The 50998-nt window shown below is 63.3% G+C and carries 30 protein-coding genes; 15 read left to right on the top strand and 15 right to left on the bottom strand.

The annotated features are described in order from the left end of the window. Positions 1–91: 91 nt before the first annotated feature. The 3 genes from EU811_RS18650 to EU811_RS18645 all read right to left on the bottom strand — a co-directional run bounded on the left by EU811_RS18650 (position 92) and on the right by EU811_RS18645 (position 2952). The gene (locus EU811_RS18650; protein ID WP_142939800.1) at positions 92–1690 is read right to left on the bottom strand and encodes a glycoside hydrolase family 68 protein; all 1599 of its coding nucleotides are present in this window, start codon (positions 1688–1690) and stop codon (positions 92–94) included. Positions 1691–1766: 76 nt separating this feature from the next. Continuing rightward, entirely contained in the window at positions 1767–1898 is a 132-nt protein-coding gene (locus tag EU811_RS24600) for a hypothetical protein (protein ID WP_274595841.1), read from the bottom strand. A gap of 253 nt (positions 1899–2151) precedes the next feature. Then, positions 2152–2952 carry a purine-nucleoside phosphorylase gene (locus EU811_RS18645; protein ID WP_187697247.1) on the bottom strand — a complete coding sequence of 267 codons (801 nt, stop codon included), beginning with the start codon at positions 2950–2952 and terminating at the stop codon, positions 2152–2154. A 122-nt stretch (positions 2953–3074) separates the two neighbouring features. Between EU811_RS18645 and EU811_RS18640 the strand changes: the two genes are divergently transcribed. Continuing rightward, positions 3075–4484, top strand: coding sequence for an NAD(P)H-quinone dehydrogenase (locus EU811_RS18640; protein WP_142939798.1), 1410 nt, complete (start codon positions 3075–3077; stop codon positions 4482–4484). A gap of 134 nt (positions 4485–4618) precedes the next feature. Here EU811_RS18640 and EU811_RS18635 read toward each other — a convergent pair whose 3' ends face one another. The 3 genes from EU811_RS18635 to EU811_RS18625 are packed head-to-tail and all read right to left on the bottom strand — an operon-like array spanning position 4619 to position 9789. Continuing rightward, positions 4619–6181, bottom strand: coding sequence for an FAD-dependent oxidoreductase (locus tag EU811_RS18635; protein WP_142939797.1), 1563 nt, complete (start codon positions 6179–6181; stop codon positions 4619–4621). Then, a complete protein-coding gene (locus tag EU811_RS18630) occupies positions 6178–8376 on the bottom strand; it encodes a molybdopterin oxidoreductase family protein (protein WP_142939796.1) in 2199 nt (732 codons plus the stop codon). The genes EU811_RS18635 and EU811_RS18630 overlap by 4 nt, the downstream gene beginning before the upstream one ends. Then, entirely contained in the window at positions 8377–9789 is a 1413-nt protein-coding gene (locus tag EU811_RS18625; protein WP_142939795.1) for an MFS transporter, read from the bottom strand. It lies immediately after the preceding gene. A 293-nt stretch (positions 9790–10082) separates the two neighbouring features. On the opposite strand from EU811_RS18625, the gene EU811_RS18620 reads away from it, so the two are divergent. Next, positions 10083–11492 (top strand): MFS transporter, encoded by a 1410-nt coding sequence (locus tag EU811_RS18620; RefSeq protein ID WP_142939794.1) that lies wholly within the window; start codon positions 10083–10085, stop codon positions 11490–11492. A gap of 68 nt (positions 11493–11560) precedes the next feature. Here the strand turns inward: EU811_RS18620 and EU811_RS18615 are convergent, their stop codons facing one another. The 9 genes from EU811_RS18615 to EU811_RS18575 all read right to left on the bottom strand — a co-directional run bounded on the left by EU811_RS18615 (position 11561) and on the right by EU811_RS18575 (position 23548). Further along, positions 11561–13432 (bottom strand): acetyl/propionyl/methylcrotonyl-CoA carboxylase subunit alpha, encoded by a 1872-nt coding sequence (locus tag EU811_RS18615; RefSeq protein ID WP_142939793.1) that lies wholly within the window; start codon positions 13430–13432, stop codon positions 11561–11563. A 60-nt stretch (positions 13433–13492) separates the two neighbouring features. Beyond that, positions 13493–14176 carry a Maf family protein gene (locus EU811_RS18610; protein WP_142939792.1) on the bottom strand — a complete coding sequence of 228 codons (684 nt, stop codon included), beginning with the start codon at positions 14174–14176 and terminating at the stop codon, positions 13493–13495. A 119-nt stretch (positions 14177–14295) separates the two neighbouring features. Continuing rightward, entirely contained in the window at positions 14296–16821 is a 2526-nt protein-coding gene (locus EU811_RS18605) for an MMPL family transporter (RefSeq protein ID WP_142939791.1), read from the bottom strand. 1 nt (position 16822) lies between these two features. Further along, on the bottom strand, positions 16823–17548 hold the full coding sequence (locus tag EU811_RS18600; protein WP_238703457.1) for a TetR/AcrR family transcriptional regulator: 726 nt from the start codon (positions 17546–17548) through the stop codon (positions 16823–16825). Between the two features lie 135 nt (positions 17549–17683). After that, entirely contained in the window at positions 17684–18142 is a 459-nt protein-coding gene (locus EU811_RS18595; RefSeq protein WP_142939790.1) for a YbjQ family protein, read from the bottom strand. A gap of 92 nt (positions 18143–18234) precedes the next feature. Beyond that, positions 18235–19668 carry a dicarboxylate/amino acid:cation symporter gene (locus tag EU811_RS18590; RefSeq protein WP_142939789.1) on the bottom strand — a complete coding sequence of 478 codons (1434 nt, stop codon included), beginning with the start codon at positions 19666–19668 and terminating at the stop codon, positions 18235–18237. 305 nt (positions 19669–19973) lie between these two features. Continuing rightward, positions 19974–21656 carry a DUF885 domain-containing protein gene (locus EU811_RS18585; RefSeq protein WP_142939788.1) on the bottom strand — a complete coding sequence of 561 codons (1683 nt, stop codon included), beginning with the start codon at positions 21654–21656 and terminating at the stop codon, positions 19974–19976. Positions 21657–21722: 66 nt separating this feature from the next. Continuing rightward, entirely contained in the window at positions 21723–21968 is a 246-nt protein-coding gene (locus tag EU811_RS18580) for an acyl-CoA carboxylase epsilon subunit (protein WP_142939787.1), read from the bottom strand. After that, on the bottom strand, positions 21965–23548 hold the full coding sequence (locus EU811_RS18575) for an acyl-CoA carboxylase subunit beta (protein WP_142939786.1): 1584 nt from the start codon (positions 23546–23548) through the stop codon (positions 21965–21967). The genes EU811_RS18580 and EU811_RS18575 overlap by 4 nt, the downstream gene beginning before the upstream one ends. A 217-nt stretch (positions 23549–23765) precedes the next feature. Here EU811_RS18575 and EU811_RS18570 point away from each other — a divergent pair, with 217 nt between their 5' ends. The 13 genes from EU811_RS18570 to EU811_RS18510 form a co-directional block, all read left to right on the top strand. Beyond that, positions 23766–24656 carry an SDR family oxidoreductase gene (locus EU811_RS18570; protein WP_142939785.1) on the top strand — a complete coding sequence of 297 codons (891 nt, stop codon included), beginning with the start codon at positions 23766–23768 and terminating at the stop codon, positions 24654–24656. A gap of 80 nt (positions 24657–24736) precedes the next feature. Further along, positions 24737–25702, top strand: a complete 966-nt coding sequence (locus tag EU811_RS18565) for a biotin--[acetyl-CoA-carboxylase] ligase (protein ID WP_142939784.1) — start codon at positions 24737–24739, stop codon at positions 25700–25702. Further along, positions 25695–26288, top strand: a complete 594-nt coding sequence (locus EU811_RS18560; RefSeq protein ID WP_142939783.1) for a PH domain-containing protein — start codon at positions 25695–25697, stop codon at positions 26286–26288. Before EU811_RS18565 ends, EU811_RS18560 begins: the two co-directional genes overlap by 8 nt. Further along, entirely contained in the window at positions 26278–27456 is a 1179-nt protein-coding gene (locus EU811_RS18555) for an adenylate/guanylate cyclase domain-containing protein (protein ID WP_142939782.1), read from the top strand. Before EU811_RS18560 ends, EU811_RS18555 begins: the two co-directional genes overlap by 11 nt. 278 nt (positions 27457–27734) lie before the next feature. Next, the gene (locus tag EU811_RS18550; RefSeq protein WP_142939781.1) at positions 27735–33869 is read left to right on the top strand and encodes an Ig-like domain-containing protein; all 6135 of its coding nucleotides are present in this window, start codon (positions 27735–27737) and stop codon (positions 33867–33869) included. A 250-nt stretch (positions 33870–34119) separates the two neighbouring features. Next, positions 34120–40227: an Ig-like domain-containing protein gene (locus tag EU811_RS18545; protein ID WP_142939780.1), complete on the top strand. Its 6108-nt coding sequence runs from the start codon at positions 34120–34122 to the stop codon at positions 40225–40227. Positions 40228–40304: 77 nt separating this feature from the next. Further along, positions 40305–41276, top strand: coding sequence for an AAA family ATPase (locus EU811_RS18540; RefSeq protein WP_142939779.1), 972 nt, complete (start codon positions 40305–40307; stop codon positions 41274–41276). 71 nt (positions 41277–41347) lie between these two features. Beyond that, positions 41348–42751 carry a DUF58 domain-containing protein gene (locus EU811_RS18535; RefSeq protein ID WP_142939778.1) on the top strand — a complete coding sequence of 468 codons (1404 nt, stop codon included), beginning with the start codon at positions 41348–41350 and terminating at the stop codon, positions 42749–42751. Further along, on the top strand, positions 42748–45252 hold the full coding sequence (locus EU811_RS18530; RefSeq protein WP_142939777.1) for a transglutaminase family protein: 2505 nt from the start codon (positions 42748–42750) through the stop codon (positions 45250–45252). The genes EU811_RS18535 and EU811_RS18530 overlap by 4 nt, the downstream gene beginning before the upstream one ends. Next, on the top strand, positions 45242–46921 hold the full coding sequence (locus EU811_RS18525) for an RDD family protein (RefSeq protein WP_142939776.1): 1680 nt from the start codon (positions 45242–45244) through the stop codon (positions 46919–46921). Before EU811_RS18530 ends, EU811_RS18525 begins: the two co-directional genes overlap by 11 nt. After that, complete coding sequence (locus EU811_RS18520) at positions 46918–47844, top strand: PP2C family protein-serine/threonine phosphatase (RefSeq protein WP_142939775.1); 927 nt, start codon at positions 46918–46920, stop codon at positions 47842–47844. The genes EU811_RS18525 and EU811_RS18520 overlap by 4 nt, the downstream gene beginning before the upstream one ends. Next, complete coding sequence (locus EU811_RS18515; protein WP_142939774.1) at positions 47831–49819, top strand: FHA domain-containing protein; 1989 nt, start codon at positions 47831–47833, stop codon at positions 49817–49819. Before EU811_RS18520 ends, EU811_RS18515 begins: the two co-directional genes overlap by 14 nt. Further along, positions 49816–50998 (top strand): serine/threonine protein kinase (locus EU811_RS18510; RefSeq protein WP_142939773.1); only part of this gene is annotated, 1183 nt, incomplete at its 3' end. The genes EU811_RS18515 and EU811_RS18510, both read left to right, overlap by 4 nt.

Raw genomic sequence — 50998 nt, 5'->3', positions numbered from 1 at the left:
GGGAGATCCTGGGGGTTTGGGGGTGGCAGGGGTGCCGGTCCCCGCGGGACCAGTCACCCCTGCCGTGGCCTGAGGGCCGAGGTGTTACTGCTTACTTGTAGAGGCCTTCGCCGCCAACACGGACGTTGGTGGGAAGGTAGCCGAACGGCCCAAGACCGTTCTTGCCGAAGCTGCGATCAACCTGGGTCACGCCGGCCTTGAAATTCATCTTCACGGTGGGTGACAGGGAGCCGCCGCGGACGCCGTCCACATTGTCAATGAACGACTGGACGAGCCCGCCGGGCTGGACGTAGTGCGAGTAGGCCTGGAACTGACGGCCGTTCTGGCGAGGGTCCGGGCCCTCCGGTGCGTTGGCCGGCATGTTCAGGTCCGTGGGGGAGCCCAGGGCCAGGCCGCTGTTGTTGACCGGCTGGTAGTCGGAGCGGATACCGTTGCCGACAAAGCCGTAGACGCCGTCCGGTCCGCGCATTCCATCTGCGTACGTGAACTGGTGGCTGATGGTGAACAGATAGTACTTGTTCTTGCCGTTCTCGTTCTGGATGAAGATCTGCGGACGCTCAGTCTGATCGTTCACGCAGTTGGCGGAAAGGATGGGAGGCAGGAAGCTCCACTTGGTGAGGTCCTTGTTGTCCGCAACGGCGAGTCCCACGTTGGCAGTCTGGTACCAGGCCCCGGTGCTGTTGACCTGGGCCACGGTTTCGGCGTTGGGATCGCCCGGTTGGTAGCCAAGGTCTTCCTGCTTGCACTTGTAGGAGCCGCGGGTGCCACCGGTGTTGCCTTCGAAGACCATGAAAGTCTTGCCCGGGTGGGCGGGGTCCGCGAAGGTGTACGGGTCACGGAATGCGAAGCCGGGGTTCTGGGCTTTGTTCTGGTACAGCTTTCCGTCCGGTTCCAGCAGCTTGGTGTGCTGGAAGCCGTCGAAGCTCACGCCGTCCTTGGTGGCATGGATGGTACCCAGTGCCTTGGCGATCGCGGCGTCCGGAGCGATACCGCCACCGCCGGCGTTCCGTTCGGCGACGTCGTAGAACGTGGTGGCCGTGTAGAAGACGTTGATCTTGTTGCCCTGCATGAGGCGGGTGGAACCGGACCACTCCGTATTCCCGATGGACGTGTTGTCCAGGAACAGGTGTCCGCCGTAGTTCCATTTATCCTTGGCAGGATCGGCGTTGGTCTTGCGGAAGAAGTAGCCGATCCTGGCGTTCCAGTGGCGCTGGTCGAAGCCGTAGCCGGCGTTCCGGTCAGCAACCAGGGAGAAGATGACGTCCCAGCCCTTGTAGCTGATCTGGTTGGCGTTCTCGTCCGTCAGAGACCACGTGTCCCAAACCCACACGTCCTCGTTCATGGCCGGGAAGTCCTTGGGGATTTCCGGCATGGTGACGTTGGGGCTCATGGAGTTCTGCCCGGGGGCAACGTTGGGGTTGCTCTGGGCCATGATCTGCTTGGCGTCGGCTCGGGTCCACTTGGACGTGAAATCTGCCGCTGGATCATATGCCTGCTGTGTATGGGTGGTCGGCAGTGGGAAGCCGGGCGTTGGCGCCGGCATGGTGCTCGAGGGCGGATCCGCCGGGAGGTTGGCCTGCGCGGCTGGCGCTACCAACAGGATGCTGCCGGCCACACCGGCCGCTGCTGCGACGGCTACTGCCTGTCGTAACCGGCGGCGCGGCCGTGGAGGGGTTGAGTGCGTGTTCATGCTTACTCTTCTCGCGGAGTGTTGGACTTCGTGGAGTGGGGCGCATGCCCTGACCCCCGGTTGGGGGTTTCTGTACTCAGGCGTCCGTCGATCCGCTGGAGGCGTCACCGAGGGACGCCATCGTTTCGAGGAGCGGCGGAGCCATGGAGATGTCCGCCGCGGTGGTTCCGGCACGTCGACTTACCGGAACACTCTCCACGCTAGACACGTGTTAGGTCCGAAATCAAAGGGCGTTTCGCCCGACCTTTCAGTTACCGGCAGGTATGTGCGCAAGCGCTTACATTGCCAACATGCGCGCGTGTCACAATAGCCGGGCGGGAATCAAATGTTTCGTCACACATCAGATTTATTCTGTGACTTTACTGTGCGTTTACCTTCCCGCCGAGGTGGCCGGGACCTGCCGTGGCAAACAAAAAAGCGGGGCCGCCATGAAGTGGCGGCCCCGCGATCCGGCTGGACTGCTAGAGCTTGGCGATGATCTCCGCCAGCAGTTTGGATATGCGCTTGCCCGCTGCCTGGCCGGCTTCCAGGACTTCCGCGTGGCTCAAAGGAACAGGGCTGATGCCGGCTGCCAGGTTGGTGACCAGGGAGATACCGAAAACTTCCATGCCCGCGTGCCGGCCGGCAATGGCTTCCAAAGCGGTGGACATGCCCACCAGGTCTGCGCCGATCCGCTTGGCGTACTGGACCTCCGCCGGCGTCTCGTAGTGGGGGCCTGTGAACTGCGCGTACACGCCTTCCTGGAGGGAGGGGTCAACCTCGCGGGCGAGGTCACGGATCCGTGAGGAGTAGAGGTCCGTGAGGTCAACGAACGTTGCGCCTTCAAGCGGGGAAGTGGCGGTGAGGTTGATGTGGTCGCTGATCAGTACCGGCGTACCCGGGGTCCAGTCCTCATTGAGCCCGCCGCAACCGTTGGTCAGCACCAGAGTTTTGCAGCCGGCAGCTGCGGCTGTGCGAACGCCGTGCACCACCGATCGTACGCCGCGGCCTTCGTAATAGTGCGTTCGTGCCCCCAGAACGAGGGCGCGTTTGCCTTCCTTGGTGAGGACGGAGCGGATGGTGCCAACATGGCCCACCACTGCTGGCTTGTGGAAACCGGGAACCTCGGATGCGTTCAGGGTGGCCGTGGTTTCGCCGATCAGATCGGCGGCTTCCGCCCACCCGGATCCGAGCACCAGTGCTACGTCATGGGATTCGACGCCGGTCTCCGCGGCGATGAAGTCCGCGGCAGCCTTCGCGGCCTCAAAAGGGTCAGTGTTCATCAGCTCAGTGTTACTCACTGGTACAAGCTACCCTGTGGCCGCAGGTCTTTGGTAGGGATACCAAAGCGGGTGAGGGTGTGCTGAGTGGCAGCCGACGTCGCGATGAGCGAGAATTGAGGATTGTGACCACCCAAGTTGACTTCAGTGCCCCCCGTATCGCGATCCTGGGAGGTGGTCCCGGCGGATATGAAGCTGCCATGGTGGCTGCCTCGCTCGGCGCCCACGTCACCATCGTAGAGCGGGCGGGCCTCGGCGGCTCAGCCGTGCTGACCGACGTCGTGCCTTCCAAGACCCTGATTGCCACCGCCGACCTCATGACCCGCGTCGGTGAGGCGGATGAGCTGGGAGTGAAGTTCGACGGCGACGGCACGGCTTCGAAGCCCCGCGCCGACCTCAAGCACATCAACGATCGCGTCCTGAACCTTGCCCATGGGCAGTCCGAGGACATTCGTGCCGGCCTCGAGCGCCTGGGCGTGGAGATTGTCATCGGTTCGGGCAAACTTCTGGACAACAACACCATCGAGGTCCTCACCATTGATGGCACCCGCACTATTGATGCCGACGCTATCCTGCTGGCCGTTGGCGCCCACCCGCGTGAACTGCCCACGGCAAAGCCCGACGGCGAACGCATCCTGAACTGGGCCCAGATCTACAACCTGGACGAGCTCCCCGAAGAATTGATTGTTGTGGGTTCGGGCGTCACTGGTGCCGAATTCGCCTCCGCCTACAACGGTTTGGGCTCCAAGGTGACGCTGATTTCCAGCCGTGACCAGGTTCTCCCCGGCGAGGACACGGACGCCGCGAAGCTGCTGGAAGGCGTCTTCGAGCGTCGCGGCGTGCGGGTGCTGTCCAAGTCCCGCGCCAACGCAGTGGAGCGGACGGACGACGGCGTTAAGGTCACCTTGGGTGACGGATCGATCGTGACAGGTACGCACTGCCTGGTGTGTGTTGGTTCCATCCCCAACACTGCCGGCATCGGCCTTGAAGAAGCCGGCGTGACCCTCACGGAGTCCGGGCACATCAAGGTGGACGGCGTTTCCCGCACCACTGCCCCCAACATTTACGCTGCCGGCGACTGCACTGGTGTCTTCGCCCTGGCATCCGTTGCAGCCATGCAGGGCCGCATCGCGATTGCACACTTCATGGGTGATGGCGTGAAGCCGCTGAAGCTCAACCAGGTGGCCTCCAACATCTTCACGTCCCCCGAAATCGCCTCCGTGGGCGTCTCCGAAGCCGACCTCGCATCCGGCAAGTACCAGGGCGACGTGGTGATGTTGTCCCTGCTCAGCAACGCCCGCGCCAAGATGCGCAACACCAAGGATGGCTTCGTCAAGATCATTGCCCGCAAGGGGTCCGGCACCGTGATCGGTGGCGTGGTGGTGGGTCCGAACGCATCCGAACTCATCTTCCCGATCTCCGTGGCCGTGACGCAGAAACTCCACGTGGACGATGTGGCCAGTGCATTCACTGTCTATCCGTCGCTGACCGGCTCCATTTCCGAGGCCGCCCGGCGCCTGCACGTGCACATGTAGCTCCAACGCCGGCGCCCGTTGGCCTGCCCAGGTGCGGGTGGATGCGAGCGCGCCGGAAAGCTGCGAGACCGCGGTTCCGGACCGGCGATTTCGCAGCTTTTCAGGGTGCTGGCGGCTGTTCGGCGTATAAGGAGTTATGCGGCAGCCGCTTGGAAGTGTTTTTCGATGATCCCCTTGATGTCCTCGTGGCACCCCCCGCAGCCTGTTCCTGCGCGGGTTGCCTTCGATACCTCGGCCACGGAAGAGCAGCCCTCCACCACGGAGTCCTCGATGCTGGCCGCGCTCACTCCGGCACAACGGCAGACGGTCCGCTGGGGATCGTTGCTGGTGGCCCCGGAATCCAGCTGGTCTGGTCCGTCGAGCCTGAGCAGCAAGGACCGGTCAGCGGGCAGCTCCGAGGAGCGCTCGAACAGAACCACCAGCTCAGCGGCTGTCCGGGGCATGCCCACGGCAACCAGGCCTTCAAGCACTCCGCCGCGTGTGGTCATCTTGACGTAGCGGCCGTGTTCCGGATCAGCCCATTGGGAAATCTGCCTGCGGGCGCGCCCGGACGCGGCCCCGGCTTCCAGCAACTCCTCGTCCCAGGGATCGGCCTGGTTGTCTCCTGCCACTGCCAGGTTGACGCCGCGGGCCTTGAGGACAATGACGCCGGGCTTCTCCTTCGGTAGTGCTTCCAAAGCATCTGCGGCAATCTGGCCATCACGGGCCAGGACCACGAGGTACTCGGCCAACCATTCGGCCTGCCGCCAGCCCGGACCGACGAGGCCCGAGGGGCCGGAAGCAGTCCGGCAATCAACGCACGCGGCGTCAGGGCAGCGAACTTCGGCGCAGTCGCCGATCGCGAACATGTGGGGCTCGTGATAAGTCCGGAGATGATGGTCCACAAGGATACCGGCGCCGGTAGGGAGGCCACAGCCCTCCGCCAACTCGATACGGGGGCGCACACCACAGGACAACACCAGTAGGTCGCCGTCGATCGCCGAGCCGTCGTCGAGCAGCAATGCGGAGAAGCTGCCTCCGGGGCCGGCTGTCTCCACGCCGGTTGACCGTGCGTTGCCTGCCATCCGGACTCCACTGGCCCGCAAGCTGTTGGTAAGCACTGATCCGCTGCCGCGATCGATGCTCCTGCCCAGTGGGAAAGGACCGTTGTGAACCACCGTGGTCCGGGCGCCTTCTTCCGAGGCGGCCAAGGCAGTTTCCAAGCCGAGCACGCCACCACCCAGGACCACCACGCGTTTTCCACCGGTAACCGCAGCGCGAAGCACGGCAGCATCGCGCAGATCACGCAGGGTAGTCACCCCCGCCGGGAGCACAGGCCCGGAGGGATCCGGGTTGAGGCCGGTCAGGTTGGGAATCACGGGACGGGATCCGGTTGCGAACACCAGCCGGTCGTAGTGTTCAGTGCTGCCATCGGACAGCGCTACGTGCTGGCGGGCACGGTCGATTCTTTTGACTGTGACGCCCAACCGCACCTCCACGCCGTCGGACTCCAAGTCGGATGCATCAGCCATGGTCAAAGCCTGGGCGCTGGTGCGGCCGACTCCCAGTTCGGCGATCATCACGCGGTTATACGCGGCCTCGGTTTCCTGGCCCACTACCAGCAACTGCACCAGCCCGGTGCGGACGGCGGGGAGCAGTTCGTCCACGAGCCGGGCAGCGACAGGCCCGAATCCAACAACAACAATGCGCTCGCTCATGATGCCTCCTTGACGTGCAGTGGCAGCCGCGTGTCCTCCGGGACGGTGTAGGAGGGCGGGTCCTGGGTGGAAACTGCGCGCCGGACCCATACCCGGCTGGTCTTGAACTCCGGCATGCCGGAGATGGGATCTGTGGCCGCCTCCGTGAGGCGGTTGGCGTTTTCCTGGCCGGGGAAGTGGAACGGCAGGAAGACGGTGTCCGGGCGGACCGAGTTGCTGAGCTCGGCACGGCAAAGCACTTCGCCGCGCTCGTTGGTGACGGTGGCGTAGTCGCCGTCGGCAATGCCGCGCGAAGCCGCCGTACCCGGGTGAATAAGGAGCCTGGCTTGCGGCTGCGATGCCAGGAGTTCGCTCACCCGGCGCGTCTGGGCGCCGGATTGGTAGTGCTCCAACAGCCGGCCGGTTGCCAAGGCCAGCGAATCGTCGGCAAAGGAACGGACAGCCCGCTTGGACGGGGTCACCGGGACCATGACGGCCCTGCGGTCAGCGTGGGCGAAGCCCTCAGAGAAGAGCCGTGGTGTTCCGGTGCTGCCCACGGGATACGGCCAGTAGGCTGCCTCGCCGCGGTCCAGCATGGCGTAATCAATGCCCGAGTAATCAGCCAGGCCTCCAGCAGATGCCAGGCGGAGCTCTTCGAAAACGGTCTCGGGGTCGTCGCTGAATGTCGAGGGCGCTTCAAGGAGCTCAGCCAGCCTGGCCATGAGCCACAACTCGCTGCGAACACCCGGGGGAGGCGTCAGTGCGCGGCGGCGACGGATCACGCGGCCCTCCAAGTTGGTCAGCGTTCCTTCTTCCTCGGCCCACTGAGTGACCGGCAGGACCAGGTCAGCTTCGGCAGCGGTCTCTGACATGAAGAAGTCGCACACCACCAGGAAGTCCAGGCTGCGCAATCCCTTGATCACTGCGTTGGTATCAGGAGCCGAGACCACCACATTGGCGCCGTGGACGAAAAGGCAACGGACGCCGTCGGGCTTTCCCAGAGACTTGAGAAGTTCGACGGCGGGGAGGCCGGGTCCGGGGATCAGCGACTCGTCCACGCCCCACACTCCAGCGACGTGGGCCCGGGCGGCAGGATCGGTGATTTTGCGGTAACCGGGAAGCTGGTCGGCCTTCTGGCCGTGTTCGCGGCCGCCCTGGCCGTTGCCCTGGCCGGTGAGGGTGCCGTAGCCGCTGCGGGCCGAGCCGGGCAGTCCGAGCAGGAGGCTGAGGTTGATGGCGGCGGTGGCGGTGTCGGTGCCGTCAACGTGCTGTTCCACGCCACGGCCGCTGAGGATGTAGCTGCCGCCAGCACGGGCGCCTTGGGCGAGCCGGCGTGCGGTTTCGCGGATGAGGGTGGCCGGTACACCGGTGATGGACTGGACGCGCTCCGGCCAGAAAGCGTTGAGGCTGCGCACCACGGCTGCGTAACCGCTGGTGTTCTTCTCGATGTACGAGGCGTCGGTGAGTCCCTCGTGCACCACCACGTGGCTGATGCCCAAAAGGAGTGCCAAATCGGTGCCGGGCGTCGGCTGCAAGTGGAGGCCGCCGCCGTCGGACGTAAACGCAGCAGTAGCCGAGCGTCGGGGGTCCACCACAATCAGTCCGCCGGCATCCCGTGCGCCTTGCAGGTGCTGGACGAACGGAGGCATGGTCTCGGCAACGTTGGAGCCGAGCATGAGGATCACGGACGCGGTGTCCAGGTCCGTGACGGGGAAAGGGAGGCCTCGGTCCACGCCAAAGGCCCGGTTTCCGGCAGCTGCTGCGGATGACATGCAGAACCGGCCGTTGTAATCGATGCGGGAGGTGCGGAGGGCCAGCCGGGCGAACTTGCCCAGCATGTACGCCTTCTCGTTGGTGAGGCCGCCGCCGCCGAAGACTCCCACGGCGTCGTTCCCGTGCTGCTGCTGGGTGTCCTTGACGGCGGCCGTGATGAGCATGAGCGCCTGGTCCCAGGAGATGGGCTGGTGTACGCCGTCCGAGCCCTTGAGCATCGGCTCCGTGACGCGCCCGTTGTGATTCAACAACGACGCCGATGTCCAGCCTTTGCGGCACAGCCCGCCCCGGTTGGTGGGGAAGTCGCGTCCTGAAACTTCCAGGGGCACGGCGGGTGCTGCGTCCGGCGCGGGGACTGCCCCCGCCGCGGGTGCGGCGGGGGTCAGCCTCATGGCGCACTGGAGCGCGCAGTAGGGGCAGTGGGTATCGGCGCCGTTGGGCATCTAGATGTGTCCGATCGTGTTGCGCTTCTGGGCGGGGCGGATGTAGCAGACCCAGCAGACGGTGAGCATCAGGACGTAGGCTCCAACGAATCCATAAAACGCCGGGGTGTACGAGCCGCTGGCCGAGTTGGAGGCGTTGAGTACCTGCGGGATGACGAAGCCACCGTAGGCGCCGATCGCGGAGATCAGGCCCAGCGAGGAAGAAGCCAGGCGTGCCGTGGTGGCGCTCGGGGCTCCTGCTCGAGCTGCGCGGCTGGACGTTGCGAAGATGACCGGGATCATGCGGTACGTTGCGCCGTTACCGAAGCCACTGGCCAGGAAGAGCAGCAGGAACAAGGTGAGGAAGAGCCAGAAGTTCTTCAGGGGCAGCGTCCAGATCATGGTCAGCGTGATGACGGCCATGGAAGCGAACGAGGCGATGGTCATCCGCGCGCCACCCATGCGGTCGGCCATGCGTCCGCCATAAGGGCGGGCCAGGGAACCAACCAGCGGGCCGAGGAAGGCCAGCGAGAGCGCCACAGCGCCAACATGAATGGAGGAGAAGTCCGGGAAGTAGTCCTTGATCAGCTTGGGGAAGACGCCGGCAAAGCCGATGAACGAACCGAACGTTCCAATGTAGAGGAAGGCCATGATCCACAGGTGCGGTTCCTTCAGGGCGGCCAGGGAACCGGCCACATCACCCTTGGCGCTGGTGAGGTTGTTCATGTACTTGTAGGCGCCAAAGGCGGCGATGATGATCAGCGGGATCCAGATGATGCCAGCCATGGGCAAGTTGACGGTTCCGGCAGCAAGAAGGGTGATGGCGATGGGCACAACAAGCTGCGCGACGGCGGCACCGAGGTTTCCGCCTGCTGCGTTCAGGCCCAGCGCCCAGCCCTTTTCGCGGGCGGGGTAGAAGAAGGTGATGTTGGCCATGGAGCTGGCGAAGTTGCCGCCACCGAAGCCGGCAAGTGCAGCCATGAGGAGCATGATGCCGAACGGTGTCTCCGGATTGGAGACGCAGATGGCCAGTCCTGTTGTGGGGATCAGCAGGAGCAGGGCCGAGACGATGGTCCAGTTCCTGCCACCGAACTTGGGGACCATGAAGGTATAGGGAATCCGGAGCGTGGCGCCTACCAGGCTGGGAATGGAGATGAGCCAGAAGATCTGGTTGGTGTCGAACTGAAATCCGGCCGCGGGCAGCTGGACCACCACAATGGACCACAACTGCCAGACGACGAAACCGAGGAATTCGGCGAAGATGGACCAATTGAGATTGCGCTTGGCGATGGACCGGCCTTCGGACTCCCATTGGCCCTTGTCTTCGGCATCCCAGTTGGCGATCCAGCGGCCGGGACGGTGTTCAAGGGCGGAAGTGGCGGTGGCAGTGGACTGGGCGGGAGCCAGTGCATCTGCGGTGCGGTCAACTGTCACGGAAGTGCCTCCTTGGTGGGGACGTTGTTCTTCCAAGGTAGGTTTGGCGCATTTCGTGGACGGTCGCCGTTTGTAAACGCCCTGTGACATTTCCCTATCGGCGGGGTCACCGGCGCGTGAGGCGATGGTGAGGTAGTGTGGCGCGGACCACAAGGTGAGATTTTCTTGTCTGTCCGCATGTTGGACTTGGTTGTCCAGTCAATGGACAGCGGGAACTATTATTGAACTCTCGAATAATCCGTCGCCGGCAGGCTCCTGGGGGACCGGCCGGCGCAAAAGAAAGCTGCAAATACATGTCTTCCACCGCACCATCCAAGGAAGGTGAGTCCACTAAGCCAGTGAACTCACGGGGCAAGGTGATCTTCGCGAGCCTGATCGGCACGACGATCGAGTTCTACGATTTCTACGCCTACGCCACCGCGTCAGTACTCGTCTTCCCCAAGCTCTTCTTCCCCGACGCCACTGACATCAATGCACTGCTCAGTGCGTTCGCCATCTTCGGTGTCGCCTTCTTCGCACGGCCCATCGGCGCCGTGGTCTTCGGCCACTTTGGTGACAAGATCGGCCGCAAGGGCACCCTGGTGGCCTCGTTGCTGACCATGGGTATTGCAACCTTCCTTATCGGTCTCCTGCCCACGGCCTCCATGCCGGGGTGGGCCATCCTGGCCCCGATCATGCTGGTGATCCTCCGCTTCTTCCAAGGCCTGGCCCTGGGTGGAGAATGGTCCGGCGCGGCACTGCTCGCCACCGAGAACGCCCCCGAAGGCAAGCGCGCCATCTACGGAACTTTCCCGCAGCTGGGTGCTCCCATCGGCTTCATCATTGCCAACGTCATCTTCATCTGGATGAACGTCTCCCTAAGTGCCGAAGAGTTCCTGGCCTGGGGCTGGAGGGTTCCGTTCATCCTCAGCGCCGTGCTGGTGATCGTGGGCCTTTACGTTCGTTTGAAGCTGGTGGAGAGCGCATCCTTCACCAAGGTGATCGAGCAGGAAAAGGTCCAGAAGCTGCCCCTCGCGGCTACACTCAAGAGCCACTGGCGCCCCGTGGTGGCCGGTACCTTCATCATGTTTGCCACCTACGTGCTCTTCTACATCATGACCACGTTCACCCTGTCCTACGGCACCAAGCCCACCCTTGCCGGCGCCCAGGCGGCGGCCGAGAAGGCCGGTACGCCCATGACGCCGGAGCAAGTGGCGGCGTTTGTTCCCGGCCTGGGAATCACCCGGTCCGACTTCCTCTGGATGCTGATCATCGGCGTCGTCTTCTTTGGCATCTTCACCGTGGTCTCCGGACCGCTCGCCGAGAAGTGGGGCCGCCGCAAGTTCCTGTTGGGAGTCACTGCGGGCATCTTCGTGTTCGGTGCGCTCTGGTTCACCATGTTTGGTCCCGGCCAGGCAGCGGCGATGGTTGGTCTTATCGTGGGCTTCACACTCATGGGCCTCACCTTCGGACCCATGGCAGCGATCCTTCCGGAACTGTTCCCGGCCAACGTCCGCTACACCGGCTCGGCTGTGGCGTACAACCTGTCCTCAATGATCGGCGCAGCACCCGCTTCGTTCGTGGCTATTGCGCTCTGGTCCGCAGCCAACGGCAGCACCTGGCTGGTGGGCGCCTACATGGCCGCCGCTGCGGTGGTCACCTTCATTGCGCTGTGGCTGACCCGCGAAACCAAGGACATGGACTACGAGAACAACGTGTCCTAAGTACCTCATCACGACGTCGGCCCCGCACCGTTTGGTGCGGGGCCGACGTCGTTAAGAGGTGCTTGGCGTTAGTCCTCGATGGTGGCGATGACTGCGCCGGCGGCAACAGTCTCACCAGCGGTGGCGGAGAGGCCACGTACTGTCCCGGCCTTGTGGGCTGTGAGCGGCTGCTCCATTTTCATGGCTTCGAGGACCACGATCAGGTCGCCCTCGGCCACAACGTCACCGTCCGAGGCTGCCACCTTCACGATGGTGCCCTGCATGGGGGAGGTCAGTGCGTTGCCGCCAGCGGCTGCAGCCGTGGCGCCAGCCGAACGGGAGCGCTTCTTCGACTTGCCGGACTTTGCGCCGGAACCGCTGGAAACAGCAGCCACACCGCCACCCAGGCCGGACGGCAGGACCACCTCAAGGCGCTTGCCGCCAACCTCCACCACCACGCGCTGGCGCTCACCGGCGTCGGGCGTCTCAGCGCCGGCTACGTTGGCCGACCATGCCGGGATGCTGTTGACGAACTCGGTCTCGATCCAGCGGGTGTGAACCTTGAACGGGCCGTCCGCCGGAGCGAAATCGGGATCGGTGACCACTGCGAGGTCGAACGGGATGACAGTGGGGATACCCTCAACCACCATCTCCTCCAAGGCCCGGCGTGAACGCTGAAGCGCTTGCTCGCGGGTGGCTCCGGTGATGATCAGCTTGGAAAGCATGGAGTCGAAGTTGCCGCTGATGACGTCGCCTTGCTCCACACCGGAATCGATCCGGACACCGGGTCCCGTCGGGTTTTTCAGCGTGGTGATGGTGCCGGGAGCGGGCATGAAGTTGCGGCCCGGGTCCTCGCCGGTGATGCGGAACTCGAAGGAGTGGCCGCGGACCTCGGGGTCGTCATAGCCAAGTGCTTCGCCGCGGGCAATGCGGAACTGTTCCCGGACGAGGTCGATGCCCGTGACTTCCTCGGACACGCAGTGCTCCACCTGGAGGCGGGTGTTAACCTCGAGGAAGGAAATGGTGCCGTCCTGGCCCACCAGGAACTCACAGGTGCCGGCACCGAGGTAGTTGGCTTCCTTCAGGATGGCCTTGGAGGATTCGTAGAGACGCTTGTTCTGCTCTTCGCTGAGGTACGGAGCGGGGGCTTCCTCAACAAGCTTCTGGTTGCGGCGCTGCAGCGAGCAGTCGCGGGTGGAGACCACCACGACGTTGCCGAAAGCATCGGCCAGGCACTGTGTTTCCACGTGGCGCGGAGCATCGAGGAACCGCTCGATAAAGCACTCGCCGCGACCGAAAGCTGCGACGGCTTCGCGGACTGCGGATTCGTACAGCTCCGGGATTTCTTCCATGGTGCGGGCGACTTTGATGCCGCGGCCGCCGCCGCCGAAAGCGGCTTTAATGGCGATAGGGAGGCCGAATTCTTCAGCAAACTTCAGGATTTCGTCAGCAGACTCCACAGGGTCAGCCGTGCCGGGGACCAGGGGAGCGCCCACTTTCTCGGCGATGTGACGGGCCTGCACCTTGTCACCCAAAGCGGAGATGGCTTCCGGAGAGGGGCCGATCCAGGTGATGCCGGCGTCAATGACCTTGGCCGCGAACTCGGCGTTCTCGGCAAGGAACCCGTAGCCGGGGTGGATGCCGTCGGCGCCTGACTGCTTGGCGACGTCGATGATCTTGTCCATCACCAAGTACGACTCGGCCGCCGTGTTGCCGCCCAGCGCATAGGCTTCGTCGGCAAGGCGGACGTGGAGGGCATCACGGTCAGGGTCTGCGTAAACGGCTACGGAGGCAATACCTTCGTCCCGGGCGGCTCGGATGATTCGGACCGCGATTTCGCCGCGGTTGGCAATCAAGACCTTGGTAAGAGGGCTGGAAATGGGCTGCGCCGGGTTAGCTGACAAGTTGTTGACTCCTTCTGTCCTTGAGGAGCCTAGCGCGATTGTGAGGGTTCCGCCCATATTGATGGGGGATTCCGTGTGTGAGGCGATGTTCCTTTGTAGGGTTGCTACAAATCGCTTCTATTGCTGGTTCGTGTCCCACAGCTCCGTGATGCCCACGTTTGCGTGGACCAGCAGGTCCCTGAGAGTAGAGATGGAAAGCCCGACGACGGCGTGCGGGTCGCCGTCCACCTTGCGGATGAAGGCCCCGCCCAGGCCGTCGATAGTGAAGGAGCCGGCGCAGTGAAGGGGTTCGCCAGTGGCGATGTAGGCGTCGATGTCGCTGGTGCTCATTTGGGCGAAGTGGACCTCGGCGCTGGATACAGCACCAACAGTGGCTCCGGTGCCTTCCGCAGTTCCGGCGTCTGAACCCTCTGCTACCTCGTCGTCGTCCGCATCAGCGGCGGTGTCCCGGCAGTCAACCAACCAGTGTCCCGTGTGAAGCACCCCCTGCGAGCCGCTCATACGAAGCATTCGCTCCCGCGCCACCTCCGCCGTGTAGGGCTTGCCATGGGACTCGCCGTCGAACTCGAAGACGGAGTCGCAACCGATCACCAGCGCGCCCTCAGCCTCGGGGAGCGAAGCAACAGCCTCAGCCTTGGCGCGGGCCAGGAGCAGGGCGGTGTCGTGGGCATCGGTCACGCCGTATTTCGCCTGGACCGCGTCCTCGTCCACGTCCGAGACCAGGACGTCGTGCCGGACCCCGGCTTCGGTGAGCAGCTTGGTGCGGGCAGGGGACTGGGAGGCGAGAATCAATCGGGTCACGGTCCCCAGCCTAATACCAACCGTCTTTCACATCCCGCGCCCTTAAGCCGATCGCTCTCTCACTTGCCTCAAGCAAGTGAGAGAGCGATCGTGATTGTTGGTTGTTATGTGAGTGAGCGTTAGTGGACCAGTTCCTCGGAGCCGGCCTTTGAACGGTCGCTCCGCTCCAGCTTGGCGCCTTCAACATCCACGTCAGGGAGGATGCGCTCCAACCATTTGGGCAGCCACCAGGCCTTCTCGCCCAGGAGGTACATGACGGCGGGGACGATGGTCATGCGCACTACAAAGGCGTCGATCAGCACACCGAATGCCATGGCGAAGCCAAGCGGCCGGACCATGGTGAGGTGGCTGAAGATGAAGCCGGAGAATACGCTCACCATGATGATCGCGGCCGCGGTGACCACAGCTGCGGCGTGACTGAACCCGGAGCGGACGGCATGCTTGGCAGATTCGCCGTGCATGAACGATTCCCGCATGCCGGAGGTGATGAACACCTGGTAGTCCATGGCGAGTCCGAACAGCACGCCGATCAGGATAATGGGCAGGAAGCTCAAGACAGCGCCGGGATTGGCGACGTCAAAGATGCCTCCCAGCCAGCCCCACTGGTAGACGGCAACCACGGCACCGAACGCTGCGGCAAGCGAGAGCAGGAATCCACCGGTAGCCAGCAACGGCACCACGATCGAGCGGAAGACCAACAGCAACAGCAGCAGGGAGAGTCCCACCACAATCGCCAAGTAGGGCGGCAAAGCGGCGCCCAGCTTGTTGGAAACATCGATGTTGCCTGCCGTCTGACCGGTCAGGCCGATCTGCACATCAAGGTCTTCGCTGATCGCGGTTCCCTTGGCACGGAGATCGGACACCACCTGCACGGTGCCGGCGCTGGCCGGGCCTTCTTTGGGAATGACCTGGAAGACGGTGGTGCGGCGGTCCTCGCTCAGCGCCACCGGCACGGCTGCCACCACATTCTCAACACTACGAAGCTGGTCCGCTACGTCGAACTGCTTGTTCTTGGCGTCATTCTCGCTGAGGCCCTCAGGCAATTCGCCTACCACGATGATCGGTCCCGTCACACCTTCGCCGAAGCTGCTGCGCGTGAGGTCGTAGGCCTTGAAGGCCTGCGAATCCACCGGCTCCGAGCCGCCGTCGGGAAGTGCCAGCCGCAACTGTGAAGCCGGGAGAGCCAAGGCGCCCAGCAGGGCGATGCTTGCCACCAGTGCAACCCACGGATGACGGGTGACCATACCGCCCCAGCCGCCGCTGCTGCGCTTCTCCTCACGTTCGCGATCGGCAGCTTCGTGCCCGGGTTCGGCGTTGTGCTTGGCGGCCTTGGCCCAAGCGCGCTTGGAGATGAGCCTTGGGCCGATCAGCGCCAGGACCGCGGGCGTCAGGGTCAAGGCGACGACGACGGCGACACCCACTGTCGCTGCGGCTGCCACACCCATGACGGCCAGGAACGGAAGACCCGGAACTACGAGGGCAGCCAGGGCGATGATGACTGTCAGACCGGCAAACAGCACGGCGTTGCCCGAGGTGCCGGTGGCCAGTGCTGCGGATTCTTCGGCGTCCATGCCGGCCAGAAGCTGTGTCCGGTGGCGGTTGACGATGAACAGGGAGTAATCAATACCCACCGCAAGTCCGAGCATCAGGGCCAGCATGGGCGAGATGGAGCTCATGTCGATCACGCTGGTCAGGGCGAACGTACCGCCAACACCCACAGCAACACCGATGAGGGCCATGACCAGCGGCAGTCCGGCAGCGATCAAGGTGCCGAGCATGAGTATCAGGACTAGAGCTGCGACTGCGACGCCCACAATTTCAGCGATGCCGAAGATCTCCGAGACGTCCTCGGTGATTTCCTTACTGGCGTAGGCAGTGACGCCGGCCGAGGAGACTCCGTGGACGATCTCCTGGACTTCCTCGCGGACAGCCGGGTCAACGGCATTGATGGAGGTCTTGAACTGGACTTGCGCTACTGCGGCTTTGTTGTCGCTGGAAACAAAGCGGAGCCCCTGGGATGCTTCGAGCTGTCGCTTGCCGAGCGCCAGCGTGGCGGCGCCGTCGGCAGCCTCCTTCGCTCCGGCGTCGAGCCTTTCCTTGGTGGCAGCAAGTTCAGCGCGCTGCGGCGCCAGTTGGGCGTCAATCTGGGCGGGGGTGAGGCCTGATGCAGCGAGCTGCTGTTCAACCCCGGTGAGTTGCGCCTCGCCCGCTTCCAACTGCGCACGGGCGGCGTCCAGCTGGGCCTTGCCTTCTGCGGCTTTGGCCTCGCCGGCGGCGATCTCGCCGGCGGACTTATCCAGTTGCTCCTGGGTGGTGAACGGGTTGACCGTCCCCTGCACGTCAGGCATGGCTTCCAGTTTGGTGAGCGCGGCTGCAACCGCGTCCTTCTTGGCTTGGTCGAAACCGGCATCTCCGGCGTCGAACACCACGCTGGCCGAGCCGCCCGATGATTCAGGCAGGGCTTCCTTGAGCTTGTCCGCCATCTGCTGGGTTTCGGTGCCCGGGATGGTGAAGTTGTTGGACATGGTGCCGTGGAATGCTGCGGCCGAGCCGCCTACAGCTACCATGACGGCCAGCCAAATGGAGATGACGAGCCAGCGGCGGCGATACGAAAACTTGCCGAGGCGGTAGAGGAACGAGGCCATGTCAGAACCGATCTTTGGTGGTTGGAACGGAAGGGGGAGCCGTAGTGACGGTGGAGAAAGCGTTCGACGGCGGCGCGAAGCCGGCACCGAGAAGACCCATCGCATCGATGAGGTGCTGGCGAAGGACGGCCAGGGATTCCTGTGAGAGGTCGGGTCCGCGTTCGATGAACCAGACGGTCATGGCTGCTTTGCCGCAGGAGATGACGGATCCCGCCAGGGCGTGAAGGTAGAGTTCACTGATCCCGGCGCCGAGCCTGCCGCGGGCGGCGTCAATGATCTGCGCTGTGCAATGCTCCCAGGCTTCAAGCTCGGAGCGTGCAAGCTGTCGGTTGTCCTGGGTCAGACTGAACAGTTCGGCCATGGGCGCCACGGACATTGGATCGGCCAGCGCCATGAGGGCTGCCTGGGCGGATTCGAGGATCGACTCCTCTGCAGGGCGCAGCCGGAACTGCTCCAGTGCGTGGTCCATGAAGCCATCGGCTACGGAGGCCAGTGCTGCTTCGAGGCTGGGGAAGTAGTTAAAGAAAGTTCGCCGCGAGACACCTGCGCTGGCGGCGATGTCCTCCACGGTGAAGTTGCCGGGCCCGTTGCTGCGCAAAAGGTCCAGGGCTGCGGACGCAATGGAGCTGCGGGTGGCCGCCTTGTTGAGTTCGCGCCGTGAGGGCGTCGATTGCTCAGCAGTGTTGGGCGACTCCGCAATCGCTTCCTGGCTATTGGTTTGGGTCACATACTTACACTAAGTGCAAGTTTGCACTCTGCGCAATTTGAGCCGGATATGGGCAAAGAAAAGTCCCGCCCCGGTTCGTCGCCCTCGCCTGCGGAGGGCGGGGTGGCGAACCAGAGCGGGACGTGGAATCTCAGATTAGAACTGGTGAGGCTGGGCCGGGGGAGTGGGTGGGGTGAACTGCTGTGGCTGTCCGGGCTGCTGCGGCTGGGCCGGCTGCTGAGCGGCCGTCTTGGTTAGGTAGACCGACTGTCCCGTCGCTCCAGGCTCGCCCTCACCCAGCGGCAGGACATAGACGGCAGTGCCGTAGGCGCACACTTCGGTCCAGTTGGTGCCCATTTCCGAGGTGTCGAACCGCATGGCCACAATGGCGTTCGCTCCACGCTGCTGCGCTTCATTGACCATGCGTGCCATGACTTCCTGACGGCTTTCGTACAGTGCCTTGGTCATTTCGGGCAGCTCTCCGCCGCCCAGGGAGCGAAAGCCGGCCAGCATCTGGGAGCCGATATCGCGCGAACGGACAGTGAGGCCCATGACTTCGCCGAAGACGGCGTCGATCCGGTGACCCGGGATTTCGTTGGAGGTGACGATCAACATGGTCAGAGCCTATCCAGACTTGGCCCCTTAATCAGGGAAATCCCCCGGGGAGAACTCCCCGGGGGATTTCCGTCTGTTCACAAGGGCGGGTTTCAGGCCTTTGAATGAGCCAGTTCGCGCTCGTTGCTTTCTGCTGCTGCCTTGTCGGCTGCGAACTCATCAGCGAACGCGGCACCGTTGCGGGGTGCGTTGTAGAGGGTCTCGTCCAGGATTCCCTGACGCTTGGCCACGATGGCCGGGACGAGCGCTTGGCCCGCCACGTTGACTGCAGTGCGGCCCATGTCCAGGATGGGGTCGATCGCCAACAGCAGGCCGACGCCGGCAAGCGGCAGTCCCAGCGTGGACAGGGTCAGTGTGAGCATCACGACGGCGCCGGTGGTACCTGCAGTGGCAGCGGAACCGAGGACCGAGACCAGCACGATCAGCAGGTACTGGCTGAAGTCCAGGTTGATGCCGAAGAACTGCGCCACGAAGATCGCCGCGATGGCCGGATAAATTGCTGCGCAGCCGTCCATCTTGGTGGTGGCGCCCAGCGGCACTGCGAAGGAAGCGTAGCCGGAGGGGACGCCCAGGTTCCGCTCAGTGACGCGCTGCGTCAGCGGCAGCGTGCCGATAGAGGAACGGGACACAAACGCCAGCTGCACGGCCGGCCAAACACCGGAGAAGTACTGCTTGATGGACAGCCCGTGAATGCGTACCAAGATGGGGTAGAGCACGAAGAGCACCAACGCCAGGCCGATGTAGATGGCGGCCGTGAACTTGCCCAGGGATCCGATGGTGTCCCAGCCGTAGATGGCTACAGCGTTACCGATCAGGCCTATGGTGCCCAGCGGGGCCAGGCGGATGATCCACCAGAGGACCTTTTGAATGACTGCCAGTGCGGAAGCGTTGAATGTCAGGAAAGCTTCGGCCTGCTTGCCAACCTTGAGTGCGGCAACGCCGACCGCGATCGCGACAACCAAAATCTGCAACACGTTGAAGTTGACGGCAGTGCTGACTGTGGTTGCGGCGTTGGCACTTTCGGTGACGGTGGAGCTGGCTCCGAGACCCAGGAAGTTCTTGGGGAACAAGCCAATCAGGAACGCCCACCAGTCGCCGGTCTTGCCAGCGTACTTAGCTTCTTCGGTGATGCCGGTGGCCGCGCCCGGCTGCAGGAGTACACCCAAGCCGATGCCGATCAGCACCGAGACCAGCGACGTGATAGCGAACCAGAGCAGAGTGTTCCATGCCAGGCGCGCTGCGTTGGACACCTGACGCAGGTTGGCGATGGAGCTGACCACGGCGGTAAAAATCAAAGGAACGACGGCGGTTTGCAGCAACGAGACGTAGCTGGAGCCGATCGTCTGCAGCGTCGCGCCGAGGCCGTTGGGCGCAGTCTTGGTGCTGCCCGTGTACTTGGCGATGAGGCCGAGGACCAGGCCGACGATGAGGGCTGCGATGATCTGGACGCCGAAGGATCCGGCCCATTTGGGGAGCCGGAAGCCGGACTTGCCAGCTGCTGGTGAAGTGTTGGTTGAGGTGCTCACCGGAACACGTTAGGTGCATCGCAAATAACATAGCGAACGAACGTTGAGAAATGTTACGTCCACCCCTCTGCTGCCCTCCATCGTGAACCGCTAATTCGCGGGCCCGGCGCGGGCTTTTGTGAAGTTATTCCCGGAAACAGTGTGGCGATGATCTCCGAGTGCGCTGCGATCCTTTCACCCGCTAGCGCACCACTTTCCGCCGATCGCACCCGTAACCTCTGGTGCGCAACGGGGGAAAGAGTGCGCTCCTGGCGCCGAAGGAGCAGCACACCGAGGATGTCCGGCCTCAGGGCGGACCTGGCAACTCAGCCCAGCAGCGCCCGGCGAAGCACGTCCAACCCAACCGAACCTATGTTCAGCGCCTTGCTGTGGAACGACTTCAGGTCAAAGCCTTCCCTGGATTCAAGCTCAGCGCGGATCTGTTCCCACAAACGCTGCCCCACCTTGTAGGACGGCGCTTGTCCGGGCCAGCCGAGGTAGCGGGTGAACTCGAACTGGAGCTGCCCTTCGCTGATGTCGAGGTTGGCTTTGAGGAAGTCGAAGCCCTTTTCTGGGGTCCAGGTTCCGCTGCCCCAGCGCTCGGGGACGGGGAGTTCCAGGTGCACACCGATGTCGAAAACCACGCGTGCTGCCCGCATCCGCTGACCATCGAGCATGCCCATGTGATCGCCCGGATCTTTCAGGTACCCGAGTTCCAGCATGAGTTGCTCGGCGTAAAGTGCCCAGCCTTCGCCGTGGCCGGAAACCCAGCAGACGTTGCGCCTCCAGTTGTTCAGGAGTTCGCGGCGGTAGGTGGCTGTGGCTACCTGGAGGTGGTGCCCGGGGACTCCTTCATGGAACACGGTGGTGGTTTCGGACCATGTGGTGAAGGTGTCTTCGCCGGCGGGCACGGACCACCACATGCGTCCGGGCCTGGAGAAATCGTCGGAAGGTCCGGTGTAGTAGATGCCGCCTTCGTCGGTAGGGGCAATCATGCATTCGAGGGTCCGCATGACGTCCGGGATGTCGAAGTGGACGTCGGCCAGCTCGGACACCGCTCGATCGGAGAGTTCCTGCATCCAGGCTTTCAAGGCGTCGGTGCCCTTGATCTGGCGGGCAGGGTCGCTGTTCAGGATGGCCTTGGCTTCTTCGATGGATGCGCCGGGCTTGATCTGCGCCGCGACCTTTTCCTGCTCGCCAATAAGCCTCTCGAGCTCCCGGACGCCCCAAGCGTACGTCTCTTCCAGATCGACTTCCGCGCCAACAAAGGAGCGGGAGGCCAAGGCGTACCGTTCGCGGCCCACCGCATCCTTTTCCGGGGCCGCGGGGAGGAGTTCGTCCCTAAGGAAGTCGCCCAAGGCGCTGTACGCAGAACGCGCAGCCGCAGTCCCGGCGTCGAGCTTTGATTGAACGTCCGCGGGCAGCGGCGTGCCCCCTGCGGCGGCGGTGGCAGCCATTTTGGCGAAGAAGCCATCCTCTGCGGCGTACCGGCCGGTCTGCTCGATGACGATCTGCACCTGGCGCGCGGCGGCTACTTTGCCGGCGTCAGCAGCCGATCGAAGTGACACAATGTAGCCCTCAATTGCGGCCCGAACGTTGGCAGCACGGCCTGCAATGTGCTCCCAGTGTTCAACCGTGTCCGTGGGCATGAGGTCGAAGATGGCGCGGATGTCCTGCGCGGGGGAGGCGATGTTGTTCAGGTCGGCCGCATCCCAGCCGGACTCGTGGATCTCCAGTTCCAAGCCGAGGCGCTCGCGCATGGCGTCCAAGGTGACGGCGTCCACGTCATCGGAAGGCTCGAGGCCTGCCAGAGCGTCCAAGGCCAATCTGGTTGCCTGTGCGTGGGACGCAAGACCGGCAGGGGAGTAGTCCTGGTATTCGGTTTCGTGTCCCGGCAAGCCCAGCGTGGTGGCGAAGCTGGGATTGAGTTCGATCAGCTTTTCTGTGTACGCGTCAGCGACGGCATCGATGGCGGACTTGGGGCGTACGGGGGTGTTTGCAGTAGTCACCCACAGAGCCTAGCCGTGAGACCGCTTACGTGAAAGGGTTGTTGAACTTTTCTACGAACGTGGGAATTAACCCCGGCTGCGCTTCCAAGCACCAGGACCCGGTGTGGGGTCCAGGCGCAGTTGCTGGCGGCGCACCCAGTGCCGGACGTTCGGCTTGGACGGCGCCGCTTCCTGCTGGCCGCCGAGGGAAACCACGACGGCGGCAAGCGCCGCGAGCTCTTCGGCTGCCGGTTCGCCCTTGACCACCGAGAACAGGGGAGTGGCCGGTTCCTGGTCAGGCGCAGGATCGGCGCGGTGCTTAGGCGCGCTCACAGCGGGATGTTCCCATGCTTCTTGGTGGGCAGGCTCGCGCGCTTGTCGCGGAGGGCGCGGAGCCCGCGGATGATCTGCAGGCGCGTATCCGACGGAGCAATGACAGCGTCAACATAACCCAGCTCGGCTGCCTGGTACGGGTTGAGGAGTTCTTCCTCGTACCCCTGGATGATCTCCGCGCGCTTGGCTTCGACGTCACCGCCGGCTTCGGCCACCGCTGCGAGATCGCGACGGTAAAGGATATTCACTGCACCCTGGGCGCCCATGACGCCAATCTGGGCGGTGGGCCATGCCAGGTTGAGGTCGGCTCCGAGCTTCTTGGAGCCCATCACGATGTAAGCGCCACCGTAGGCCTTGCGGGTGATGACCGTGAGCTTGGGGACCGTCGCTTCGGCGTAGGCGTAGAGGAGCTTGGCGCCGCGGCGGATGATGCCCTGGAATTCCTGGTCCTTGCCGGGCAGGAAGCCGGGAACGTCCACCAGCGTGATGATGGGGATGTTGAAGGCGTCGCAATGGCGGACAAACCGGGCGGCTTTCTCGGACGCCGAGATGTCCAGTGTTCCCGCGAACTGCATGGGCTGGTTGGCCACGATGCCCACGGTGTGTCCCTCAACGCGGCCGTAGCCGATCATCACGTTGGGGGCGTACAAGGACTGCATTTCGAGGAAGTGTGCGTCGTCCACAATCTGCTCGATGACTTTGCGCATGTCGTACGGCTGGTTGGCGGAATCGGGAATCAGCGCATCCAGTGCGTGGTCGTCCTCATTGAGTTCCAGTTCCTGGTCGTGCTCCACCACGGGGGCCTCGGACAGGTTGTTGGAGGGGAGGAAGTCCAAGAGCTCGCGGACGAACTCAATGGCGTCAGCTTCATCGGACGCGAGGTACGTGGAGGTGCCGGTGGTGGCATTGTGCTGCCGCGCCCCACCGAGGGTTTCCATGTCCACGTCTTCGCCGGTGACGGTCTTGATGACGTCCGGTCCGGTGATGAACATGTGGGACGTCTTGTCCACCATGACCACATAGTCGGTCAGGGCGGGGGAGTAGGCGGCACCGCCGGCGCACGGGCCCATGATGAGGGAGATCTGGGGGACCACGCCGGAAGCATGGACGTTGTTGCGGAAAATGTCCGCGAACATGGCCAACGAGGCCACGCCTTCCTGAATACGCGCGCCGCCGCCGTCGTTAATACCCACAACCGGGCAACCGTTACGGAGGGCGAATTCCTGGACCTTGACGATCTTTTCGCCGTTGACCTGGCTTAGCGAGCCGCCGTAGACACTGAAGTCCTGGCTGTAGATGGCGATCAGGCGGCCGTCCACTGTTCCGTAGCCGGAAACAACGCCGTCACCAAGCGGCTTCTTCTTTTCCATGCCGAAAGCAGTGGAGCGGTGCACTGCGAGGGCGTCGAACTCGACGAAGGATCCCGGGTCAACCAGGAGGTCGATGCGTTCACGGGCGGTGTTCTTGCCGCGGGCGTGCTGCTTTTCGATCGCTTCCGGGCCGGAAGGCTGTTCTGCACGGGCCTGGCGGTCGCGGAAGTCTGCAATCTTTCCCGCTGTCGTTGTCAGATCGTGGCTCATCAAGTGTCTCCGGCTCTGTAGCTGATATTCGCTGGCGCAATCCCGGGTTCGGATAAGTAGCTGACTTAAGTAGCTTCCGTACAAAGAACAGGCCCCGCAGGCCAGTCTAGTGACGCCTTTGCCGCGAACCGCTGTAGAAACCCTACAATTTTCCGCGTCCAAGCCAAAGCCATCACTATGTTACCCGTCAGTAACATAGTTGGGCTAGAGTGTCTGCATGACTTCAAGCAACGGCGCTTCCTCCGCCTCCACAGAGGGTCAAACGCAAGGCACCACCCCTTACGTGGCCACTGCTTCGCTCAAGGGCAAGACCATCCTCATGTCCGGCGGCAGCCGCGGCATAGGCCTGGCCATCGCCACCCGTGCAGCCCGCGACGGCGCCAACATTGTGCTCATGGCCAAAACAGGCGACCCCCACCCCAAACTTGAGGGCACTGTCTTTACCGCCGCGCAACAGCTGACCGAAGCAGGCGGACAGGCGCTGCCGCTTGTGGGGGACGTCCGCAATGATGACGACGTCGCCGCAGCAGTCGCCGCCGCCGTCGAGCGTTTCGGGGGGATCGACGTAGTGGTGAACAACGCCTCCGCAATCGACCTGTCCCGCACCGACGCCGTGGACATGAAGCGTTACGACCTCATGCAGGACATCAACGTCCGCGGCACGTTCCTGCTCTCAAAGCTGGCGCTGCCCGCCCTGCGGGAATCAAGCCACGGCCACATCCTCACCCTGTCCCCACCCTTGAACCTGGACCCCAAATGGGCCGGGATGCATTTGGCCTACACCATGGCCAAGTACGGGATGAGCCTCACCACCCTGGGTCTCGCCGAAGAGCTCAAGCACGACGGCGTCTCGGTCAACTCGCTCTGGCCGTGCACCTTGATCGACACGGCCGCGATCCGGAATATGCCCGGTGGCCAGCAGATCGTGCAGGCCGCACGCGGACCGGAAATCATGGCTGATGCCGCCCATGCTGTGTTGACGGGTTCGGCATCTAGCGGGAACTTCTACACCGACGAGCAGGTGCTGCGCGCAGCCGGAGTGCAGGACTTCACTCCCTATAGCCTCGGCGCGCCCGAAGACCGCTTGGTGCCGGACATCTTCCTCTGAGTAGATTCCATGGGCGGATTCCCAGGCGCATTTCGGGGCAGCCACCCTCCGGGGACCTCGCAACTGGATAGGATTCAGCTATGGATGCCGAACAGCCAGAGAGCAGCGAACCCCAGGCCTTGTCTGGAGAGGTTCCGTCCGGAGAGGTCCCGTCCGGGCAGTCGCGTGCCCCGTTGGATCGTGAGGCTCTGAACCGTGAGTCGCTCCTGCAGCCGGACTTCCTGTCGGCCACGGGCATCTCGCGTCTGGACATTGTCCAGTCCACGGGCTCCACCAACCAGGACCTCGTGCGTGCTGTGACGGTGGAGCCCAAAAAGTGGGCTGACCTTTCCGTCTTGACCGCCGAACACCAGACAGCGGCGCGTGGACGGCTCGACCGCCACTGGGAATCACCCGAGCGATCGGCGGTTTCGGTCTCCGTGGTGCTGCGGCCTGTCACGGCTGAGGGCATGCCGGTCCCGACGCAGAGCTATTCCTGGCTTTCGCTGCTTGCTGCTGTTGCGCTGCGTGAGGCCCTGCAGGAAACAGCCGGCATCACCGCTGAGATCAAGTGGCCCAACGACGTCCTGGTCAACGGGCGCAAAGTGGCCGGCATTCTGGCGCAGATGACTCCGCTGGGTGATGGCTCCGTTCCGGCTGTGATTCTGGGCGTGGGACTCAATGTGTCCTTGGCCGAGGAAGAACTTCCGGTACCCACGGCAACCTCGCTTGCTTTGGAGGGGGCCGCGACGACGGACCGCACCGCGCTGCTGAAAAGCTACCTGTCACGGTTCGCGCGGCTCTACCGCAGCTTCTGCAATTCCGAAGGGGACCCCGCCGCCGGTTTGGTGGGTGGCCCATCCCTGCACAAGCGTGTTGAGTCGGCCATGGTGACGTTGGGCCGCGAAGTGCGCGCGCATTTGCCTGGGGATCACGAGCTCGTGGGGCATGCCTCGCGCCTGGACGAGCACGGCTCGTTGCTGGTGGTGGACCATGGTGGCAGGGAACACGTTGTGACAGCCGGTGATGTGGTGCACTTGCGCGCCACAGAAAGCGGTTATGCGTAAAGAGTTACTCCCGGGGGAGCAGGTCATTACCATCACACGCCAACAGGCCCGCTCACTCTTCTTTCCGGTGCTGGCCTTCATTGCGGTTCCAGCAGCTGCAGGTTTTGCTTGTGCTTGGATCGTCAGGGAAAACCCGCAGCGCCTTGCGCCTTTCATCACGACGGAATGGACGCCGTGGCTTATGGGTACCGTGGTGGTACTCGCCGGATGGTTCCTTGCCGCATACAGCCTCAGGCGGGTGTTGCGGTGGCGTTCGGTCAAATACATCCTGACGAGCAGGCGCGTACTTGCCCGGAATGGAATGTTTAGGCGAAATGACTGGCAGGTATCGCTGATGGCCATCCGCAATGTAGGTGTCCACCAGAGCATGCTCCAACGGACATTGCACTCGGGGAATATATCCTTGGATACCGGGCACTCTGGAATAGCCGTGATGAACGACGTTCCTGAGGTGGGAAAGTTCCGGGGTTTCATTCTTGACGCGATGGATGAACTCCCGCAAGGTGAGGTTTTTGAGGGTGAAGTACTGAGGGATTTTGAAGAATTGCCGTGGGAGTTCAGAGATGGTGGAAGAGATGAGCGTTGAGGATCAGCAGTCCGGCGAGGACCTGGACCAGGAGTTCGACGCCGTTCCGGAGCCTTCCGTGGACGAGGACACTGAGGCCGGGCCTGCTCCGGCGTCGGTACCAACCGGCCCACCCACTGGTGTGATGTCCGCGGAGCGCCTGGCTATTAAGGCGCTCGAGGCGAAGCTCCTTGGCGGAGAACGCAAGCTCCGGCGTCGTGAAGTTGCTGCCGGTGCGGGCGTGTCCATCCTGTCCGCACGGAAGATCTGGCGCGCGCTGGGGTTCCCCAACTTTGGTGACGAGGATGTTGCGTTCACGGAACGCGACCAAGCTGCCTTGTCCAGCATCCTGGATCTGGTCCGGGCCGGCCTCCTGACGGAAGAAGCCGCTATCTCCGTGACCCGTTCCATCGGTCAAATGACGGACCGCATGGTGGTGTGGCAGATCGAAGCGCTGGTTGAGGACATGGTGTCCGAGCAGGGAATCCCTGATGCCGTGGCGCGCAAACAACTGGTGGCGCAGCTGCCTGCGCTGGTGGACTCCCTCGAAGAGATCCTGGTGTACTCCTACCGCCGCCAACTCAACGCCGGCGTCCAGCGTCTTGCCGTTCGGGCCGAAGCCGGACTCCAGGCCAGCGAGGAAGGGCGGGAGGGCGACGAAGACGATTCGCCGTTGCCGTTGGCCCGGGCCGTAGGATTCGCTGACCTTGTCTCTTACACCAGCCTGTCCCGGCGTATGAACGAGAAAACGCTCGCTCAATTGGTGCAGCGTTTTGAAAACAAATGCGCGGAAATTATCTCCGTGGGTGGCGGGCGACTGGTCAAAACAGTGGGTGACGAAGTCCTTTACATCGCGGAGACTCCCGCGGCGGGAGCCGAAATTTCCCTGGCCCTTGCCCAGGCGTTCACGGAGGACGAGATCCTTCCACAGTGCCGCGTCTCCATGGTCTGGGGCCGGATTCTCTCCAGACTTGGCGATATCTATGGACCCACAGTCAACCTTGCTGCACGGCTCACCACGCTGGCGCAGCCCGGGACGGTCCTTGTGGACGCCATGACCGCCGCCGCCTTGGGCCAGGATGACCGCTTCGTCCTGGTTCCACAGAAGTCGGAGAACGTCCGCGGTTTCGGTGAGATCCATCCTGTGATGCTGGCCCGCGGCCGGGGCAAGGGTTTGGTGCTGGACTAGGCACCCTGCCGACTCGCCCACGGCCCGTCCGAGCCGCACGCTCTCTCACGTCCCGCGGGTTCCAGCCGATCGCTCTCTCACNNAAAGTGAGAGAGCGATCGGCGTTTAGGGCTGTTATGTGAGAGAGCGTGGAGGGTGTCTGCGGTTGCTGAGAACTGCGTCACGACTTAGCAAAACGTTGGATTAACCCGGTAGTCTTAGCGTTGTTTGTGTGTCGTGAATGGCCGTGGGGTGCGGCGTCGGCCGCCTTGTGCTGCCTAAATTGTGGGGGAATGTGGATGGCTCTGCCTGACGGGTCCGGAAACCGCCGTGCCAGGAATCGCCGGCGGAAGGTCATGGCGGCAACTGCATTTTCAGTTGCAGCCGCGGTCCTGGTGACCGGTGCCATCCTCTACCCGGGGTTCAAGACCACCGAAGTGGACCTCAATGACGGCGGCGTTTGGGTGGTCAGCAAGTCCAAGAATGCCGCCGGAAGGCTCAACTACCCCTCGAAGTCCCTGGACGGGGCAGTGACTCCGGCGAGTAAGGATTTCGACGTCCTCCAGCAGGCCGGCGACGTTTTCATTGATGACCCCGAGGGCGCCACGATCAACCCTGTCAGCGCCGCGAACATGCGTTTGGGCGGGGACCAAAAGCTGCCCGGATCAGCGGATGTGAGCTTCGGCCACAAAGTACTGGCCGTTACCGATCCTTCCAAGGGCAAGGTCTGGGCATTGTCCGCCGGATCCGTGGGTGGGTTCAGTGATGAGTCCGAACCACTGTTCGAGCAATCGCCCGGAATTGTTTCTGTTGTAGGCGTGGACGACACCATCCACACCGTGGATCCCGAGTCCGGTAGCGTCACCGCCACCAAGGTGGACGCCAACGGCAAATCAGTGGATTCGCAGGTCCGCACGGACGAGGCGCTCAAGGGCGCAGGGGACCTGCAGTTGACGGCTGTGGGCGACAAAGCAGTGGTCCTCAACGAGGCCACGGGAAACATTGTTCTCCCGGGCGGCGCAACCGTTCACCTGGACGACGCCCGCGACGCCAAGCTGCAACAAACAGGACCGACTGCCGACTTCGTAGCTATCGCCACTACCAAAGCGCTCCTCCTTCAACCATTGGACGGTGGAACCGCCAAGACTGTCCGAGCCGACGGGGAAGGCATTCCCGCAGCGCCCGTTCAGCTGGGAACATGCACCTACGCGGCGTGGTCCGGTGCCAACAAGTACGTCCGCGAATGCAGCAACGAGGCTGATAACCGCCGCGCCGATGTTCCCAAGGCGAGTGCGTCGCCGTCGTACGTCTTCCGGGTCAACCGCGATCTCGTGGTTCTGAACGACGTCAACTCCGGCAACGTCTGGATGGTCAACCAGAACATGCAGTTGGTCAACAACTGGGACGACGTCATTCCGCCCCAACAGACATCGGACGACGCCGACAAGGACTCTGCGGACGAAGTCCAGCAGACTGTCCTCCCGGACCGAAGCAAACCGAACACGCCGCCGGTGGCGAAGCCGGACTCCTTTGGAGTGCGCGCCGGCAAGACGACCCTCCTGCCGGTTCTGGACAACGACGCCGACACTGACGGTGATGTCCTGACGGTTGCGGCCGACCAAACCGTTAGATCGGGTGCGTTGGCTCCTGTTTATGGCGGGACGGGCTTCCAAATTTCTGTCCCCGCGGATCAGACCGGGGCGGAGACGTTCAAGTACTCCGTGGATGATGGCCGCGGTGGAACCGCAGCGGCCAACGTCGACCTCCGGATTGTCCCGCCCGGAGAGAACAACGCACCCCAGCAGAAGCCCAACAGGAACAATGCCTTGGTGGTACAGGCGGGGAAGATCGCCAACCAGTACATCCTTAATGACTGGATTGACCCCGACGGTGACGACATCTTTGCTGTGGCTGCCGTCAGCAGCGATCCCGCCGATCAAGTCCGCATCAGGCCAGACGGGCTATTGACGTTCCAGGATTCCGGAGCCGGGCCGGGAAAGAAGACAATCGCCGTTTCGGTCTCCGACGGCACCCTCAGTGCTGAGGGGCGTATCAGTGTGGACGTTCGCGCACCCGGGGCCTTGCCGCCCATTGCGAACGCCGATCACGTGGTTGCAGTGGCAGGCCAGGACACGGTGATCGCACCGCTCAAGAACGACACTGATCCGCAAGGCGGCACGCTTCGGCTGGCACAGGCCCAGCCGGATGAGCAGTCCACGGCCGTGATAGGTCCAGACCAGCAAACGTTTACTTTCAACTCGACGTCCACGGGCCCCCACTACGTCACCTACATGGTCACCAACGGCCCGGCGAGTGCGCAGCAGCTGGTGCGCGTAGACGTCGTGTCCGGCAACAACGACGGCGCTCCCGTTGCCGTCCGCGACATTGCTCTGCTGCCCAGTGGCGGCAGCACCGTGGTGGACGTGCTCGGCAATGACTCGGACCCGGCCGGAGGCGTCCTGGTAGTCCAGTCCGTCACCGCGGAGGATGGCCTTCCGGTCACGGTGGCGGTTTTGGACCATTCGGTGGTCAAGGTCACGGACGTTCGCGCCACCGGCCAACTGTCGCTGAAATACACCATTTCCAACGGCAAAGCCTCGGCCACCGGAGACATCTCAGTACAGGTAGTACCTGCGCCCAGCAAGCTGCAGGCCCCGCAGGCCAAGCCGGACGAAGTGTCGGTGCGTGTCGGAGACGTGGTGACCATACCTGTCCTGGACAACGATTCGGACCCTAACGGCGGAGAGCTGACGCTCGACCCGGAGCTGGCGCAACAGCCCGATGCCGCTGACGGCAGGATGTTCGTTGCGGGCAATACTCTGCGCTTTATCGCAGGGGAGATTCCCAAAACTGTTTACGCCATTTACAAGGTCAGCAATGCGTCCGGCCAGACCGACTCCCAGCAAGTCACCATCCGCATCCGTGCCCGCGATGACGCCACCAACACCCGGCCCGAGCCGCGAAACCTGACCGCCCGGGTGGTAGCCGGCATGACCGTCAAGATCCCCGTGCCATTGGATGGCATTGACGCCGACGGCGACTCCGTCCAACTCATCGGGGTGGACAAAGCGCCCGCGCTCGGGACCGCCGTAGTCCGGGACGGTTACATGGAGTTCACCGCTGCCGCCACCTCCGCAGGCACTGACACGTTCAGCTATCGCGTGCGGGACCGGATCGGAGCGGAAAACACCGGCACCGTCATTGTGGGTATTGCGCCGGCAGAAGCGAATAACCAAAAGCCGATCGCGGTGGATGACGCCATTGAGGTCCGTCCAGGGCGTCGGATTGCGGTGGATGCCCTAAAGAACGACTCGGACCCTGATGGCGACCCCATTGCATTGGTGAATTCCTTCGAAGCCAACCCGGAACTGCAGGTTGAAGCGTCCTCCGGAAAGATCCTCCTGACTGCGCCGGGCGTCACTGGAAATGAAAGCATCAGCTACCGGATTCAGGACGACAAAAAGGCTGAAGCCAGCGCCGTGGTCAGGGTGCAAACAAGCCCGACGGCGGCCCTTCACGTTCCGATTGCCGTGGACGACCGCATCACGCTGGCTGAGACGCTGGGCAAGACCGCCGTTGACGTCCCGGTGTTGAAGAACGACTCTGATCCGGACGGCGTCGCCGAAGACCTGACCATCACCTTGCCCGATGCGAATCCGAACGCCCGGGTGGGGACTGCGGGGAACGTTGTGGTGACACTCGCCCCCCAGGACCAGCTGATCCCGTACACCGTGACAGACATGGACGGGCAATCAGCCACGGCCGTGATGTGGATCCCAGGCCAAGGCCTGCAGTACCCCACCTTGGCTAAAACCGAGCCCGTGGAGGTCATGTCCGGCAAGGAAGTCACGGTCTCGCTCCAGGAGTATGTCCGCGTGCGGGAAGGCCGCCAACCACGGCTTACGGTTGCAGACAAGATCCGCGTCCAGGGAGCCGATCCCAACAACGTTATTGCCGGCGACGGAAATGCCTTGAGATATGCAGCGCAGACAGACTACGTTGGTCCGGGATCCATCACCTTCGAGGTGACCGACGGGTCAGGTCCGGACGACTCCCAAGGCTTGAAGTCCACATTGACCATCATCACCAAGGTGATCCCGGACCCCAACGCCAACCACGTCCCGACCTTCAGCGGTGCTTCCATCGAGGCTCCCAAGGGTGAAACCACCGAGCTGGAGTTGGCCAACCTTGCCAAGGACGTGGACGAGAGGGACCAGGGAAACCTGAAATTCGAGCTGGACGGACAGCAGCCCGCGGGTTTCCAAACCAAAGTGGAGGGAACGGTCCTCAAAGTCACCCCGGACCTCTCCGTCACTCCCGGTGCTGTGGGCACCTTCCCCTTGAAGGTCACAGACGGCAGGTCTGATGCTGTCCGGGCAACGGTAACGGCCACAGTGGTGTCCTCGAACCGGCCCAAGCCCGTAGCCAACGACGACTCCGTTGAGAAAGCCAATGCCGGACGCTCGGAAACCATCAATGTGTTGGCCAACGACTTCAACCCCTTCAATGACTCGCCTCTGACGATCGAAGGCGCCGCAGTGGAGACTGGTTCCGCCGCCGGCCAGCCGACGGTCTCAGGGGAATCGATCACGGTCACTCCTGCTGATGGCTTCAAGGGCGTCATGGTGGTTCGGTACACAGTGCTGGACAAGACCAAGGACCCCTCACGGCAGGCAGTGGGACGCGTACGGATCACGGTCCGGGACAAACCAGACGCTCCATCGGCACCGGTAGCGACCGACGTCCGCAGCCGCACCGCTGTGCTCAAGTGGGCGCCGCCGTCGGACAATGGCGCAGCCATCACCAAGTACACGGTCAAGGCCGCCGGTTTTGAACAGGTGTGTCCCACTACAACCTGCACGTTGTCCGGGCTGACGAACAACGTGAAGTACGTCTTCACCGTGTCCGCCACCAACGAGGTAGGGGACTCACCGGCGTCCATCGCCTCCAACGAGATCCGGCCGGATGAGAAGCCGTCGCCGCCGGACGCCCCCACAGTCAAAGCCGGTGACAAGAACATGGCCATCACCTGGACCCCGGCCAAGACCGAGGGCTCTCCGGTGAAGCACTACAACTTGGAGATTTCTCCGCCGCCGGCCAACGGCATTGCCGTGAAGAACGATGTCACCGGCCTGAGTTACACCTGGCCGGGACTGACGAATGGCGTGAAGTACAAGGTCCGTGCCCAGGCCGTCAATGAGCTCGGTCCATCGGACTGGGGCATGTACTCCCTGGAGGACAACCCTGCTGGTCTTCCGGCAGCCCCGGCGGCTCCCACCACCGCAGTGGTGCAGTCCGTGGGAACCAACAACCAGATTCGTGCGGATTGGGCTGAGCCGGATATCAACGGTGACCCCATCAAGACCTACTACGTCACTATGAGCGGCGGAAACGGCGTTCCGCAGACGCAGACCGTCCCGGGAAATGTCCGATCAGCAACCTTCACTGCCCAGAACAACGAAGCAGGCTACACCTTCACCGTTCAAGCAGAAAATAAGGCTGGGAAGGGCGGCGTCAGCGCACCTTCGGCGCCGCGTCGCGCCACCGGCAAGCTGGGGGCCGTAGAGAACGTCTCTGCCACCCCGGCCAACACCGGGGGAGCGGGCAAGGCCGTCACCATCAACTTCTCGGTCCTGGACCAGACACAACGCAACGGTTCTACTCAAAACGAGGTCAGCTACCGCTACCTGGCCAGTACCGGCCAGTCCGGACCCATCACGCCTGGCCAGACGGTCAGCGGTTTTGCCAACGGGCAGGCAACCTCCATCACAGTCACCGCGGTGTCCTCAGTGGCGCCGAGTTCCAATGCCAGTGCACCGGCAACCACCACCCCGTACGGTTCCCCCGGTACACCATCTGCTTCGGGCGCCAACGGTGGGCAAAACCAGACCACGCTGACGCTGAACTGGTCCTCGCCGTCCACCAACAGCAACGACGTCGCAGTGACCAAGATCAGGATCACCGGCGGTGGAACTGATACCGGGTGGATCAACGAATCCGCGTCCGGCAGCCGTGTGGTCAACACCGGTGGCTATAACCAGACGCGCACCATCGAGGTCCAGACGTTCAACTCCGTGGGCACAGGCGGTGGCGTGGCTTCTGCGAGTGCACAGAGCGGACCGCAGAAGACGTCATGGGATGCCACGCTGCCTCCCGGCAGCTACCGTACTTGCACGGATACCGCGCCCTCCGGCCAAACATCGTGGGATCCAAATACTCCAGGGCACCGCTGTGACGGAAAGGTCAATGGTCCGCCATGGCAGTATGAGTTCAACGGCGGATTCACGGTCAACTGCTACATCAACCGCAGCACGCCCTACTTGAACTACGCGGCATGGTACAAGCTGACTAGCGGCCCCAATGCTGGCCGCTTCATCGCCCAGGGCAACACCACCCTGGGTGACCCCGGACCGCACCAAATCCCGCAATGTTGAGGCATGTGAAGCCGGGGCGTCGGGCAGTAGTCCCCATCGCGCCCCGGGCCAGGGAGACAGTACGCTGTCAAAGCCAATGGATAGCCCGATCTCGGGTTTCCTTGGTTGACCGCAGGGCGCGTGGGATAGTCTTAGGGACTGAAAATTCCGCCGCCGTACGGGGGAACTGCGGAATGTACGGCTGCCGGCATCTGCCGGATGGCCCGGAAGCCACTGGGGAGCGGCTGGACACAAAGGGAATTCTGGGGCTGTGAGAACTTTCTTCGGCAAGCTGGGGCTGAAAAGGCGTCAAAACAAAAAGCTAATAGCGGGTACTGCTGTTACCGCAGCGGGCGCTTTGCTGATCACCGGGGCAATTCTGTACCCGGGCTTCAAGACCACCGAGGTGGACTTGAACGACGGCGGCGTGTGGGTGGTGAGCAAAACCAAGAACGCCGTGGGCCGGTTGAACTACCCGTCCCGCGTTCTTGATGGTGCTGTGACACCCGCAACTACTACCTTTGACGTGCTGCAGCATGACGGCAACGTCTTTGTGGACGATGAGTCCGGCTCTACCATCAACCAGGTCTCTGCCGCGAACCTGAAGCTGGGCGGCGACAAGCAGCTGCCGTCGTCGTCGCAAGTCAGCTACGGCTCCACCGTGCTCTCGGTGACCGATCCCGCTCGCGGAAAAGTCTGGGCGTTGTCTCCGTCCACGGTTAACGGCTTCGATGAAGAAGGAACCGAGCCAGTCTTGACGGGCTCCCCGGGCGTGGTTTCGGCAGTGGGATCCGACAACAGGATCTACACGGCGGACCCTGGCAAGGGTGAAATCACCGTCACTACTGTGGATGCGAACGGTGAACGAACCGACTCGCAGGTTACCAAGGTGGACGAGCTCAAGGGTGCCGGCGATCTCCAACTGGCCGTGGTGGGTGACAAGCCGGTGGTTTTGGACGCCGCCTCCGGAAACCTCTTCCTGCCAGGAGGCCGGAAGCTCCAACTGGCCGATGCCCGGGAAGCAAAGCTGCAGCAGAACAGCGAAGAGAGCAATTACGTTGCCATTGCCACGCAGAAGGCCCTGCTGAAACAGCCCCTTGACGGGTCCACGGCGGCAACTGTCAGTGCTGACGGCGAAGGCGTCCCCGCTGCGCCCGTTCAGGTCAGTAAGTGTGTTCACTCGGCATGGTCGGGCGCCAACAAGTATGTCCGGGACTGCGACAACGACGCCGACGACAAGCAGAATGACGTCCCCAAAGCAAGCGCCTCGCCCAGCTACGTTTTCCGGGTGAACCGGGACCTTGTGGTCCTCAATGACGTCAACTCAGGCAGCGTGTGGCTGGTCAACCAGAATATGCAGCTGGTGAACAACTGGGACGACGTCGTCCCGCCCAAGAACCAGTCCGATGACCAGGACCAGGAGTCCGCGGACAACAACACCATCAACGTCCTCCCGGACCGCACCAAGCCCAACCGTCCGCCTGAGACAAAACCTGACGAGTTCGGTGTCCGCCCCGGGCGGACATCCATTCTGAGCGTGCTGGATAACGACTCAGACCCCGACGGCGATGTCCTCACCGCCTCGGTAGGCGCCAATGGGCCAAAGATGGGTGCGTTGGAGAACATCTACGGAGGCTCTGCTTTCCAGATCAAGGTCCCGGCCGACGCCAAGCCGGGAACTGAAGTCTTTGACTACAACGCTGCCGATGGCCGTGACTTGTCCGCCGGCGGCAAGGTCACCCTGCGGGTAGTAGCTCCTGAAGAGAACAAACCGCCGATTTTCAAGCGAGGCGAACCCACCACCATGTTGGTGGAGCAGGGCAAGTCCGTCAGCCAGAACATTCTGACTGACTGGATGGACCCTGACGGCGATGACCTCGTCCTGCTGGATGCGAAGTCGGACAACGACCAGGACCAGGTGAAGGTTCGCCGCGATGGCCTCCTGACGTACCAGGATTCGGGTGCAGCGCCGGGCAAGAAGAACGTCACCATCACCGTGTGGGACGGCCGGGCCACCACCACCGGCCGCATCGTGGTCAACGTGCAGCCACCGGGTGCCCTGGCGCCTGTAGTCAATGCGGACCACGTCACGGCTGTGGTTGGCCAGGACCTGGTGATCGCGCCGTTGAAAAACGATGTGGACCCCAATGGTGGCGCACTTCGTGTGGCCCACGTTGAGGCAGCGGGCCCGGCTGAGCTGGGCCCGGTGACGGACGGCGGCACCTTTACCTTCCGGAGCACCACGCCTGGCCCGATCTACCTGACGTACATTGCCAGCAACGGCCCCCAGAGCAGCCAGGGACTGATCCGCGTGGACGTGGAGTCCGGTAAGGATCCCGGCGCGCCGGTTGCCGTTCATGACGTTGCCCTGCTCCCTGTGGGTGGAAGCGTCCTGGTTGATCCGCTGGCCAACGATTCCGATCCTTCCGGTGGCGTGCTGGTCCTCCAGTCCGTCACCGTGCCCGACGGCTCGTCGGCATCCGTCAGCGTGATCGACCACAGCGTCCTTCGCGTCACGGATGTCCTCGGTGCCAAAGAACCGTTCGTTTTCAGCTACACCATGTCCAACGGCCGTGCCTCGGCCACCGGGACAGTGGGCGTGGTCCCGGTGCCGGCTCCCGCCGTCGTCGAGGCTCCCCAGCCAAAACCTGACGAAGTCAACGTGCGCGTGAACGACGTCGTGACCATCCCGGTCTTGGACAATGACACCCACCCGCAGGGTGAGGAACTGTCCGTGGACCCGGTACTGGCGCAGAGCATTCCGGAAGAGGACGGTAAAGCGTTCATTTCCGAGAAGACCCTTCGCTTTATCGCCGGCCCCACTCCAAAAACCGTGCGTGCCATCTACAACGCCGTGGATCCGCAAGGGCAGAAGAGCGCCGCCGCGGTGACCATCCACATCCTTCCGCTGGAGGGCACGCAGAACTCGCGCCCGCAGCCGCAGAACCTCACGGCACGCGTGGTAGCGGGCGGCAGCGTCCGCATTCCGGTCCCGCTGGACGGCATCGACCCAGATGGCGACTCGGTGCAGCTCACCGGCATCGACAGCACTCCCACTATGGGAACCGCGACGGCGGGAAGCAGCTTCATCGATTTCGTCGCCGCCGGTGACGGTGCGGGTACGGATACGTTCAGGTACAAGGTGATCGACCGCCAAGGCGCGGTGAACACGGGAACCGTGACGGTTGGCGTTGCGCCACGTGGCGAAGACAACCAGAAACCCGCACCCGTGGATGACGAGGTCAAGGTTCGTCCCGGGCGCCAGATCGCCATCGACGCGACGGCCAATGACACCGACCCCGACGGCGACCTCATCCGTATCCTGACGGACAGCATTGAAGCCGACGCCGAACTTGACGCCAAGGTCAGCCAGACCAGTGGCCGGATCCTGGTAACAGCTCCGGCAGCGGAGGGCACCGTCAACGTCCGCTACTCAGTGGCCGATGACCGCGATGCGGTGGGCCAAGCCAGTATTCGTGTGGTGGTCCAGAATGACCTGCCGTTGCAGGCACCGATTGCCCGCGACGACCGCGTGACCTCGGCCCAGACGCTCGGCAAGACAGCTGTGGACGTTCCTGTCCTGAAGAACGATGAGGACCCGGACGGCGTGGGGGAGAACCTCAAGGTCGCAACAGGCTTGGACACAGCACGCCCCGGACCCGAAGGCAACGTCATTGTTGACCTGACCGAGCAGCCGCAACTGGTGCCCTACACGGTGGAGGACGTGGATGGCCAGAAGTCCACAGCCATCATCTGGGTTCCCGGGATTGGCCAGCAGGTGCCCACGCTCGCTAAGGACGAGGTGGTGGAACTTGTCTCAGGTCAGTCCGTCACGGTGAACCTCGCGGAGTGGGTGAAGGTCCGCGAAGGAAAGTCGCCGCGCCTGACCCAAACCGACCGCATCAAGCTCATCGGAGCCGACGGCAGCGATCCCATAGCCAACGGTGGTACCGCGCTGAAGTACACCGCCGGCGCCGAGTACGTAGGCCCAGGTTCCATCAGCTTCGAAGTTACCGATGGGACAGGCCCGGACGACCCCAATGGTTTGAAATCGACGCTCAGCATCCGAACCAAGGTGCTGCCCGACCCCAACAAGAACAATCCGCCGGTGCTGCTCGGCAGTGACGTGGAAGTTCCCAAGGGAGACTCTGCCAGCCTGGACCTGGAGAAGCTGACGTCGGATCCGGACTCGGATGACGTGCAGAACATGAACTACGAGCTGGTGGGCGACGCCCAGGGCGGCTTCAAGGTGAACGTGGATGGCAAGACGCTCAAGGTCTCCGCGGACGATTCCGTGCAGATCGGGCAGACAGGCACCGTCCAGGTGAAGGCCAAGGACCGGCGCGGACTGGAGGCTGTGGCAACTTACAAGCTGTCCTTGTCGGCCTCCAACAGGCCCAAACCCGTGGCCAACGACGACGCTGAGCCGGATGCCCAATCCGGGAAACCAGTGACCGTCAACGTGTTGGCAAATGACTCCAATCCGTTCCCGGATACTGCGCTGAAGATCGTCTCGGCCGTCACCGAAACGGGCCAGGGAACGGCTGACGTTGGGGGAGACAGTGTCACTGTCACCCCTGCAGGCGGCTTCACCGGCACCATGGTGGTGGCCTACACGGTGCAGGATAAGACCGGCGAGATTTCCCGTTACGCCACTGCCCGCATCCGGTTGACCGTCAAGGACAAGCCGGCCGCGCCCACCACGCCCTTGGCTCAAAGCGTGGGGGACCAGACCGCGCTCCTGACGTGGAACGCGCCGCCTGATCGTGGCTCACCCATCACCAAGTACACGGTGTACGGGGAGAACGGCTTCACGCAGGACTGCCCCGCGAACACGTGTACGTTGACAGGGCTGACCAACAACGTGAAGTACCACTTCGCCGTCACCGCCACGAATGCGATTGATGAATCCGAACGCTCTCCGGTGTCCGCCGAGGTCCGTCCGGACGTTAAGCCGGACACCCCTGTGGCACCGACGCTGAAGTTTGGCGACAAGCAACTCTCCGTGGCGTGGGTTCCTCCTGCGAGCAAGGGTTCGCCCATCAAGTCCTACGATCTTGAGATCTCTCCTGCTCCTGCCGGCCAGAATCCGCAGATCCAGAACCTCACAGGCAACAGTCACGTGTGGACCGGTCTGACCAATGGGGTGGCCTATAAGGTACGCGTCCTGGCAAGAAATGACGCCAAGGAGCCCTCGGAATGGAGTACGTACTCCGCAGCCGAGGTTCCTGCCGGCGTGCCGGCAACTCCTGCGGCTCCGTCGGTTTCGGGCGCCGGGTCGGTAGGTAGCCAAAGCCAGCTCCAGGTCAGTTGGGCCGCGCCGAACAACAATGGCGACGCCGTGTCCGCCTACACGTTGACCACGTACATGGGCGGGGCCGTAGTGGCTACCCAATCCGTGGCCGCGACTTCGCAGAACGTTACCGTGGCCAACTCGGAAGCGGACTACACGTTCACAGTCTCGGCTACAAACAAAGCCGGCGTCAGTGGTGTCAGCCAACAGTCTGCGCCTATCCGTGCTGCTGGTAAGCCCGGAATGGTGGGTGCTCCATCGGCTGCCTTGGTTGAGACCAACGGTGATGGTGGCAAGATTCAAGTCACCTTCAATCCCTTGACAGCTGCGGAGCGAAACGGAGCAAACGTCAACGAGATCAGCTACCGGTACGCGCTGACTTCCGGTGGCGGCAGCGGTTCGATTCCTTCCGGCGGTGCTGTTGTGGCGGCCGCCAATGGCACCGACACAGCCGTTGTTGTGTGGGCAGTATCTGCACGAAACTCCACAGCCGGGGACCGAAGCCCGGCATCAAACACTGTCAATCCCTATGGGCTTGCAGCTGCGCCGGTGGTGACAGGTAGCAAGAGCAGCGGCGTCGGCGACAAGACGGTGTCCTGGACCTGGAACGCCCCCAGCGGTAATGGCCGCCCTGTAACGGGGTATCAGTACAGCCTTGATGGCGGAGCATGGACAAACACGGATCAGAGGTCGCTCTCACGAAGTGTGGGTTACAGCCAGACCGTTACACTTCAGGTCCGTGCGATCAGCGGCGGCCAAGCTGGCCGGGTGGGCAGTGATACATCCCGCAGTGGAGCCGAACCGCCTCCGCCGCCACCGCCTAACCCGCCCGCGCCATCGCAGATCCAGGCCCACAACAGCACTTGTCCCGGCCAACCAGGAAGGCCGGACTCGTACAACCCGAGTGGCCCCACGTGTGGAGTCGGCTGGGTGGAGCGGTCTTGGGGCTGGATTGATGTCACCTGCAGGGATGACATCTACAACAATGGCACGCCCTGGTACAAGCTCAACGGCTCGCCGAAGAGCGGCTGGTTCGTGAAGTCAACCACCGTGGACGTCCGCAATGGTGTGCCGCCACCCTGCTGACTCCTGGCCGGCCAGCCGGACAGCCGAAGCAACATCTACAACCCAACACCTCCATACCCAAGGAACAGGATCTACCGATGACCATGACAAACGAGCAGGCCGCCTGGTTTGCAGAGACGTTCGAGAAGCTCGTTGCCAACGTGGGCAAGGCCGTGTTGGGCAAGGAACACGTCATCCGGCTGACCTTCACCGCCATGATGGCCGAAGGCCACGTGTTGTTTGAAGACGCACCGGGCACGGGTAAGACTTCACTGGCGCGTGCCTTGGCCGCGACGGTCCAGGGTTCGCACAACCGCATCCAGTTCACGCCTGACCTTCTGCCCTCTGACGTGACGGGTGTGACCATTTACGATCAGAAGACCCAGAAGTTCGAGTTCCACAAGGGTCCGGTGTTCAACAACATCGTCCTGGCTGACGAAATCAACCGTGCTTCCCCCAAGACGCAGTCCGCATTGCTGGAGGTCATGGAGGAATCCCGGGTCACCGTGGATGGCACCACCTATGAGGCTGGCCGCCCGTTCATGGTTCTGGCTACCCAGAACCCCATCGAGCAGGCGGGTACCTACCGTCTGCCCGAGGCCCAGCTCGACCGCTTTCTCATTAAGACCTCCATCGGCTACCCGGATCACGCTTCCACGGTTCGGCTGCTGGGCGGGGCCAACCTGAAGGATCGTTCGAAGGACCTCACGCCGTTGATCACCACCCAGGCTGTGGCTGATATGGCGGACCTGGCAGCCACAACCCACGTGGATACCGCTGTGCTGGAGTACATTTCGCGTCTCTGCGAAGAAACCCGTAATGCCGGCGAAACCCGTCTTGGTGTTTCGGTCCGTGGGGCATTGGCCATGGTTCGTGCCGCGAAGGTGTGGGCAGCCAGCCAGGGCCGCAACTTTGTGCTGCCGGATGACATCAAGGAACTCGCTCCCGTGGTGTGGACCCACCGTTTGGTGATGGACCCGGAAGCTGAATTCTCCGGGGCAACGCCCGAGGTTGTCCTTAACCGCGTCCTCGCCGACGTCGCCGCCCCGCAGCAACGCGCAAGCGCATAAACCCGGTACCGGGCATCAACCCGGTACCATGCGTTTCTCCACCGCACCCTAGCTCAAACAAAGGCACCCACATGTCCTCCAGCACACCCCTGAACAGGGCTGCTGATTCGTTCAAGCGCACCGCATCTGCACTTGGCGATAAGTTGCGCTCCCTGCGCGGCACTGGCAACAAACCGGGCAAGCGCCCCGGCAAGCCAGGTAAACGCGGCACCACCAGCAAGCTCCACCCCGCAGCCGTATGGTCGGAAGCCGCTGGAACTGCCGGCGATTTCCTGGCACCGGCGTGGGACAGGATCCGTGCTGTGTGGCTGAGGTTCGTTTGGCCTGTCCTTGCAGTGGTGAGCCTGCTCGGCTGGGTGGTGTTGGCTGCCTCAATCGCGCTCTGGTGGGCAGGGCAGGCGTGGGGGTGGCAGGAGGCCAAGTCTGCCTCGATGGTGGCTTTCCTGTTGTTCCTTCTGGCCATCGGCTTCATTGTGGGCCGTTCGGCGTATGGCGTGGTCCTCGACCTCGCCCGCACCCGGGTGGCTGTGGGGGATGACGCTGTGGGCAGTATTGCGGTATCCAACGTTTCCACCAGGCCGTTGTTGCCTGCGGCGCTGGAGCTCCCGGTGGGTTCAAATACTGCCGTTTTCCATTTGCCACGGATGAAGCCCGCCCAGGTTCATGAGGATCTTTTCACGATTCCCACGGCCCGCCGTGCAGTGATTGTGGTGGGTCCGGTCCGTTCTGTGCGCGCTGACCCCCTTCACTTGCTGCGCCGTCGCGTCATGTGGACTGAGCCGGTGGACCTGTTCGTGCACCCTCGCACGGTCTCCCTGGGCAGCTCGGCAGCAGGGTTTATCCGTGACCTTGAGGGCATGCCCACCACGGAGCTGTCCAGTGCGGATGTTTCTTTCCATGCTTTGCGCGACTATGTCCCTGGTGACGATCGGCGCCACATCCACTGGAAGACCACAGCCCGGACCAATAAGCTCATGGTCCGCCAGTTCGAGGAAACCCGGCGCGCGCACCTTGCCATTTCTTTGTCCATCAACACCGATGAGTATGATTCCGAGGCGGAGTTCGAAATGGCCATCTCCGTGGCGGCATCCATCGGACGCCAAGCGATCAGTGAACAACGTGACCTGGACGTCCTAACCCAGAAGGGGCCGCTCCGCTGCGAGACGGGCCGTAACATGCTGGACGACATGACCCGGGTTGTCGGGGCACCCATGCGGAAGACCGCCGTCGACCTCGCGCGGAACCTGTCTGACGCCGTCCCGAATGCCTCAGTGGTGTTCTTTGTGGTAGGCAGCCACGTGACGGCAACCCAGCTGCGCACCTGCGCTGCCTCCGTTCCTCCCGGCGTGCGGAGCCTGGCGGTGCGGGTTCAACCCGGCGCGGCGCCGTCGAGGGCTAATATCGCGGACCTGACGGTCCTGACGGTGGGCGACCTGGACGACTTGGCAATTGTTCTTCGAAAGGCGGCAGCATGAGCACCGCGCCCAATCTCCGTCCCCGCGCGAAGGAAGCGAAGGGCTCCCGCGCCGCCCAGGGTTCGCGGTCCGCGGCGCGCGCCACGGGCGCATCCATCTTCAGCGACGGCAGGCCTCTGTGGCATTTTGCCATTGACTGCGGGGCGCTGCTGGTGCTGCTGCTCCTTGGCGTGCTCGGTTTCGCTTTGAGCTTTGGGGGAGACCCCCATTACCTCATCGCAGGCCTGGGCGGCGTGCTGCTGGGGTTGGGTATCGCCGTCCTCAACGCGCACCTTCGTTTGGGGCTGCTGATCACCACAGCGGTGGCGTTCGGTGCGTACATGGTTTTCGGGTCGGCCCTGGCAGTGCCGGACTCGGCAGTTTTCGGATTCCTTCCCAGCCTCGACTCGTTGCGCACGCTCCTGCTGGGCGTTGTCTTCGCTTGGAAGGACATGCTGACTGTTGGCGTGCCTGTGGGGACCGCGAACGGCATGCTCATTGTGCCGTTCCTGAGTTCCTTGGTCACTGCGCTGGCTGCCGGTCTGCTCACATGGCGTCTGAAGAGCCCCTACTGGCCGTTGCTTCCCGTGCTGGTTCTCTTTGTTACGGGCATTGCTTTCAGTACCAGTGCGGGTTTCCTCAACGTGGAGCGTGGCGTCTCCCTGACTATTGTGTCCATTGTGTGGGCGACGTTCCGCCGCGATGTACTCCGCCGGAACAGCACCAAAGCGGTTTCGGCCAACAGGCCGGATTCCGACGCCGCTACGGCCCGCCGAGGGCAGCTCCGCCGGCTGGGGACTGCTGCAGCAGTGATCGCCGTTGCGGTGGGTGTTACTGCAATCGCCTCGCCGTTGGTCACAGCCAGTGATGACCGCAAGGTCCTCCGCAACACGATCGTTCCGCCTTTCGATCCCCGGGATTACATCACCCCCTTGGCGAGCTTCCGCAGCTTCGTTAAGGATGAGAAGGACAAGACGCTGTTCACGGTCAAGGGGCTGCCCAAAGACGCCCGCGTCCGGCTGGCGGCGCTGGACGCCTTCAACGGCCTGAACTACACCATGGACCCCAACAGTTCCGGCAACTTCAGCAAGGTAGGCGACGCCCGTTCGCTCAATACGCTGGCCGACTCCGGGAGCCCGGTGCAGGGCACCAACTACACGCTGGACATCACTGTGGAGGACTACCAGGGCTACTTTGTTCCGGGTGGACGGCACACCACGGGGATGAGTTTTGCAGACACGTCCGGCGCAGCATCAGGGCTGTATTTCAACGCCGGCACCGATACCGCCGTGACCACCAAAGGCTTGGCAAGGGGCGATAACTACACTGTTCAGGTCTCGGACCCCGGGACGCTGGAGCACGGACAGCTCACGCAGTACGACTTTGCGAAGCTCACGCTGCCCGAGGCGGAGGAAGTTCCGCCGATTGTGGCGTCGCAGGCGAACCAGCTTTCGGAAGACGCACCGACGGCCATTGACCGTGTCCGGCAGATTGAGGCGCACTTCCAGAAGAGTGGTGCGTTCAGCAACGGGCTGGTAGCCGAGGGACAGCTCCCAAGCCTCCCCGGTCACAGCGCTGCACGCGTCCGCAACATGCTCTCGGCCAAGCAAATGCTGGGCGACGACGAACAGTACGCCGTATCCATGTCCCTCATGCTCCGTCACCTTGGCATACCGTCCCGTGTGGTGATGGGGTTCTACCCGGACCCCAAGAGCCCCGAGAACGGCGCTGGAGACATCAAGATCACGGGTAAGGATGTCCACGCCTGGGTGGAAGTGGCGTTCGACCGCGTGGGCTGGGTGACGTTCGATCCCACGCCGCCCAAGGACAACGTGCCCATCCCGCCGGACCCTGAGAACAAGTCCAAACCCAAGCCGCAGGTGCTGCAGCCGCCGCCCCCGCCGCAGGAGCCCGCGGACCTGCCGCCGGATTCCACACCGGATGCCCTGGACGCTGACGAGAAGAAGAACAACCCCTGGCTTTTCTGGGGTCCGCTGCTGGCGGCCATCGGCATGGCACTGATTCCGCTGGGGATCCTCGCCTTGCCGTTGTTGCTCATCCTTCTGTTGAAATCACGACGCCGGAAGGCGCGTTTCCGTGATGGCCACCCCGCGCAGCGGGTTGGCGCCGGCTGGAATGAAGTGCTGAGCCTGGTCACCGATATGGGTGCTTCGATCGACACCAAGTCCACCAGGCGCGAATCGGCCACAGTCATCGCTGACGCGTTCCCCACCACCGGAACTACCACCACCCTGCTTGCCCACCGTGCGGACGCCGCTGTGTTCGGTGCGGGCCAGCCCAGTGAGAAGGAGGTCAAGGAGTACTGGGAGATCGTTGATACGTCGCTGACCGACATCACCGGAAGCGTTGGTTTCTGGAAACGGCAGCAGGCACGATTCTCGCCGCGCTCGTTGCTGTCCGATGGCCGCGCTGCCCTTCGTCGCCGTCAACAGGGCACCTCCGATCCTGCGAAGCGCGGCTTCACCTTGCCGTTCAAGAAGGACACCACCGATGAGCAATGAGACAGAACTTTGCCCGGCCTGCCGGCACGGGGTACGCCCGGGTGCGACGTTCTGCACGCAGTGCGGTTCACCCCTGAGTAACCGTGGTGCCCGCAAGGAAGGCAATATCAACCATGCCCAAAAGGCGGCGTTGGAGTTCGCCAACCGGCACGGGTTCTCCGATCCCGGTAGTATCTCGGTAGTGTCGGCGCCGGAGTCGCCGATGCCGCACGGAACAAAAACCATGCCGGATGGTATGCCGGGGCCAGGGGGAGGGACCACAATGACCACCAAGCTCGAGTTGGCGCCCGCCACTACAGGGAAACGCCTGGGCGCAGCCGTGTTGGACTGGCTGGGTCCCTTTGCCGTGCTTGCCACCACGTTCGCTATTGGTATTGCCGGCATCACGCAGACCCGCAGGAACGGCTTCATTGTCTATGACACGGGCCTGCTGGTTCTGCTGGGCAGCATCGGCTTGGGCGTGACCGTGGTGTATACCTTTGTCATTCTTGGTCTTGAGGCGAAGTCCGGAAACACCATCGGTAACCAGCTCATGGGCATCCGCAGTGCGGATTCTGATGGCTACGCGCCGGGTGCCGGGGTTGTTTTTGTCCGGGGGATTCTCACCGGCGGCCTTCTGCTGCTGGGTTCCATTGTTGCCGTCATCTTGTCCGCGCTCGGACTGATCGGGCTGGTCCTGTGGATCGCCCTGCCGTTGATGTTCCTGGGTGTTGTGTGGGCTGTCCTTGTGGTCATCTCCAACGCCTGGGACAAAAACGGCAAACTGCGCGGCTGGCAGGACAAAGCGGCAAAGTCCTTGGTGTTTGACGTCAAGCAGGGTCGTAACCCGGTGACCACCGGAGGCATCCAGGGCCCGTACAGTTTCGCCCCCATGGATCTCCCACCGGTTCAACCCGTAGCTTCGCCGGTACCGTCAGGCCCCGTGCCGGGTTCCCGTCAAGGTGCCACCGCACAGGCTGTCCCCGGCCAGGCTGCTCCCGCCCGGATCTCGCCTGCGCTGGCAGCGCCCACCCAAACTTCGCCAGCGCAAGCAACTCCCGCCCCTGCGACACCGGTGGCCCCTGCCGTGCAACCTTCGCATGATCCGAACCAATGGCGTCCGCCGTCGGCGCCTTTCGCGCCGGCATCGCGCACAACCATAGCGCCGCAAGCCCCGGCTCCTTCCGTGCAGGCCGCGGCGCCAGCGGCGGTTCCTTCCGCGCAGGCCCCGGCAGCACCGCAGGCCCCGGCAGCACCGCCGGCCGTAACAATCCCGCCTCACGACACTCCCGCGGCCACCGCCCACCCGGACGACGACCTGGAGCGCACCCAGATGCGCCCGGGTGCTGCCCGCGCCCAAGCTGTCCTGCGGATCCGGGTCGACGACGGCCAGGACATCCAGCTGGGCGGGTCAGTTCTCCTCGGCCGCAATCCGGCACCGCAGCCCGGGGAGTCCGTGGAGCAACTGCTGCCTGTGACAGATCCGGGGCGGTCCATTTCCAAAACGCATCTGCATCTGCGCGTTGATGGCGACGGAGTCTGGGTCACGGACCGCAATTCCACCAACGGCAGCGCCGTCACCACGCCGGACGGTTTGCAGACCAGGCTCAACCCGGGCGAAGCAAGCTTTGTCCGTCCCGGTTCCACCGTTCACTTTGGGGACCGTTCCTTCCACCTAGGACAAGCATGAATTCACAGCCGGCCACTCCCGCCAACGCCGAAGCGGGTCCCGCTGCAAGCGGAACGGCTTTTCGACTCAGCTATGGGTACGGTACGGACCGCGGTCTTCGGCGCGAACTGAACGAGGACTCTTTCATCGCCTCTGACCCGGTCTTTGCCGTTGCCGACGGCATGGGCGGGCACGAAGCGGGGGAGATTGCCAGCGGCATGTGCGTGCGGGCCTTGGGCAGCGCTCCCGAATTGGCCACCGGCGTGCGCACTGCAACAGCAGCTGACCTTCAGTCCTGCCTGTTGAAGGCCGATGCCGCGATCCGCGACGCGACGGGCGCCCGTGCCGGGACCACGCTGTCCGGGGTAGTGGTGGTGGAACAGATGGGCCTGCCTTACTGGCTGGTGATGAACATCGGCGATTCCAGGACGTACCGCCTCAGCCAAGGCGAGTTCGCACAGGTCAGCGTTGACCATTCCGAAGTGCAGGAACTGGTGGATGCCGGAGATATCACTGCCGAGCAGGCAACAGTCCACCCCCGCCGTCACGTGGTGACCCGTGCCTTGGGCACCGGCGATGAGACTGAGGCTGACTTTTGGTTGCTTCCCATTCAGGAAGGCGACCGGATCATGATCTGCTCGGATGGTCTCAACGGTGAACTGGGGGATGACCACATGTTCCGCATCCTCAGCACCGTCGCCCATCCGCAAGACGCCGTGGACGCACTGATCCAGGCTGCTTTGCGGAGCGGTGGCAGGGACAACGTCACCGTCATTGTGGTGGACGCCAAAAACGTCTTGAACGATGCCGGGATCGCTATCACAGCGCCCCGCCCCGAGGTTCCGTCCGAGGTTGAAGAAGACACCCTTCCCCGGGCCTGGGTCAATGGCACGGATGAGGCCGTCGGGGCTAATCAGGAGGAAGGCGTTGATGGCAAGCAGTAACCCCCTTTCACTAACCCGCTACCAGCAGGGTGAGTGGTTTGGCGTTGTGCGGAACGGAACCGTGGTGCTTCTTGGCCCCGACACACCGCACGCACTGATCGACACCGTATGGGAGTTGCTGGCATCGGCACCGGAGGCCCACGAAGTCCTCCATGAGGTGACGGAGGCCTTTGGTGTTTCCCTCAGCCGTATTCCACCGTTCGGGATCATTGATTCCAAAGACGCGCTCCGTGTGTTCCTCCGGGGAGACCTTGAACTGGTGGTGCAGTTGGGCGGTGGCGTGCAGTTGGGTGGTGGCGAGGAACGCCTGACGGGCCGTGACGTCACCACGTGGACCGAACGCCGGCTCGTGGATGCTACGGCCTACAGCGTCCGGATCGGGAATGGCACTGCTGTGTCTGCAGGAATTCCGACGGCGGGAGGGAGCCTCCCGCTGAACGCCTCGCCGCTGAACGCCTCGCCGGTGAACAGTCTCCCTGTGGGAGAAGGCGTGGTCCTCCTTGCAGCGCTCGACGCCGCGGCAGGATCGGCCGGGCCCGCGGCTAGTGAGCCCGAGGTCAAGCCGGCAATGGTGTCCGATGAGACCATGATCGGTTACACGGAGGTGGACCTTGGCCTGACCATCGCACCCGGCCACATGATCAGTTCCGTGGGTTCTTCCACATCTGAGGAGGATGCTGCTGCCGAGGAGTCGTCGGCCTCCGAGGTGCCTGTGAAAAGTGCGGTGCCTGCAGAACCGCGCGCATCCCAAGACGCCGCAGTGGCTGAGGAACCGGGCGTGTCGGAAGAACCCGTACTGCCTGGCGAACCCGTGCGGCCTGAAGAAGCTGCACTTACTGAAGAAGCCGCACCCCCTGCAGACCAGGTTGCGGACCAGGCTGAGGAGCAGGAGTCAGCTTCTGCGGCGGACTTGGACACATCCGGTGTGCCTGGCCATACGAGCACCACCGATCTCTTGGTTCCGTCACTGGAGAACACCACGAACTATGACCATTTGTGGGACAAAACGGTGATGCGGAACATTGAGGATGCCGCTGTTCGAACGGACAATGAGTCCGAAGACCACGGTTCACCGGCTGCCACGGCACCGGAAGCCTCAACGCCGCTGGACATGAAATCCTCAACCGAAGCGACAGGCGAGGACCACCCGCCAGGAGGGGGCGGCGTCGGATCCGTTCCCCTCGCGCCTGCTTCCGCCCCGCAGGTTCACGATGAGAGTGTGTCCTCAGCAGGGACCACTTCCGGCCTGATTGACTCGGTCCCATGGCTGCGCAGCGGCCCTTCCACCTCCGGATCCAGTGAGCAGCAGGCTGCTCAGCCGGGTTCCGTTGCCGAGCCCGCGCCCCAGGTAGCAGCGCCCCAAATACCGGCGGCGTGGCTCTCGGCCTCCGACGCTAGGCCAGCGGACGAGGACTCGGATCATGACGGCCAAACCATCATGAAGAGCAGCCTTCCCTCTGCGAGCGAACAGGGACCCACGGCTGCTCCGGGTGGCGCTGATGCGCCTGCCGTCGTAGGGCCGAGCGTCCTGGCGCGCCTGTGCTCCCAAGGTCACGCCAACCCGCCCACCTATCCGCAGTGCTCGGTATGCGGGGTTCCCGTGACAGGAGACGCCGTCCATGTACCGCGTCCACGGCTGGGCCGGATGCGGGTTTCCACAGGTGAGCTGGTGGATTTGGACCAGTCGCTCATCATCGGCCGGCAACCGTCGGTCTCCCGCGTTCAGGGCGGCACCATGCCGCGCCTGGTCCAGGTGGACAGCCCCGGAGGAGATATTTCCCGCTCCCACGTGGAGGTCCGGCTGGAGGGTTGGCACGTCATGCTGTGCGACCTGAAAGCGACCAACGGAACCGTGCTTATCCGGGAGGGCCAGGCACCGCGCCGGCTTGCCCAAAACGAAATGGCAATCCTGCTGGACGGCGATATCGCCGAGTTGGGTGACAACATTTCATTGCGTTTCGAGGAGATTCTTTGAGTTCCAAGAGGCCCCCTGCGCCGCCTCCACCCATTCCGGGTTTCAAGTACATCAGCCTGTTGGGCTCTGGTGGCTTCTCGGATGTTTATCTTTATGAGCAGGACCGCCCGCGCCGAAAAGTAGCGGTCAAGGTGCTGTTGTCCGATCTGAAGACCGAAGGGGCACGCCGCCGTTTCGAGTCCGAAGCGAACCTCATGGCGCAGTTGTCGTCGCACCCTTACATCGTGACGATCTTCGAAGCCGAGATCACTGAAAACGGGCACTCGTACTTGGCCATGGAGTATTGCTCCAGGCCGAGCCTTGACGTCCGCTATCGTCGTCAGCGATTCAGCGTGGACGAAGTCCTGGCCGTCGGCATCCAGGTGGCCTCCGCCGTCGAGACAGCCCACCGGGCAGGCATCGTTCACCGGGACATTAAGCCGGCCAACATCCTGGTGACCGATTACAATCGGCCTGCCCTGACCGACTTCGGCATCTCTGGCACCATCGGCGCCGACACTGAAGACGACGCCGGAATGTCCATACCGTGGTCCCCGCCGGAGCAGTTCCGCGGTGGTGCCGTGGATGGCGTTCCCGTGGATGTTTGGGCGCTGGGCGCTACGTTGTACACGCTCCTGGCGGGTCGCTCGCCATTTGTCCTTCCGGGACAGGACAACTCCCAGCGGGAATTGATCTCCCGCATCACCAATTCTCCGCTGCCCAGGCTGGGACGCGCCGACGTTCCCGAGTCCCTGGAGCTGGTGCTGGCCACATCCATGGCCAAGTCACCGGAATCGCGATATTCGTCAGCGCACGCTTTCGCGTTGGCACTTCAGCGGATCCAAGCGGAACTGAACCTGTCCGTGACGCCCTTTGAGGTTCTTGAAGAACCCGGGCACGGTGACGATCAGCATCCGGACGACAACTTTGAGGAAACCCGGGTCCGGAGCATCGCTTCGATCGATCCCGACGCTTCGGGAACGGCCACCACAGGGTCGGCACCCACTTTCCCTGCGCGAACTTTCCCGTCCACGGTTCCGGGCGGGACCCAGCACCCGACCCAGCGGCCGGCGCCGCCGTTTGCCCGGCCCGCCAGCGAACCCCAGCCCGCCACCCCCTCGCACTCCAGCGACCCCTCACAACCTGTCCAGTCACAGGCCGGTCCGGCCGCCCCGCCCCGGTTCCATGCTCCGGCGACGC

It is taken from the genome of Arthrobacter sp. TS-15, assembly GCF_006964045.1.
GTDB lineage: Bacteria > Actinomycetota > Actinomycetes > Actinomycetales > Micrococcaceae > Arthrobacter.
Note: the sequence above shows the minus strand (reverse complement) of the source record. Positions and strands in the feature narration are given on the sequence as shown.

Excerpts from the sequence above, each read along its gene's own strand:
- EU811_RS18650 (WP_142939800.1), bottom strand. The coding sequence starts at position 1,690 with ATGAACACGCACTCAACCCCTCCACGGCCGCGCCGCCGGTTACGACAG.
- EU811_RS18645 (WP_187697247.1), bottom strand. The coding sequence starts at position 2,952 with ATGAACACTGACCCTTTTGAGGCCGCGAAGGCTGCCGCGGACTTCATC.
- EU811_RS18635 (WP_142939797.1), bottom strand. The coding sequence starts at position 6,181 with ATGAGCGAGCGCATTGTTGTTGTTGGATTCGGGCCTGTCGCTGCCCGG.
- EU811_RS18630 (WP_142939796.1), bottom strand. The coding sequence starts at position 8,376 with ATGCCCAACGGCGCCGATACCCACTGCCCCTACTGCGCGCTCCAGTGC.
- EU811_RS18620 (WP_142939794.1), top strand. The coding sequence starts at position 10,083 with ATGTCTTCCACCGCACCATCCAAGGAAGGTGAGTCCACTAAGCCAGTG.
- EU811_RS18615 (WP_142939793.1), bottom strand. The coding sequence starts at position 13,432 with ATGGGCGGAACCCTCACAATCGCGCTAGGCTCCTCAAGGACAGAAGGA.
- EU811_RS18605 (WP_142939791.1), bottom strand. The coding sequence starts at position 16,821 with ATGGCCTCGTTCCTCTACCGCCTCGGCAAGTTTTCGTATCGCCGCCGC.
- EU811_RS18595 (WP_142939790.1), bottom strand. The coding sequence starts at position 18,142 with ATGTTGATCGTCACCTCCAACGAAATCCCGGGTCACCGGATCGACGCC.
- EU811_RS18575 (WP_142939786.1), bottom strand. The coding sequence starts at position 23,548 with ATGAGCCACGATCTGACAACGACAGCGGGAAAGATTGCAGACTTCCGC.
- EU811_RS18570 (WP_142939785.1), top strand. The coding sequence starts at position 23,766 with ATGACTTCAAGCAACGGCGCTTCCTCCGCCTCCACAGAGGGTCAAACG.
- EU811_RS18565 (WP_142939784.1), top strand. The coding sequence starts at position 24,737 with ATGGATGCCGAACAGCCAGAGAGCAGCGAACCCCAGGCCTTGTCTGGA.
- EU811_RS18560 (WP_142939783.1), top strand. The coding sequence starts at position 25,695 with ATGCGTAAAGAGTTACTCCCGGGGGAGCAGGTCATTACCATCACACGC.
- EU811_RS18555 (WP_142939782.1), top strand. The coding sequence starts at position 26,278 with ATGAGCGTTGAGGATCAGCAGTCCGGCGAGGACCTGGACCAGGAGTTC.
- EU811_RS18550 (WP_142939781.1), top strand. The coding sequence starts at position 27,735 with ATGGCTCTGCCTGACGGGTCCGGAAACCGCCGTGCCAGGAATCGCCGG.
- EU811_RS18540 (WP_142939779.1), top strand. The coding sequence starts at position 40,305 with ATGACCATGACAAACGAGCAGGCCGCCTGGTTTGCAGAGACGTTCGAG.
- EU811_RS18535 (WP_142939778.1), top strand. The coding sequence starts at position 41,348 with ATGTCCTCCAGCACACCCCTGAACAGGGCTGCTGATTCGTTCAAGCGC.
- EU811_RS18530 (WP_142939777.1), top strand. The coding sequence starts at position 42,748 with ATGAGCACCGCGCCCAATCTCCGTCCCCGCGCGAAGGAAGCGAAGGGC.
- EU811_RS18525 (WP_142939776.1), top strand. The coding sequence starts at position 45,242 with ATGAGCAATGAGACAGAACTTTGCCCGGCCTGCCGGCACGGGGTACGC.
- EU811_RS18520 (WP_142939775.1), top strand. The coding sequence starts at position 46,918 with ATGAATTCACAGCCGGCCACTCCCGCCAACGCCGAAGCGGGTCCCGCT.
- EU811_RS18515 (WP_142939774.1), top strand. The coding sequence starts at position 47,831 with ATGGCAAGCAGTAACCCCCTTTCACTAACCCGCTACCAGCAGGGTGAG.